Raw genomic sequence first — 55455 nt, 5'->3', positions numbered from 1 at the left:
GCCATTGATGTCGATCTCGCCCTGCGCTCGGACGAGGCCCAGGGCAGCGCGGAGCGTGGTGGATTTGCCGGCGCCGTTGGGGCCTAGCAGTGCGGTGACGTGGCCTGGCTTTGCGACGAGGGTCGCGCCGTGAACGACCTCGGTGCCGTTAAAAGACACCCTGATTTCTTTTGCGGCGAATGTTGTTGTCATGCATTTAACGCTATGGTCAGCAACTTCGGAAAACATCGGCTAAGCAGGCATAAGTTCTTCTCCGCCATTTGGGGGAGATGCGCCCCGAATGGTCGGGGAGCGCTAGTGAGAAGATCAAGTGCGAGGGAATACTATACGAAGCTGCATTGCGCCCCTAAACCCAGATTGCGGGAGGGCCCAGGCTTGCGCACAGTGGGTGCTAGGGCTTTAGAGTTCGAGGATGCCGGTGCTCAAGCCGAACGCTGCATAACACGCCCCTAGGATTACCGCGATAACGAGTACCCATTCGAAGGCGTTGAACCAGCGATCCTTGTTCGCAATGCGCTGCCAAACGTAAGGAACTAGGCCTGGTAGTACGAGCAAGGTGCCAAACAACAAATAAGTGACATCGGCGGCGTAAAACAGCCACAGGGAGTACGCGAAAGCGACGATAGCGATGAAGAGGTGCTTGCGGTTATCTCTCGCGGAGACAGCGGGGCCGGAGTCGTCGAAACGTGTGCCTGCGTGCGGATGCGTGATCCCACGGCCTCGGGTGGCAAGCAACAGTAGATAGAGCGAGGAAAAGACGTAAGGCAGCATGTACATCATCGTTGCTAGCTGGACCATAGAGGTGTACGTGGTTTCGTTGACAAAAAAGATGATGACGCTGATCTGAATGACAGTTGTGGAGATCAATTGGGCGGAAAACGGGGTGCCGGCCTTATTGAATTTGCCGAAGCGAGCCGGAAGCAGGCCGTCGATTGCCATCAAAGTGATCGGCTCCGCGCACAACATTTGCCAGGAGACATACGCTCCGAGAACGGAAATGCACAGGCCAATAGAGATCAGGATTCCGCCCCAAGGGCCAACCGCTGCCTCTAGTACTCCTGCCATGGAATTGTCGCCGAGTCCGGCTAGTTCTTCTTGCGTCAGGACACCGTAAGACAGCGTAGTAACCGTGACCAATAGGGCCAGCACGGAAAAGAAGCCGATGATGGTCGCGCGGCCAACGTCCTTGCGGGTACGAGCTTGCTTGGAATAAACGGAGGCGCCTTCAACGCCGATGAAGGCCCACACGGTGAAGAGCATCATGCCCTTGACCTGATCAAGCACTGAGCCGGTGGCCCCACTGCGGCCCCAGAAGTCGAGAGTGAACTTATCCCAGCTGAATCCGATGAAAACAACCAGCAAAATAAAGGCGAAGATCGGGAGTAGCTTGGCCACCGTGGTGATCACGTTCATCGCCGCGGCCTCTTTGATGCCGCGGGTAAGAAGGATGAAGATTACCCAGGTCAATAGTGAGACAGCGATCGCCGAAGCCCAGCGGTTCTCGGCGGAGAACAAAGGGATGTAGTGCCCAAGCGTGGAGAAGAAGAGCGTAGCGTAGCCGACCTGTGCAATCACCGAGCCGAGCCAATAGCCCCACGCAGAAGCAAAGCCGACGAAGTCCCCGAGACCTGCGCGGACATAGGAATACACCCCTGAGTCCAGGTTAGGTTTTCTCAGGGCCAAGGCCTGAAATACGAAGGCGATGGAGAGCATCCCAACTCCAGCGATTGCCCAGCCGATCAGCATGGCCCCCGGAGCCGCGACCGTCGCTGCTTGTTGTGGTAGCGCGAAGATGCCAGCACCTACGGTGGAGCCGATGATCAAAGACACGAGCGTCCACATGCGGACGGTGTGCTTGGGTTCTACTGAATTAGTCACGATGGATAATCTAGGACCCCACCATGTAGAAGAGCTACTTACCCTTAAGAGATGCTTTTCTGACGCTTCGTCAGGCGAGCGCAGCACACAGTGGTGTTAGCTTGGCTAAAACGACTTAAGCTGCACCTAGATGCGGAATGGATGAAAGAAATGCGTGAAATTGAAGCGAAATTCCCAGCTGATGACAACGGCGCGACTACCCCAATTAGGGTGGGCTCGCTGTCGGAGGCGCAGTGGGTGATGGCCAGGGCGCTGCAAGTTGGTGAATGGGAGCGTTCCATGACTCATGGGGAGCTACTTGCTTACCTTGATGAGGAAGTGGGTGAATTCCGTGAAGCGGTTACTGACTGGGAGCGTGAGCCCTCTGTGATTGCTGAGACAAAGCTGATGCAGGAGCTTTCGGATGTTTTGCTTCAAGTGCTATTTCACGCCGAATTGGCGCGACGGCGTGGCGTTTTTGACTTGGAGGATGTCGCAGCTGCATTCGTCGACAAAATGCGCAGTCGCGCGCCGTATCTCTTTTCAGGTGGAGATCGAGTTGTGGCGCGCGCCGAGCAGGAGCGTCTGTGGGCTGAGGGAAAGCGGCGTGAGGCTCGTTAGTTAGATAGCAGGATTTGAAGGTCCTGGACTTCCTTGGGCATTTCGATCGAGCCCATGATTTTTGGGTCTTCTTGGACAATGCCGCACTCGAGCGCCCGGTTTGAAATGTCCATTGCGGCTTTGTTGAGGATGAGCGTGGCGTCCTCGTTCTTGTAGTTCAGGCCGGCTAGTACGTCGCTGCCAGATGCCTTTACGCGTGCGCCAAGTTCAGACTTGGTGGTGGGGCCCGTAACCAGATTCATATTTTGGAGGGTTACCTGAAGCGAACCACAGTCGGTGGTGGTGAGGTAATTGGTGTCCAGCAATCGCAGCATCTCGAAGGGGCCTGCTTGTGCAGGGGTGATGATTGCGATGGAAGCTGTGAGGGTGGCTAGGGCGGTGATGAGCTTACGCATTGAGATTCTCTCTGATCAGTTTTTCGGCCAGTAGTGATGTTACGAAAGTGGCTGATGTTGTGCAAGGGGGTATTGGGGTGTTGTGAACTTCCTGTAAGCCGCATAGGCGACAAATTTCGCACTATGATCTTTCGCTATGGGTTCTGGAGTAAAGAAAGCGTTCGGTTGTGGCTGCGCGAGTGTGCTGGCCATAATCGTCGTGATCGCATTGGTTGGCTGGACCTTATCCGCCTTGAACACCCCAAACCCACTCCGCCCGCGTATCAATGTGCCGGAAGATGTGCCCCCAGCGGGCGCAGAAGCAGTTCCGCTTATCGACGTCAACGCCCCCGGTCGCACTGCCGCAAAATTGGGCTTTTGGGCCGAGCCCATCTCCGAGAAAATCGGAGTGTCCACCGCTGCACTTCAGGCATACGGCAACGCAGAACTCATAGCCCAGCAAAGTTGGCCGGATTGTCACTTGCGTTGGAACACTTTGGCTGGTCTTGCGCAGGTAGAAACGCGACATGGAACGTATACCGGAAAGCTCTTCGAGGGTGCTGCCATCAATCAAGATGGCGTGGTTGAACCTCCGATTTACGGGGTGAAGCTCGATGGCTCGCCGGGTTTCGCAGACATCTCAGACACTGACAATGGTGCGATAGACGGAGACAAGGAACACGATCGAGCTGTTGGGCCAATGCAGTTCATTCCTGAGTCATGGAAACGCTTTGGCCTCGATGCGAGTGGAGACGGCAAAGCTGATCCGCAAAACATCGATGATGCTGCACTATCAGCGGCGAACCTGCTGTGCACCAATGGCGGAGACCTCGGCACTCCCGAGGGGTGGACGGCGGCGATCTACTCTTATAACCAGTCCGACAAATACGTTGCCGATGTTCGAGACGCGGCTGCCTCCTATGCAGTAAATCAACCTGCCTACTAGACACTTTTCATCGCATAAGGGGATAGAAACAGGTGGTGAACACGGCAAATGATTCGCGCCGTGGCTGGGGTTTGGAATTCGTGCCACAATTGACTGTAGGTGTGACGCACGCGCTGTTTCGCACAAACAGAAGATGTTTTCCCTTTGAATTAGGAGGCCAATAGTGGCTGAGATCATGCACGTTTTCGCTCGTGAAATCATGGATTCCCGTGGCAACCCAACCGTCGAGGCGGAAGTAGTCCTCGAAGATATGGCCCACGGTCAGGCTGGTGTACCTTCCGGTGCATCTACCGGTGCCCACGAGGCTCACGAACTGCGTGATGGCGGCGATCGCTACCAGGGCAAAGGTGTCCTGAAGGCTGTTGAAGCTGTCAACGAGGAAATCGCCGACGAACTTGCTGGCTTTGAGGCTGACGATCAACGCGCTATCGACCAAGCAATGATCGATCTCGACGGCACTCCAAACAAGTCTCGTCTTGGCGCTAACGCCATTCTTGGCGTTTCCATGGCAGTGGCAAAGGCCGCCGCAGAGTCCGCTAACCTCCCACTTTTCCGTTACATCGGTGGCCCTAACGCCCATGTTCTTCCAGTGCCGATGATGAACATCCTCAACGGCGGCGCACACGCCGATTCTGGTGTTGACGTCCAGGAATTCATGATCGCCCCAATCGGTGCTGAATCATTCGCAGAGGCACTGCGCATGGGTGCAGAGGTGTACCACACCCTGAAGGCCGTGCTCAAGGAGAAGGGCCTGTCCACCGGACTCGGCGATGAAGGCGGATTCGCTCCTTCCGTTGACTCCACCAAGGCAGCTCTCGACGTCATTGTTGAAGCCATCAAGAAGGCTGGCTTCAAGCCAGGCGAGGACATCGCTCTTGCTCTTGACGTTGCGTCCTCCGAGTTCTTCAAGGACGGCAAGTACCACTTCGAGGGTGGCGAGCACACCGCCGAGGATATGTCCAAGGTGTACGGCGACCTCATCGCTGAGTACCCAATCGTTTCCATCGAGGATCCACTGCAGGAAGATGACTGGGAGGGCTACACCGCTCTCACCGCTGCCATCGGCGACAAGGTCCAAATCGTTGGCGATGACTTCTTCGTCACCAACCCAGAGCGCCTGGCAAAGGGCATCCAGGAAAAGGCTGCCAACGCTTTGCTGGTAAAGGTCAACCAGATCGGTACCCTCACTGAGACCTTTGATGCCGTTGATTTGGCCCACCGCAGCGGCTACCGCACCATGATGTCTCACCGTTCCGGTGAAACCGAGGACACCACGATTGCTGATCTTGCAGTTGCTCTCAACTGTGGCCAGATCAAGACTGGTGCCCCTGCGCGTTCCGAGCGCGTTGCTAAGTACAACCAGCTCCTGCGCATCGAGCAGATGCTGGGCGATGCCGCTGTGTACGCAGGCAAGTCCGCATTCCCGCGTTTCAAGTAAACCGGGTTCGCATAGTCTAAAAGGGGTTCGCTCGAGCGCAAGCTCGCGGGCCCCTTCGGCGTGTAAAACTGCTGCTGTGACAACTGGGACTAGAGTAGTGAAGCGATGGCACTGAAATCTCGAAGTTCAAGAACTCCCGTCCCGGTGAAAAACCGCCGGTCTGATGGGCAGGCTCGGCCTGCGCGCAGTTTGAAAGAGCGTGCCAGGGGACTCAAAGTGAGCGCAATTGAACTCATCGTCCTCATCAGTGTGCTCATCGTATTCTTGCTGATCATCGCCCTGCCGCTGCGAAACTACTTTCAGCAACGCAATGAGATCAACGAGGTAACGCAAGCCATCGTGCAAAAACAAGCCCGCAAGGACGAACTGCTAGGCGAGCTCGAGCGCTACCAGAACCCTGCCTACCTGGAGGAACAAGCCCGAAATCGTCTCGGAGTGATCGCCCCGGGAGAAGTAGCCTTCCGAATCCTAGATCCCACTATGCAGGGTGAAGAATCGTTGACGTCGACAAGCGGGCACCAAGAAAAGCCACAAGCTCCGTGGTACAACACGCTGTGGGATTCGGTAGCCAACCCGAGCCCGCAAGTAACCGGAGCTCCAGAAGCGCCACCTACCCCGGAAATGAAGATGCCAGTGCAGTCTGATGCGTCTTCGCCATGACACAATGGCAGCATGACTGTTTCTGAAACTGAACTTGCAGCCGTCACCGAGCAGCTGGGCCGCGAGCCCCGTGGCGTGCTCGAAATCTCCTACACCACGCCAGACGGGGCACCAGGCGTGGTTAAAACAGCACCACGGCTCGAAGACGGAACTCCGTTTCCGACCCTGTATTACCTCACCGAGCCGCGGTTGACTGCGGAGGCCTCTCGACTCGAGGTGGCTCATGTTATGAAGTGGATGCAGTCTCGCCTCGCCGAAGACGAAGATTTGCAGGCCGACTACCGAGCCGCACACGAGCATTTCCTCGCCGAGCGCAACAAGCTTGCGGATCTTGGTACTGATTTTTCCGGAGGCGGCATGCCCGATCGCGTGAAGTGCCTGCACGTTCTCATCGCTTACGCTTTGGCTGAGGGGCCACAAAGGGTTCGCTTTGGCACCGAGGCTGTGGCAATGGCCGCCGAACATGCAAACTTGCGTGGCACTGCCATCCCAGCAGACTGGCCAACCTGCGCAGAACTTGGAATAGACCTAGCTGATTTCGATTTTTCCCATGCAGAGGTGAAGTAAATGGTCCGTGTTGCTGCTGTGGACTGCGGAACGAACTCAATCCGCCTTTTGGTGTCTGACTACTCCGATGGCACATTCACCGACATCTACCGCGGAATGAAGATTGTTCGCCTCGGACAAGGGGTGGACGCGACTGGCCGAATTGCGGAAGATTCCATCATTCGCGCTCGGGTAGCGCTCGCAGAGTTCGTTGACATCATGAGACGAGAGCACGTTGCCGCCCTAAGGATGGTGGCGACATCTGCTACCCGCGACGCGGAAAATCGGCAGGAGTTCATCGACATGACTGCCGAGCTCCTGAGCAAAGTCATTCCAGGTGCGAAAGCGGAGGAGATCACCGGCGCGGAAGAAGCCGAACTCTCATTCCGGGGTGCGGTCACGGACTTGTCCGCAAGCAGCAACACCATTTGTGTCATCGATTTGGGCGGCGGATCGACGGAGTTTGTCGTCGGCAAGCGTGACGGCGAGGTACTCGGTGCCGAGTCTGTACAGCTCGGCTGTGTGCGCCTGACTGAGCGCGTCATGACCGAAGACCCCGCCACTCCAGAACAGGTCGCTGAGGCCCGCGCGCTAGTTGCGCAGCGGCTTGCCGACGTCCAAAGCAACGTTCCCATCGCGCAGGCCGATACCTTCGTCGGAGTGGCTGGAACCTTCACCACAATTTCCGCACTCGCGCAAGGCCTGGAAACTTACGACCCCGCCCACATCCACGGCTCGGAACTCAATTTCGCGGCAACTGAGGTGCTAACCCGACAACTAATTGAGATGCCGGCAGCCACCCGGGCTGCGCATCCAGTGATGCATCCCGGGCGTGCCGACGTCATTGGCGGTGGGGCGGTAGTAGTTGATGGAATCATCGACATGATCTCGTCCTGCACGGACGTCCGCAGCTTCATCATCTCGGAAAAAGACATTCTAGACGGCATTGTTGCGGGACTGATTTCTTCCGAATAAGGCACGTAGACTAATCTGAACTAGTTCCAGTCACACAGCTGGAGCTCTTAAGCCCCTATAGCCCAATTGGCAGAGGCAGCAGACTTAAAATCTGCCAAGTGTCGGTTCGAGTCCGACTGGGGGCACAATGACCAGCACAAATGTGTTGGTCATTTTTGTGTTTTGGGGGCTCAGCGCCTGAAAGAATGTCAAAGATCATCAACGTTGTTGCAGCGCCAATGACATTTTTGAGTTGGAAAATCCTAAGAAGCCTGTCTTAGACGATGAAAACGATCATCGCCGCTTCTGGCTATTTCGACTTGATTCACCTCGGACCGAACTTTTGCCAAGTAGATTGCAGGGAGCAGGGAAGTTTGGTGGAAGCGAGTTCAATAGTCACTCAGGCTAGAACCACATCGGTGCACATACTTTTAGCATTTGGGGAACTTTTTGGGCCCGCGCCGCGTTGAACACTTGAAAAGCTACTTATTGGTAGCGAAGTATTTCTACAAAGGTGTTTTGAAAGGACTGGGCACATGCGAAGCAGCAATCCGGTTTTTAGTTCCCTGACCAAGACCAAGAACGCAGCTGGCCGTGGTTACGCTGGGGCCGGCTACGAGCAAGCAGGTTACCCAACCTATGGCCAGCCTATGGGGGGATACGGTGCGCCAGCGCAGACTGAGCGGGCCATGACAGTAGACGATGTGATCGCGAAGACTGGCATCACCCTTGGCATTATCATCGCCTTTGCGGTGCTCAATTTCGCGATCGGCATGACAGTCAGCATGGGCATTTCGGTCCTTTTGACGATGGTTGGCGCCATCGGCGGACTGATTGCTGTTCTCGTTGGCACATTAGGTAAGAAGTACGGCTCCGCAGCAGTAACGGTGATTTACGCCGTATTCGAAGGCCTGTTTGTCGGTGGTTTCTCACTGATGATCGGCGGTACCAATGGTGCGCTGATCGGCCAAGCAGTTATAGCAACCATCGGTGTTTTCGTTGGAATGCTGTGGGTCTATAAGGCTGGAGTCATCCGGGTCACGCCTAAATTCACGCGCTTCTTGACTGCTGCGCTGGTTGGTGTGTTGTTCCTATCTTTGGGCAATTTGGTTTCGGCCTTGTTGTTTGACTTCAATCCACTACGCGGTGGTGGCATGATGGCCATCGGCTTCTCGCTGCTGTGTATTGTTCTCGCTTCATTGAGCTTCTTGCAGGACTTCGATGTTGCGGATCAACTCGTCCGTTCGGGAGCTCCTGCGAAGATGGCGTGGGGCGTTGCCCTCGGCCTTGCCGTTACCCTGGTGTGGCTATACACCGAGATCCTTCGCCTGCTGAGCATCTTGCGTAACTGATACAGAGTTTGATCTCAAGCTACCGGCGCCACACAGCCTCCTATGAAAGTAGAGGCGGGGCGCCGGTAGCTTTTCCTTTAGAACGGCTGATCCTGACTATGGCCAGACGGCTTCGTCGTTGATAATGATGCTCGTGAACTTGTCTGCGAAGGGGGCTCCTAGCGAGATCGTCACCGTGGCAGGTTCCGCATCCGGTGTGACAAGAGTACCTGTCCCTTCCGCATGCTGAGCACCCCACATACTCCAGGACACATCTTCTACGTGGCGTCGTCCCGAAACGCAATCCAGTGAGAAAGCGGTGGGACGCTCGATCGGCGGGCCGAAACAGTCAATGAAGCCCGCGGAGTTAGCGACCTCCACTACAGGGGATACCGCAGGGGAGGGGACAGCGAGGCTTCCGGGATCGCTGGAGGTACTGCACGCAGAAAGTGCCATTGCGGTAAAACACACCGCAATGGCACCAGGAATAGCTAGACGCATGGACTACTTTTTAGCTGCAAGCTTTTCTGCGCGTAGGCGAGCAGCCTTCTCAGAATTGTAAGGCTCGGCCGATACAACAGTGACGGAGATAGTGGTGCCATTTGGTGCCTGGTACTCGCGGGTCTCGCCTTCCTTGGCGCCCAGAATGGTAGCGCCGAGAGGGGACTGCTCGGAGTAGGTCTCAAGGTCAGGGTTCTCAGATGCGGCAGCGCGGGTACCGATTAGGAAGGTTTCCTTATCCTCCTTGGAGCCGTTGTAGTAGACGTGGACAACAGAGCCGACGTTGGCTACGCCTTCTACGATGCCCTGACGCTCAGTGGTGGAGTTAGCGAGGATCTCAGAAATCTGCTTGATGCGGGCTTCTTCCTGATCCTGCATCTCGCGAGCCGCATCGTAACCAGCATTTTCCTTGAGGTCGCCCTCTTCGCGGCGTTCGTTGATTTCGGCCGCAACCACCGGACGGTGGGCGATGAGAGCGTTGAGCTCCTCTTCCAACTTCGCCTTGGTTTCCGGAGTGATGTACTGCTTGTTGTTTTCAGCCATGGTCTCTAGCCCTTTCAAAAGGATTTGTTGTGCTTGTTTGATGCCATCGCCCAAAAGGCAGGAGTGCTACTAACATGCGCTCCGGGGAGAACAAGCTTGTTATTAGTGCCCGAATTTTAACACAGCGTCGTTATTCAGCGAGGTGGGCGGGTAGCTTTTCAGAGCAGCCGTATACTTTCGCCGCCACCGGGACGTCCCGTGACGGAATCTCAACGGGGTAGCGGGCAGCACTGTCACCTCCAGGGGGGATGACTATCTCTCGACGACCGACTTCCGCTTTGTCGTAATTCATTGCGGTGATGATGCAATAGGTTGGGATGTCTGTGTTTTTGCGAGTCACGTCCACGTTGACCTTGAGAACATTGTCGTCGGTACGCTCGTAGCCAGCAGTGGTGGCAGAGACCGTCACCGCGGACACTTTCTGGTAGTACTGGAAGACCACGACTCCGAGGGCGATGACGAATAGCACCGCGCCAATTGCGATGATCGGACCCACCACGCCGCGTCGCTGAGTATCGCCGTAGTTTGCGGAGGGGCGGGAGGTTGGGTGAGACATGAAAACCTCGAAACTTTCCCTATGAGGATGGTTATCGTCCAAGGATATACGATTATAGAAACAACGTGGCAACGCTTGTAGATGTAGGAAAGCGCGTAAAGGACGGGAATGCACGTGAGTGGACTGAGACTATTAGCAATCCATGCCCATCCTGATGATGAGGCGAGCAAGGGCGCAGCAACTATGGCTCGGTATGTTGCTGAGGGCAATGAAGTCATGGTGCTGACGTGCACCGGTGGTGAGCGTGGGAGCATCCTAAACCCTGCCATGGACAAGCCGGGAGTAATGGAAAACCTTCCGGAAATTCGGCGCACTGAGATGGCTGCCGCTATGGCTGCGCTCGGCACCCAACACCGCTGGCTCGGCTACGAGGATTCCGGCCTGCCTGAGGGGGATCCGTTGCCGCCGCTTCCCGCAGGTAGCTTCGCGCTCGCAGACTCGGATGAGGTCACGCAGCAGCTGGTCAGTGTAATCCGCGAATTCCGGCCCCACGTAATCATCACCTACGACGAAAACGGTGGTTATCCGCACCCGGATCACCTCAAGGTACACGAGGTGTCCATGCTGGCATGGGATGCGGCTGGCGACGCCAACTATCATCCGGAGCTCGGCGAAGCTTGGGAGCCACTAAAGATTTACTACACGCATGGATTCATCCGGCAAAGGATGCAGATGTTCCATGATGTGCTCGTGGAAGAAGGCAAACCTAGTCCCTATGCGCCATTCTTGGAACGTTGGCAGGCCCATCGGGGGGATATCATGCTGCGCGTGACCACGCAGGTGCGTTGTGATGACTACTTTGAGCAACGTGATCAAGCCTTGCTGGCGCACGCGACGCAGATAGATCCCGCTGGAACCTTTTTTGGTACTCCAGTGGACGTGCAGCGTAAGCTGTGGCCGACGGAAGAATTCGAGCTGGCAGCAACGCGAGTAAAGACTTCCCTTCCAGAAGATGACCTGTTCGCAGGTATTAATTAAGGAGTTTCGACGTGGATCTTCTCATCCTCGCGCAGCAGCAATCCACCCCGCTCGGCCCAGAGTTTGGCAAAGCCTCGCCGATCGGACTATTCATCCTGGTGGCGTTGTTGGTTGTCGTGATCTATTTGGGCTGGGCTTTTGCCCGTCGTCAGCGTCGTTTGATGCGTCGTCAGGCGTTCGCGGAGGCACGTGGGCTCGATGTGTTCGATGAAAAGCTTATCGACGAAGCTATGGCCGCCGAGGGGCTCCTCGGAAACGATAAGAAGCGACTTATCTAGGGGAAACTGGGACTTTATTCTCAACCCCTGATACACTTGCTTTCATGTTCATGTGGCGATTTTATTTTGACAAGGCTTGCGGAGGTTTCCCGCACGACCTTTAAGTCGTGATCGTCGCTGAACAACAAACCACCGCAAGCCTAAGCAGTCCTCGCTCTTCACAAAGAAGCAGCAGAGAGGCTGCTTTTTTGTTTCCCTAAAACTGCGAAAGGCCACCACGCATCATGAGCGCACCAGTATCTTTGAGCAATTCGGCGTCGACAAGCAATAGGCGAGTCGTAGCTTTCCATGACCTGCCGACGCCGGCGGAGCTGATCACGCAACTACCTTTAGCCTCGGAGCTAGCTGCAAAGGTCGAGCATGATCGCCAAGAGATCGCAAACATCATCTCGGGCGAAGACGACCGGCTCGTAGTTGTTGTCGGGCCATGTTCTGTGCACGACCCGAAAGCAGCAGTGGATTACGCGCGCCAGCTGGCACCGCTCGCAATGCAGCTTAACGACGACCTGAAGATCGTCATGCGCGTGTACTTCGAAAAGCCCCGCACCACTGTCGGCTGGAAGGGCTTGATCAATGACCCGCACCTCGATGGCTCCTACGACATTGCAGCAGGCCTCAAGATGGCGCGCACCGTGCTGTTGGAGGTACTGGAAACTGGGCTACCCGTTGGGTGTGAATTCCTTGAGCCGAACAGTCCGCAGTACTACGCAGATGCGGTCGCATGGGGCGCCATTGGTGCTCGCACGACGGAGTCTCAAGTGCATCGTCAGCTCGCCTCGGGGCTGTCGATGCCCATTGGATTCAAGAATGGCACCGATGGCAGTGTCCAAATTGCAGTCGATGCAGTCGAGGCTGCTGCTCACCCGCATTTCTTCTTCGGGACCTCCGATGAGGGGCAACCTGCAGTAGTGGAGACGGCCGGGAATGACAATTGTCACGTAATTTTACGTGGCGGTAGCGGGGGGCCCAACTACGGCGCTGGCCATGTCACTAAAGCGCTCCAGCGCAACGGTGGGGCTCGGCTCATGATCGATGCTTCACATGCAAATTCGAACAAGGATGATGTGCGACAGCTGGAGGTGATTCGAGAGATCTCTAACCTCATCGCCAGCTCAGATGAGACAGTTGCCAACGCGGTTTCTGGAATCATGATCGAATCCTTCTTGGTGTCTGGGGCACAGAAACTAGATCCTGAGAAGTTGCGTCGTAACGGAGGGGAAGGGCTGGTATATGGGCAGTCAGTCACCGACAAATGCATCAATATTGCAGACACTATTGAACTATTGGAGGAATTGGCGGGCGCTGTTCGTACCCGACGCGAGTCACAAAAGCTAAACTAGTGGCGTGAAGATCTTGCCGAGCTTGCTGTACCCGATGTACGAGAACCACCTCCGTCGGGAGCTGCGTGGTCGCAAACAGCCCCACCATGTTGCGATCATGTGCGACGGGAACCGCCGTTGGGCGCGGGAAGCCGGCTTCACGGATGTCAGCCATGGACACCGTGTCGGCGCGAAAAAGATCGGCGAGCTGGTCGGCTGGTGCCAAGACACCGAAGTGAAGCTCGTTACAGTTTATTTGCTTTCTACCGAGAATCTTGGCCGTGAAAGCGTTGAATTGCAGTTGCTCTTTGACATCATTATCGATGTCGTCAAAGAGCTCGCAGCACCGGGACTGAATTGCAGAGTGCGGCTCGTCGGGCACTTGGATCTGTTGCCGGAGGACGTCGCGCAGCGCCTGCGCCGCGGAGCCGAAGGCACCGAGGAGAACAGCGGCATCGAAGTAAACGTGGCGGTGGGCTATGGTGGCCGCCAGGAAATCGCGGACGCCGTTCAAGCGTTCGTGCGGGAGGAAGCTGCCGCTGGGGTGACCGCTACGGAACTGGTTGACCGAATCAGCGTGGAAGCTATTTCCGAGCACCTCTATACTTCGGGCCAACCAGATCCGGACCTGGTCATTCGCACATCCGGGGAACAGCGACTTTCGGGCTTTTTGCTTTGGCAAGCGGCCTACTCAGAAATTTGGTTCACTGATACTTACTGGCCGGCGTTTCGCCGCATTGATTTTTTACGCGCACTCCGTGACTATTCGTCGCGAAGCAGGCGCTTCGGAAAATAGAAGGGTTGTATCTTTCATGGCCTTGGTTGTTGCCTATAACACTCACTATGGTTCCACCAAGCAATACGCGGAGGAATTCGCGCGTCGACATCAAACAATTGCCGTCCCCCTAGATCAGGCAACAGTCGCGGATCATACAGTGGTGTTTTCACCAAACTATGCCGGTCAATGTGCTGGCGCGAAGTGGCTGCTCAACCAGGATCTTTCTGGGATGCAGGCCGCTCTGGCTGTGGTCGGAATGACCTTGTCAGAGGAGGTTCGCGTCAAGGATCCGATGGCAGGTGCGTTGGGAGATCGTGCTGACAGTATCACCCGCTTCTATTTGCCGGGGCGACTTTCATATTCCGGTTTGAACAGGGTGCACAAAGCGACGATGTGGACAATGAACAAAATGCTCGCCGCAAAAAAGAACCGGAGTGAAAACGAGGAAGCGATGCTTCGGGGCTACAACACTGACGAGGATCGGGTTGATTTCCACGAACTAGACGCGCTGGATGCGTGGCTGAAGGGCTAGATTTTTCGCATCCGGACTCGCTCCACTTCATGGTTCGCATCTTTGAAGAGCTGCAGTGAAGCTCGCACGCGGGTTGGCAAGATGTTCTCCACTAGGTTGGGCAAGTTGACGGATTGCCAGATTTCGCGCGCTTCGGCGCGCGCCAAGTCGTCGTTAAGCGTGGCGTAGTGAGAAAAGTGCGCCCCAGGCTTGCTGAACGCGGTTTTGCGCAGCTCGAGGAAGCGCTCGATGTACCACTTTTCTATGTGCTCCGTGCGAGCGTGCACGTAAACACTGAAGTCGAACAAGTCGGAAACCATCAGGGTTGGCCCGGTTTGTAGGACGTTCAGCCCCTCCACAATGAGGATGTCAGGCTTGTCGACGACAACGAACTCATCCGGGACCCTGTCATAAAGGGTATGAGAATAGACAGGCGCTTTAACCTCGCGCTTGCCGGATTTCACGTCAGTGACGAATCTCATCAATGCCCGTTGGTCGTAGCTTTCTGGGTAGCCTTTCCGGTTCATTATGCGTCGCTTGTTGAGCTCTGCTGCCGGGTGGAGGAAACCGTCCGTGGTAACGAGGTCGACTCGCGGGCTGGACTCCCAGCGTTGTAGCAAAACCTGGAGCAAGCGGGCGGAGGTGGATTTTCCCACTGCCACGGAACCCGCGATGCCAATGATGAACGGCACGTTCTCTGCTGGGGCGTGGAGAAACGTCTCGGTTGCAGTCATCAGACCTTTTCGCGCCTTTACCTGCAAGTAAATTAAGCGGGAAAGCGGGAGGTAGACTTCTTCGACCTCTTTGAGATCCACGCTTTCACCGATGCCCCGGAGCTTAATGACTTCCTCGGAGCTCAGCACCTGGGGCATATTGTTACGCAAACTGCGCCACTCGGTGCGATCAAACTCGAGAAAAGGGCTGTTGTCATGCGACGCCTGCGACTTAGCCATAGCGTCCATTGTGCACCGCAGGCCTACTCCGGTGAAAACAGACACGCTCAAACTGGGGTGAGACGGCGATTGAAACACAAATGTGAGCCGAGCATTTCTACACTTCAGTTGTCAGCTACTACACTAGCGGGTAACCGAAATTACCAACGCGTGAAAGGTTGCCTGGCGCCACTATGACCTCTGACAATATGATGTATCAGCCGATCAACGAGCTCGACCCTGAGGTCGCGGAACAGATCTCTGCTGAACTGGGCCGCCAGCGCGGCACCTTGGAAATGATCGCCTCTGAAAACTTCGTGCCACGTGCAGTGCTGCAAGCTCAAGGCTCGGTGCTGACCAACAAGTACGCCGAAGGCTACCCAGGTCGCCGCTACTACGGCGGCTGTGAGCATGTCGACGTCATCGAAGATCTCGCTCGTGACCGCGCCAAGGCAGTGTTCGGTGCCGAGTTTGCGAATGTCCAACCACACTCCGGGGCCCAGGCAAACGCCGCCGTTCTTATGGCGCTGGCTAACCCTGGTGACAAGATCATGGGCCTGTCCTTGGCTCATGGTGGACACCTGACTCACGGCATGAAGCTGAACTTCTCGGGCAAGCTCTATGAAGTTGCTGCTTACGGCGTTGAAGATGACACCATGCGCATTGACATGGACCGTGTCCGTGAAATGGCGATCGCCGAGAAGCCACAGGTCATCATCGCTGGGTGGTCTGCTTACCCTCGTCACCTCGACTTTGCGGCTTTCCGTTCTATCGCGGATGAGGTTGGCGCCAAGCTCTGGGTTGATATGGCTCACTTCGCTGGTCTCGTTGCTACGGGTCTGCACCCATCTCCAGTTCCGCACTCCGATGTCGTTTCCACGACGGTTCACAAGACCCTAGGTGGTCCACGTTCCGGCATGATTCTGGCAAAGGAAGAATACGCAAAGAAGATTAACTCTGCTGTCTTCCCAGGTCAGCAGGGTGGCCCATTGATGCATGCTATCGCTGCAAAGGCAATCTCCATGAAGATTGCCGGCTCCGAGATGTTCAAGGATCGTCAGCAGCGCACCCTAGAAGGCGCCGCAATCATCGCTGAGCGCCTCATGGGTGAAGATTGCAAGGCTGCTGGCGTTGATGTCCTCACTGGTGGCACCGATGTGCACTTGGTCCTCGTTGACCTGCGCAACTCTGCAATGGATGGCCAGCAAGCCGAGGATTTGCTGCACGAGGTGGGTATCACCGTGAACCGCAATGCGGTTCCTAATGATCCACGTCCGCCAATGGTGACCTCCGGTTTGCGCATTGGTACTCCAGCTCTTGCCACCCGCGGTTTGGATGCCGCTGGGTTTGCAGAGGTAGCGGATATTATCGGAACTGCGCTTGCTGCTGGTGAGGCTGCAGACGTTGCAGCCCTGCGTGCCCGCGTAGCTAAGCTCACCGAAGAATTCCCACTGTACGAAGGTTTGGAAGACTGGAAGCTGGCTTAGCCCTTCCTGCCTTGTTTGGCCCGGCCGTGATGGCCGGGCTTTCTGGCTTTCTAGGTGCGGTTAAGGCGCGTGTTAATGCTGCGAGTTCAGCGGAATCCATTACTTTCCTTCTAGGAAAGTGTTTACATTTTCCGCTATGGAAACTAAGTTAGGAAATTAAGGATCGAAGCGGCGAGAGGAGCGTCTGGCAGGTGACTAGCAATAAGGGTGAAAGGCAGAGTGGATTGCTTGATATTCAAGAGCAGTTGGCTGCCGTAGAGACGACTGAGGCGAAGGCAAAATTCAGCCCGAAGCCGTGGGCGGTGGCCATTCTCGCCGCGTTGACTTCTTTAACGATGTTCGGCCTCGTTGTAGAAAATCTGTGGCTGATGCTTGGTGGTATGGCTGCATGCTTTGGCAGCTACTGGTTATTAAGAAACGCGCTGCGGCCCCGTGGTGTGCGCCAAGCGATGCGTAGCCTGGAAACCGGTGCGTGGTGGCAGGACAGGCCGAAGTATCAGGTTTGGGCATATATGCTGATCGTCTTGTCCCCGTCAGTACTGATGTTCGCACGGAACATTTCTATCCCGCTGGGCATTCTTTTGTGGCTGCTGTGTGCCATCCTGAGCTATCCTGCACTGAAGGCGACGCTGCAATGGGAAGTCCCTGATGCCTGAGCTAGACCCGATCATTCAACCTCTAGCACGCACCAAGATCATGGCAACTTTGCACGCAGTGGGAGCAGTACCCAAACACAATGAGATGAAGTTCGCACGCCTGCGTGAGCTCTTGGATGTCAGCGATGCCACGTTGAGTAAGAATCTGGGCGAGTTGGAAAAAGCTGGCTACATTTCCAGATTCCGTGAATATGGCAGCACCCGCGCCAAGGACACCGTGTGGGTGTCGCTCACTGAAGCGGGTGCTCGCAGCTACCAAGAACATGTCGCTGCGTTGAAGAAACTTCTGGCCGAGGGCTGTTAGTCTTCTGACTCGCCTGCGGCGCGCATTTCAGCCAGGGTGGTGCGGGCCTTGCTGAGCCACTCAGGCTGCTGAGCCAAGAGCTCTTTGATCTCCGCCGTGGTGAGTGGCTTGTCCATGTCATTCTTCTTGAGCGCAGTAATAGTGATGCCAAGCTTGCGGGCAACCTCAGGGCGTGGGTGTGGGCCATTGCGGCGCAGCTCTGTCAGCCATTCTGGTGGGTTAGTTTGCAGCGCGATGAACTCCTCGTGCGTAAGCGCGTTGTGCTGGAATTCTTCCGGGGTAGCCGGCAGGAAAATTCCGAGCTTCTTTGCCGCTGTGGCGGGCTTCATCGCAGTGGCGGAGGGTTCGCGGTTCATGTCATTCACACTGATCACGGTAGCATCTAGTTCATGAACTACGCACAGCCGCTGTCCATTGCCTTTGTCAAAGGAACGGCGCCCGGCAAATGGTTCGAGCGTTTTAATGAGCGCACTGACTACCCGGACCTAATCACCTTAGAGTCTGATGATGCGATGCAAGCGCTTCTCGACGGCCGCGCCACCGCAGCTCTCATTCGTCTCCCGGAGGATCGGCTGTCAGCAGAATTCCATAAGGTGGATCTCTACCAGGAGCAGCCCGGAATCACTGTACCGAAGGACAGCGAACTGACGCTGCTGGAAAAGATTTCCCGGCGCGACATTGCAGAAGAGATCGTAAATTACGAACCGGTGGATGTAGTAAGCATCCAAGCCGTGCGCGAGGCGGTTCAGGTGGTGGCCGCCAACGTAGGCGTGGTCATCGCCCCGCGCCCGTTGTTGCGCAGCATTAATTCCAAGCAAACGGAGCATCGCGAGTTTAGTGATGGCAAGCCGACTCAAATCGCATTGGTCTGGCGCAAGAGTGACGATGGCGACATGATCCAGGACTTCGTAGGGATCACTAAAGGGCGGAAAGCAAGCTCATCCCGGCAGGCTGCTGCGGTGAAAGAACCTGCGAAGAAGCCTGCGAAGAAGCCGAAGAAGGCTGCAGGAAAAACCCTGAAGAAGCAGCCTCTCGGGAAACGAAAGGTACGGAAAGGGCGTCGATAAGCGTGTGGGGCAGGAGAGGTGAACGTTTACCGAGGATTCATCTCACAACCATGTAAGTTAAACCTTCACTCGTTAGCCTGAGGGGGACCGGTCAGTGGGGAAGCTGACTGGCCACCACCTTCCGGTAGCTGGTACCGGCAACACCGGCAGAGGGTGCCATGATACGCACGTCACGCCCGCTGGGTGCCCAGTGGGAGGTGAAGGGAGCCCATGAGTTATGCGGGATATCGTTGCAGCACCGACCATTGACCGAGCCCTCGACGGACATCAGCCCACCCCAACACGGACGTACGTTATTGATACGTCCGTGTTGCTTTCTGATCCCTGGGCGTTGCGGAAATTCGCAGAGCATCATGTTGTGCTGCCACTGGTGGTCATCAGCGAGTTGGAAGGTAAGCGTTTCCATCCCGAGTTGGGCTGGTTTGCTCGCGAGGCGCTGCGCAACTTGGAGGATCTCCGTCAGACATATGGTCGCTTGGACAAGCCAGTGCCAGTCAATACCGATGGCGGCACAGTCCAAATCGAGCTGAATCATTCGGACATGACTATTCTGCCAGTAGCATTCCAGGACTCTGTCAGCGATCACCGTATCCTTGCCTGTGCATTGAACTTCCGCAAGGAAGGACAGGATACAGTCCTGGTCACTAAGGATATTCCGCTGCGAGTGAAGGCAGGTTCCGTCGGTCTGCCTGCAGACGAATACCATGCCCAAGACGTGGTTCTCACGGGCTATACCGGTATGGATTTTGTGGACATTGATTCCACGACCATCGACGAGCTATATCGCACCGGCTACGCCGACCTGTCCGGAGAAGTCACCCGTCGTGGTGTCGCAGTCGAAGACCTGCCTGTGCACTGCGGACTCACCTTGGCGTCACCTTCCCAGTCCGCACTGGCAAGAGTGCGTGACGACGGCGAAGTCTCTCTCATCCGCGGGGACCTGCAGGCCTTCGGAGTGCATGGTCGCTCGGCTGAACAGCGCGTGGCACTGGATCTGTTGCTTGATTCAGAGGTCGGTATCGTGTCCATCGGTGGTCGCGCAGGTACCGGAAAATCAGCGCTGGCATTGTGTGCTGGCCTGGAAGCGGTCCTGGAGCGCGGTGAACACAAGCGAATCGTGGTATTCCGACCGTTGTATGCCGTTGGAGGTCAGGATCTTGGATACTTGCCCGGCTCTGAATCGGAGAAAATGAACCCCTGGGCGCAGGCCGTCTTCGATACTCTCGAGGGCCTGGTCAGCGACAACGTGATGGAGGAAATCCTGGCGCGTGATCTGATCGAGGTGCTGCCGCTCACGCACATTCGTGGCCGTTCGCTGCATGATTCCTTCGTCATCGTCGATGAAGCGCAGTCCCTCGAACGCAATGTTTTGCTCACGGTTCTGTCACGTCTGGGAAAGAACTCCCGCGTCATATTGACCCACGATGTCGCGCAGCGTGACAACCTGAGAGTGGGGCGCCACGACGGAGTGCAGGCAGTCATCGAGAAACTGAAGGGCAACGAACTCTTCGCGCATGTCACCCTCCAGCGTTCTGAGCGTTCCAAGATTGCGGAGCTGGTGACCAACCTGCTGGAGACCAACTAAATCCATCGAATTCCCATATCTACATGCGGGGAATTCTGCATGAGGATATGGGAATTTGGTATAGGTTAGTCGCTCGTCGTAGTGCGGAGCGTTTCGTGCTTGATAAAGAGCAACAGCACGAAGCTCAACACGATCAGTGGCATCACGTAGACGAAGACCGGGGTCAGGGCATCGTTGTATGCGCCCATGAAGGCATCGCGAAGTGGGCCGGGGAGCTGGTGAATCAGCGCTGGCGTGATGGAGTTGGAATCTAGCTGCGCCGCTGCCGCTGCCTCAGGCGGTAATGTGGCCACAGCTGGCGGAATCCGACTTGCCATGAGCTCCTCCAAGTTGCCCACAAAAACGCCACCCACCAGGGCAGAGCCCAGCGATGCGCCGATCTGGCGGAAGTAATTATTGACGGCAGTGGCTGACCCCACCACATTCAACGGCAGCGTGTTCTGAACGATCAAAATGAGCACCTGCATCGCCAGGCCCAATCCGGTTCCAAGGAGGAAGAGATAGAGGCCGATTTCCCAGAGCGTTGTTTCCAGAGAGAGACCGTGGAACAACACTAGCGAGACCAAGGTGATCACCATACCGGCCAGGGGATACATCTTGTAGCTGCCAGTAGCGGAGATGCGAGCACCGGACCAGATAGAAAAGCCCATCATGCCTACCATCATGGGGATCATCATGTAGCCTGCCTCGGTAGCATTGATATTGTGCACCATCTGCAGGTACGTCGGCAGGTAACCGAGCACACCGAACATGGTCACTCCGAGAACCATGCCGACGGCCGTCGTCAAAGCAAAGTTGCGATTAGCAAAGAAGTTCAGCGGGATAAGCGGATCCTTTGCACGCAATTCGACAACGACGAGCAATAGTCCGCCTACGACGGTGATAGCGATAAGTCCAAGAATGACCGGATCGCTCCACTCGTAGCGCGAGCCACCCCACGTGGTAAACAGTACGAGCGCGGTCGTGGCGATGATTGCGAGAACAGTGCCGAGGTAGTCCCACTTGAAAGGCACCTTCTTGGCCGGGATGCGCAGCATCCACATGGTAATGCCGATCGCGATTACGCCAAGTGGCAGGTTCATCCAAAATGCCCAACGCCAACCTGGCCCCTCGGTGAACCAGCCTCCGAGCAGCGGTCCGAGGACTGCGGAAAGTCCGAACACACCGCCCATGACACCCATGTAGCGGCCACGCTCGCGCGCGGGAATGACGTCGGCAATGATGGCCTGCGAGAGGATCATGAGGCCGCCACCACCAATGCCTTGAACCGCGCGACCGATGATGAGCAGCAGCATAGAATGAGCGAGACCGCCCAGTACAGAGCCCAATAAGAAGATGGAAAGCGCTGCGATCATGAGGCCTTTGCGCCCGATAAGATCGCCGAGCTTGCCGTAGATCGGCAGCATGATGGTTTCTGCCAACAAATAGGCGGTGATGACCCACATCATGTGGTCAACTCCGCCGAGCTCGCCGACAATCGTGGGCAAAGCGGTGGAGAAAATCATTTGGTCGAGGGAGGCGAGCAGCATCGATACCATGAGGGCCGTCATCACCCAGCGAGCAGTCTTTTGTTGCTCTGGTGTCATCGTGGATGGCACCTTTTCGCGCTTTGTTTTCACGAGATAGTTTCTTTCAGCTTTTCTTCTCTTACTGCGACTAAGACCGCGGCGGAGAACACTGCCAATGGCAGCAGGACAAGGAAGATTGGGGTGAGAGCATCGTTATAGGCGGTTTGGATGGCCAATTGCAGTGGTTCCGGGAACCCGGTGACAAGAGCTGGAGTCAGCTTCTGATTACCCGCGCCCCCTGCAAACTGCTCGGCGAATGGTGCTGCAGCTGCTCCCATCGATTGCAAAGCAGCAGGCACCTTTTCGTGCAGACCGTCCGACAGCCTACCCACAAATAGCCCGCCTACGAGAGCGGCTCCGAGAGAGCCACCGATCTGGCGGAAGAAGTTATTAGCGCCCGTTGCTGTGCCCACGAGCGTAATTGGGAACGAGTTTTGCACGATGAGCACGATGATCTGCATCGCAGATCCAAGCCCAACGCCAAAGATGAAGAAGTCAAAGCCGACCTGAATCAAGGAGTCGGTGACGGTGAGCTGCGAGAGTAGGAACATTCCAACGGCAACAATCAGCAAACCAACGATGGGGAAGTATTTGTATTTGCCGGTCCGAGTAACCAAGTTTCCGGTGAGGATAGAGGTACCCATGAGCCCTACCATCATTGGAGTCATCATGAGCCCGGCTGCGGTGGGGGTCAGCGAGTGCACCATTTGTAGATAAGTCGGCAGGTAACCTAGGGCACCAAACATGAAGATGCCGATGCACAGTCCAGCGATTGTGGTGAGGACGAAGTTGCGGTTCTTGAATAAGACCATCGGCACAATCGGCTGGGGCACACGCAATTCCACGATGATGAAAACCGCACCGAACAAGAGGGTGCCAGCGATGAGACCGAGAATCGTTGGCGAATCCCAGTCGTATTCGTGTCCTCCCCACGTGACGAAGAGGATCAGGCAGGTCGTTGCCAAAGCCATGAAAATGGTCCCGAGGAAGTCGAATCGCCCGACGCGTTTGCGATGGGGAAGCTTGAGAAAGAGCATTGCGCCCACCAAGGCTGCTAGTCCGAGCGGAATGTTGAGCCATAGCCCCCAGCGCCATCCGGGGCCGTCCGTGAACCAGCCGCCGAGTACGGGGCCGAGCACGGAGGAGACACCAAACACGGAACCCATCAGTCCCATGTACTTGCCGCGCTCGCGTGCGCTGACGACTTCTGCGGTGATGGACTGCGAAAGGATCATGAGTCCACCACCGGCGATGCCTTGCACAGCGCGAGCTGCGATGAGCAGGCTCATGGATGTTGCCAGGCCACCAGCCAAGGAGCCGAGCATAAATAGGATGACTACAAACAAGAAGAGGCCTTTGCGCCCCATCTGGTCGCCGAGTTTGCCGAAGATTGGCAGTGCGATGGTTTGTCCCAGGAGGAATGCCGTGATGACCCACGACATATGGTTAACTCCACCAAGTTCGCCGACGATGGTCGGCAGCGCGGTAGAAAAGATCATTTGCCCAAGTGAGCTCATTAGCATCGCGATCATCAGCGCGCCAATGATCAAGCCCACTTTGTGTTCTGCTGTGGCTTGCTCGTTCACTGCGGCCTCCTTTCTGAGGTGAGAGTGCGGATGTCGGCGAGTGCTTGGTCGCACATCGCCTTGAGTTCTGTCAATTGCGAAGAAGGGGAGTCCATCCAATGCTTGGCGCCCAGTTGAATCGCCGCGGTGATGACTGCGACGTGCGATCGAGCTTCGTATGCAAGCGTTTGGCTGGGAAGAATGCGGTCTGCATCGTATTTTTCTAGGTACAACGCCGTAGTTCGTGCGAGCGCTTCTTGACGGCTAACAAAGGAGCTAAGTTGCGTGAAAGATAGCTGGGGGTTGTCGCGGCGGATCGCTTTTCGACGCCGCAGTAAAACTCCCGCGTTGTCGCTGTCCAGCGCTGTGCCGAGCAACAGGTCAAAGCCCAGATTCAGTATCGCGGAGGTGAGATCCGGATGTCGTTGTGCCAGAAAAGCAGTGATGTCGCGCTCTGCTAGTTCGCGCGGCGGGGAGCCCAGTACAGCTGCTTCCTTGGACTCCATGTAGTTGAAGAAGGTTCGCCGGGATATCTGCGCAGCTGCGCAGATATCTTCGACGGTGACACACTCGAAGCCGTTTTCAGCCACGAGTCGCGTGGCGTGATCTTCAATCGCCGAGCGAGTGGCCCGGCGCTTTTGCTCACGTAAGTTTGGTGTCATGGCTACAAACTTACGCCCTGCATGCACTGGGTGCAATATTGCATTCAGTGAAATGTGTGATTATGTGGGTTTGGTTGTGATTTACCTAACCTTTAGGGGATGGAAGCGCACGTGATCGCCTGGGCTGAGCTGTGCGGAATAGTCAGAAGAACGCATGGTAAGGACACCGATGACTGGGTAACCGCCGGTAACCGGATAGTCGGGTCCGAACGCAATGGGGAAGCCCTCTGGCGGAACCTGGATTGCTCCGCGCGTCATCCCCTCACTTGCTAACTCGCCCGTTTGCTGCCGTTGGAGTGGGCTATCGCCCCCGAACCTGATCCCGATCCGGTTTGAATTGGCTGCTACCTCGTAAGTTTGACTGAAGAACGACTGAATCGATTCCGCAGTGAACCAATCGGCGCGGGGGCCGAGGACAACAGTGAGGTCGTGGACGCGTGTCGGAGGCCACAGCGATGGAAGATCGCGAAGTAGGGGCCACCAAGCTGGATCCGCGATCGCATCGCCGATCGGCAAATCTTCGCCTTTGCTAATGGGTGCCGAGCCAAGGTGAGACATCACGTCGTGCGAGGCGGATCCGAGCACTTGTTTAGCTTGAAAACCGCCTCGGACTGCAAGGTAGCCGCGCATGCCAACATCTGCGGGCAGAATACTAAGTCGCTCACCCGCGCCGAGATCGATGATGGAATTGGAGTAGTGCGCCCGTTGCGCCCCAGCCTCGTTAGTGACGAGCATGCGGCTTTTCATACCAGTCATAATCACCTGGACATCCCGGAGCACCAATAGCTCGGTTCCGCCGAAAAGTACCTCCAAGACGGTTGCGTCAGGCTGATTCCCCATCGCGTGGTTGGCACGGGCAGCACTCATTCGATCAAAAGCCCCAGAGGTAGCCACCCCAAGACTGCCGACCCCGGAGCGGCCGCGATCTTGGAAGAGCAACTGTGGCCCGGTTTCGAGAACACACAACATCCTTAAGGCACCTCAACAAACGTGACACGGTCACCAGGCCGGATGAGCGCCGGGCGATCCTGATTGGATGGATCCCACAGGGTGAGCGGCGTGGAGCCGATGAGCTGCCAACCCCCTGGGGAAGCCTGTGGATATATGCCGGAAAAGCTGCCTGCTAGCCCGACGGAGCCAGCCGGAATCGCGGGACGGGGCGTTTCCAGCCGGGGTGCATTGGGCAAGGGATGATCTGCGATCAGGTAGCAGAAACCGGGTGCGAAGCCGCCAAAGGCAGCCGTCCAAATGGTGTCGCAGTGGCGTCGGACTAGCGCTGTTGTGCTCATGCCGAATCGCTCGGCTAGTGAGGCTAGGTCGGGGCCGTCATAGCGCACGGGGACCTCGATACTCGTGCTGGTACTGGCGAGGGAAGTTTCACAAGAAAGGTCGCATTGGATAAGCCTCGACGCGACGTCTTTGGGGGAGTTGAGGGCGATATTGAGCTCAAGCAATAGGGTCTGTGCGGCTGGAATGACATCCACGATTCCGGGGAGGTCCCAAGACTTTACAATCGACTGCAGGCGAAGGACGGTATGCAGGATATCGAGGCCCGCTCGCTCCGCATCTGCGCTATCGACGTCGACAAGCAGCGCGCTCTCACCGCAGGGATTAACGCGCATGCCCGACCTCGATGTCTGCAGCCTTGAGCTCTTGGCGAATGCGACGAACCAGCTCGAGCGCAGCCGGATTATCACCATGCACGCAGAGAGAATCCGCCGGGACCGAGATTGCTTCTCCCGTAATCGCAGTGATCTCCTCGCCTTGGGCGAGACGAAGGGCCTGTGCAATTGCCAACTCCGGCGACAGGATCGCGCCGGGCTCACTACGCGAAACCAGTGTGCCATCAGCGGTATACGCCCGGTCAATGAAGCCTTCCGCAATCGTTCCTAAGGAGTGCTCTCTGGCCCAATCCAGGACAGGGGAGCCAGCAAGGCCCATGAGGGAAAGCTGCGGATCAGCTGCTGCGATGCCGCTGATGACTGCTCGCGCCTGCACTTCATCGTGGGCGATGCAGTTGTAGAGGGCGCCATGAGGTTTGACGTATGCTACCTCGGCGCCAAACTGCCGTGCGATCGCTTGTAGCGCCCCGATTTGATACGTCGTCTCTGCCTGCAACAGTGCCGGATCGTAGTCAATATTGCGCCGGCCAAACCCTGCCAGATCACGGTATCCAACATGGGCGCCGATGCGGACGCCATTATCGACGGCGCTCTTCACCGTCCGCGTCATTACTAGCGGATCGCCCGCATGGAAACCAGTTGCAATGTTGGCGCTGGACACTAGCTCGAGTACCGCAACATCATTGCCGATAGAGTAAGCGCCGAAGCTTTCGCCGAGGTCACTATTGAGATCAATCACAACAAGCTCCTTAATTACAATGCTACTTGAGCAGGGCGAAGACGCCACCGAAAGATACCCAGGCTAACCACCAGGCAACAGCGACTCCGAGGACGCCGAGCACGATGAGCCACGTTGGGTATGCATAACCTTGGAGCAAATCTCGTTGGCGGAAGACCGCGACGAACATGATCATGGTGAAACCAATGGGCAATACGAGGCCATTGAAGGCCCCGGCGAACACCAGCAAGGTGGCTGGTGCAGTGCCCAGCACTAAGAACAGACCGGTACTGATCAAAATGAAGATAATAGTCAGCAGGTTTTGCAGGCGTTTGCTTTCCGGCTTGTTCGGAACCAGGAAGGTCGCCGAAGTGTAAGAAGCGCCGATGATCGAAGAAAGCGCAGCCGCCCACAGCACCATACCGAAAATCCTGATGCCGACCTCGCCCGCTGCTGCTTCAAACGCTGCTCCGGCAGGATTCTTTGCACCGACAATGTCAATTCCAGCCGAGACAACGCCGAGTACAGCTAAGAAAAGGAGGACTCGCATGACGCCGGTTAGCAAGATTCCCGTGACAGATGAACGAGAAACCTCGGCCACCCCTTCCGGGCCGGAAACGCCCGAATCGAGCATTCGATGAGCTCCAGCATAGGTGATATAGCCGCCCACAGTACCCCCAACTAGGGTGGTGATGGTGACGAAGTCAATCTTTTCCGGAAGCACCGAATTCTTCAGTGCTAGCCCCACTGGGGGATGAGACACGATGGCTACGTAGAGCGTCAATACGAGCATCAAAATGCCAAGCAGAGCCAAGAACCTATCCAAGGCACCGCCGAGGCGCTGGAATAGGAAGATGGCAATTGCCAGCGCTGCGGTGACTGTGCCGCCGATCTTGACGTTCACCCCGAGCAAAGCATCAGTGCCCAAACCTGCTCCAGCGATATTGCCGATATTGAACACAATGCCGCCGGTAGCAATGAGAAAAGCTAGCACCCAGCCAAGGCCAGGGATTACTCGATTGCCCAGGTCTTGGGCTCTTAACCCGCTAATGCCGATGACCCGCCATACGTTCATTTGGACGGCAATATCAATGACGATGGAGACGAGAATGGCAAAGGCGAAAGCCGCGCCAAGCTGGCCGGTGAACTTTGCGGTTTGGGTCAAAAAGCCGGGGCCGATGGCACTGGTAGCCATTAGGAAGATAGCGCCGACAATTGCACTGCGTTTTGCTGCGCCAGACGCTGCAGCGCTCAGGGTGGGGGAGGACATCGGAGCTCACTTCCAATCATCACATTCGTTGTTCAACAATTCTTGCCCCAATACTAGTCAATAGTGGCATGGGACACAATCAAATAATGAGGTGAGCTTTTCTGCGGAAAAGGGTGACACTGCCAACAAAACCGTTAACATTAAATTATGACCGCGACCCCAATCCAATTAGCCCGGCAGATCACAGAGAAGATCCTCTCGGGTCAATTTGCGCCGGGTGGAAAGATCCTGGAGATCCCTTTGGCCGCAGAACTAGGCGTTTCCCGTAACACACTGCGGGAAGCATTCCGCCTTCTTGCACGAGACGGTCTCATCGAACAAATCCCGCACCGCGGCGTCTTCGTGCGGTCACTGGACGCGCGGGATATCGTCGAACTATTCGCCTACCGGCGATTCATCGAACTAGGGGCCTTGCAATACTTCGGTCTTGACGTTGCGCGCACCGAGACAGCGCTTCGTGGGATGAACCAGGCAGTCACTGAAGCAGAACGAGCTGCCAACCACAGCAAGTGGTCCGAAGTCGGAACGCAAAACAACAGCTTTCATCATCATCTGGTTTCACTAGCCGGGATCCCGCGACTGAATGAAAACCTCACCCTAGTGATGGCCCACGCCCGGCTGGCCTTTCTCGCAGTAGCCAGTGTCGAAGAAATGCACCGGCCATTCGTCGAGCGAAACCGAGAGATTTTGACAGCACTGATCAAAGGCGACGTGGATAAAGCCACAACTGTGTTAACCCGCTACCTCAAAGAATCCGAAGCGAAAATTCTCGCAGAAATGACCTTCGGGGTCTCAGCCGATAAGCGCTAAAGAAAAATAAAACCGGCCCAACACAGAAAGTGCGGGCCGGTGATGCGTGCTGGTTAGAAGGTGTCGCGATCAGTGTTAGCCATTGCGAGGACGTCCAGGCGCTTGTCCATTTCTTCCTCGGTGAGCTTCTCGCCGTCGACAAGGCCGAGGTCGATGACGGTCTGGCGGATGGTCTTGCCTTCCTTCAGCGCGGTCTTCGCGACCTTTGCAGCAGCTTCGTAGCCGATTGCAGAGTTCAGTGGGGTCACGATCGAAGGAGAAGACTCGGCCAAGGTGCGCATACGCTCGATATTTGGCTCGATGCCGTCAACAAGACGCTCGGCGAAGACACGAGAAGTGTTAGCCAGCAGACGTGCGGACTCGAGGACGTTACGAGCCATCATCGGGATGAACACGTTGAGCTCGAAAGCCCCCTGAGAACCACCGAAAACGACTGCAGCATCATTACCGACGACCTGAGCGGCGACCTGGGTCGCAGTCTCACAGAGCACTGGATTGACCTTGCCTGGCATGATCGAAGAACCAGGCTGCAGATCTGGGAGGTGGATCTCGCCCAGTCCGGTCAGCGGGCCGGATCCCATCCAGCGAATATCGTTGGCGATCTTATTCAGGGAAACTGCGATGGTACGCATTGCGCCCGAGAACTCAACAAGGGCGTCGCGGTTAGCCTGCGCCTCGAAGTGGTTCTTGGCTTCCCGTAGTTCTGCCACCCCGGTCAGCTTCTTAAGTTCTGCGGTAACAAGTTCACCGAAATCGGCGGTGGTGTTGAGCCCGGTGCCGACTGCGGTGCCACCAATAGGCAGCTCACCCAGGCGTGGCAGCGTAGCCTCCACGCGCTCGATACCAGCTTCGATCTGGCGAGCGTAGCCTGCAAACTCCTGGCCCAGGGTTACTGGGACAGCGTCCATCAGGTGGGTGCGGCCGGACTTAACTACGGACTTCCACTCGGTAGCCTTCTTGGCTAGGGATGCGTGCAGCACCTTCAAACCAGGGATGAGATCGTTGACGGCTGCTTCGGTGGCTGCGACGTGCGTCGCGGTAGGGAAGGTGTCATTGGAGGACTGGCCCATGTTGACATGGTCATTAGGGTGGATATCCACACCGTTGGCCTTCGCGATGGACGCGATCACTTCGTTTGCGTTCATGTTGGAGGAAGTGCCAGAGCCGGTCTGGAAGACGTCGATAGGGAACTCTGCGTCATGCTTGCCCTCGGCGATTTCCTTGCCTGCAGCGATGATCGCATCGGCGAACTCAGGTGCCAGCAGCCCCTTGTCCTTGTTGACCTGGGCACATGCTGCCTTGAGCAGGCCCATGGCGCGGATTTGCTGGGCTTCCAAGCCGCGGCCGGAGATCGGGAAGTTCTCAACGGCTCGCTGGGTTTGAGCACGCCACAGAGCGTTGACAGGTACCTTGACCTCGCCCATTGTGTCGTGTTCGATACGGAATTCCTGCTCAGTCATATTTTCACCTTTTGTCGATGGGTAAAACAATCTGGTTGGCCATTGGCAGCGCCACAGCCACTTCTTCCAGTATGGCTTAAAACTGTCATCCAGTGTGGCGGACTGCCATCTTTTATGCTGTGCATCTCAACAGCGTTCAGCCGTCGCCCGTAGCATGTGGATTCGGGGCGACATACAACACCACGAAGCCCGTCTACAGCGAGTGCTGGTAAACGGGCTTGGGGGACGCGAGGGTTTAAGGAGTGTAATCCACGACGGAGTATTCCTGCAGCTTCTGCAGCTGGTGGACGGACTCAATGTATCGGATGGTGCCGGACTTTGAACGCATGACCAAGGAACGGGTGGTTGCCCCGTTGGCTCGGTAGGAAACGCCACGCAGCATATCGCCATTGGTGACACCGGTTGCTACGAAGTAGCAGTTATCGGAGGAGACCAAATCATTAGTCAAGAGCACACGACTCAGATCATGGCCAGCATCAATCGCCTTCTGACGCTCGGCGTCATCCTTCGGCGCGAGCATACCTTGGATCTCGCCACCCATGCACTTCATTGCACAAGCAGTGATGATGCCCTCTGGGGTGCCACCGGTGCCCATCATGATGTCCACGGAGTTCGAGTTCTGGGCGGCTGCAACAGCACCGGCAACGTCACCATCAGAAATCAGGCGGACCTTGGCGCCGGCTTCACGGATTTCTTTGATGAGGTCCAGGTGACGCGGGCGATCAAGCACCACGACAGTCACATCGGAGGAAGCGATGCCCTTAGCTTTAGCAACCACTTGGATGTTGTGGGCAGCAGGTGCCTGAATATCAATTTTGCCCGCAGCTTCGGGGCCAACAGCCAGCTTCTTCATGTAGAAAACAGCAGACGGGTCATACATAGAACCACGCTCTGCGGCCGCAAGGACGGAAATCGCATTTGGGCGACCTTCTGCCATGAGGGTGGTGCCGTCGACTGGGTCGACCGCGATGTCAATTTCTGCGCCTTCGCCGGTGCCAACGCTCTCGCCGTTGTACAGCATCGGAGCCTCGTCCTTTTCGCCCTCACCAATGACGACGACACCGTTCATGGTCACGGAATTGATGAGCTTACGCATGGCGTCGACAGCTGCGCCGTCACCCTCGTTCTTCATGCCGCGACCAACCCAGCGTCCTGAAGCCAATGCGGCAGCCTCAGTTACGCGGACAAGCTCCATTGCTAGGTTACGATCTGGGATTTCAGGGGTGTTCATACTTGCGAGCCTCCACGTGGCTAAGGAATGATGATGTACTGCCTTTTGCTAAGCACCAGTGGAACAAAGATGTCATAACAAATGGCTATGTCTCTATTGTTCCAAACAATCCTCGGTTTGTGTCCGGATTGCACCACCGGATTAGGGGAGTTGGCAGTTATGCCTGTCGACGGACACAGCTAACCACCCCTTTGGCTGATCTGCCATACTGTCTTGGTGGCTGACTCGAAACCTCGTCTTTTTCAAAACACCAGCGACATTGTGTTGTCGTTGCTTGTAGTCGTGGGCCTTATGGTTCCCACCGTCGCTTTCACGGGCATGTGTAGCTTTGATCGTGGCGCTCCAGAAAACGGGCCGGTGCAAAAGGTCGATGCAGCGCAAGTCCTAGGCATGGAAGCACGTGCGATGAACTTTCCTGTTCGGCTGCCGGAAACTCCAGATGGTTGGGTGAGCAACTCAGCCCGCCGTACTACGGTGAATCGTTCGCCAGCTCCGGTGGTTGGCTGGGTAACAACGCAGGGGGCATACCTACAGCTGCTGCAAACTGATCAGCCGTTGGATAAAGCCGTCAAGGATATTGACGAGCACGGGCGTACCCAGCAAGAATTCAAGGACATTGATGGTCAGCGATTTGAGGTCTATACCTCAGCCGAACGCAACGTACGGGATGCTTGGGCTGCCGACTTGGGAGATGTTCGTCTTATCCTCTCCGGAACGGCTAGTGAGGCCGAGTTCGCGGAGCTAGCTCGCGCCAGCCTGCGGGCCCAGCCGTTGAAGCACTAGTCGTCTTTACGGTTGATTACAGCTTCCACCCGCTGCGCAGCGCCCGCAAGGTGCTCTTCGCAGCGTTTGGCAAGGGCCTCGCCGCGTTCCCAGTACTTCAAGGACTCCTCGAGCCCCATTTGGCCGAGCTCGAGGATCTTGACAGTTTCCACAAGTTCCTCTCGTGCAGCTTCATAGCTGAGCGTTTCGACAGCTGGAAACGCGTTTTCGCCGGCGGTACCGGAGCCGATGACATCTGTGTTCATGGTGATAAACCTTTCCTAAACGGCTGGATTCGTGCTCATTGCGGCTGCGGTGATGGAGCCATCACCCACGCGGATTCTTAGTTGACTACCCGGTGGAGATTGCTCGATAGTCGTCACTACTTCGGGGGCTGATCCATCGCGCGGCGCGACCTGTACTACCGCATATCCGCGGGCCAGAGTCGCCGCTGGGCCGAGGGTAGCTACTCGTGCCCGCAACGAGGCCGTTTCGGCCTCGGCGGTACGCAGCAGTGTTGCGATATCACGCCGAATCAGAGTACGTGCCCGTTCCACGTCATCTCGTCGCTGAGTGATCTGAGTGTAGGGATTTGCGAGCACTGGCCGGCTGCGCATTTGTTGCAGGCCGCGCAACTCCCGCTCGACCCAGCCACGCAAGGCAGCTTGGGAACGGGATCGGAGCTCGACTATGAGTTGCCGTTCGGCGGCAACATCGGGCACTACGCGTTTCGCAGCATCTGTCGGCGTCGCTGCTCTAAGATCGGCCACGTTATCCAGCACCGGATTGTCAGGCTCGTGGCCGATCGCGGAAACTACTGGCGTCTGAGCGGACGCAACAGCCCTTTGTAGCGCTTCCTCCGAAAAAGGCAACAGGTCCTCCACAGAGCCACCACCGCGAGCGATGATGATGACATCCACGTCGGGGTTTTTATCGAGCTTCTCCAACGCCGCAATAATCTCGGTCACTGCGCTTGCGCCTTGAACTGCAGTATTGATGACTTCAAATTGCACCGCAGGCCAACGAGATTGAGAAACTGCAAGGACATCTCGTTCTGCCGCGGATCCACGGCCGGTGATGAGGCCAACCTTGTTCGGCAAGAAGGGCAGGGGCTGCTTCCGATCGGCGTCGAAAAGCCCCTCCTGTGCGAGCTGGGAACGCAGCCGCTCGATGCGGGCCAACAACTCTCCGACGCCCACCGTGCGGATATCCGTCACCCAGAGTGAGAAGGAACCACGCCCTGCATAGAATGCTGGCTTTCCGTAGACGACCACACGGTCGCCGTCTTTGAGCGGGGTGGGGAAGTTTTGGATCAGCGAAGTAGGGCAAGTTACCTGCACACTCGCCTCGGCTTCTGGGTCCCGCAGCGTCAGGTAGGAGAGCTTCCAGGTTGGTTTTACGTTGACCTGGGTGAGTTGTCCTTCTACCCAAATGTGGCCCAGTCGCTCGATCCACGCCTTTACCTTGGCGTTGACTTCGCGCACCGGCCACGGACTATCGGCGGTGGATGCCTCGCTCATTCTCCTCCTTCACTTAGAAGTTGCTCAACATTTAAGACATGGCTAACCGCGATTCTAGGCGTTTATAGGGTGCTCTGGGTACGCTAGGCACCATGACGGAAACGAAAGCTAAGAAAGTATTGCTCGCAGCCCCCCGTGGCTACTGTGCTGGAGTGGACCGCGCAGTGGAAACAGTTGAGCGTGCGCTGGACAAATACGGTGCACCGGTTTACGTGCGCAAGGAAATTGTGCATAACCGCTACGTTGTGGATACTTTGGCCGACCGAGGTGCGATTTTCGTCGAAGAGACCACCGAAGTTCCAGAGGGAGCGCATTTGGTTTTCTCCGCGCACGGCGTAAGCCCGGCGGTGCATGCTGAAGCGCGTCAACTGAGCCTCAATACTCTCGACGCTACCTGCCCGCTGGTCACGAAGGTTCATAATGAGGTCAAACGCTTTGCTCGAGACGGCTTCCAGATCCTCCTCATCGGTCACGAAGGCCACGAAGAAGTAGAAGGAACCGCTGGCGAAGCACCAGCCGTCGTGCATCTTGTCGACGGCGTAGAAGGTGTTGAGAAGCTATCATTCGGTCCCGATGAGAAGCTGGTGTGGCTGTCTCAGACGACACTGTCGGTAGACGAGACAATGGAGATCGTCACGCTGCTCAAGGCCAAATTCCCCAACCTCATTGATCCTCCAAGCGACGACATTTGCTACGCCACCCAGAACCGACAAGTAGCCGTGAAGGCGATCTCGCCTAAGTGCGATCTCGTCATCGTGGTGGGCTCGCAGAACTCTTCGAATTCCAAGCGTCTGGTAGAGGTCGCGTTGCAAAATGGTGCATCGGCATCCTATTTAGTTGACTTCGCGTCACAGGTGCAAGAAGAGTGGCTGGAAGGCGTGAAAACGATCGGGATTACTTCGGGCGCCTCTGTGCCGGAAATTTTGGTGCGAGACGTACTAGAGAAGCTCGAAGGATACGGCTATCACGACGTAGAAGAGGTTGTCACTGCAGCTGAGAAGATCGTGTTTTCGTTGCCACGGGACCTGCGCCCAGCGAACCGAGCGCAGCGTTAGCTGTAGAGGTCGTCGCTGAGCGACGGCCTGCCGGTCGGCTTCTCGTTTCGGCGAGGAGCCGATTTTTGTTGCGGCCGCTGAGCGCGGTCGATCCGAGGAAGCTGGCTACGTTCCGGGTTAGCGCTGCCGGATTTAGAGCGCGCTGCTGATGCGCGGTAGGAACGCTCTCGTTGGGCGTCCCGGGCCTCGCGTGCAGAGCGTTGCCGCTCGGCACGGGTATCTACGTCCTTGATTAACTGCGAAAATGGCACACGTTGAGTGCCTGAATCCTCGCTCCGGCGCGGCCGGCGATTCATTTCGCGCACCCTTGTGACGGTCTGTCGATTGCGTTGTTCGCGACGCGCTGCCGATTTGCGCTGTCGCTCAAGCCGCGCAACATCCTGCTTGTACTTAAGTTTCGCGCGATTGATTCGCCACCATGCGACGGCAATGCACGCGAGACTGATTCCCGCTAGTGCTGGGAAAAACATGGCTAAGGGATACACAGCCGACAGGATCATGGTCTTTGACCACGGGTCCGAGTCGCCGGAGATATTGCCCTTGGCTACTATCCAAGCTGTGATTGGGGTGAATATCCCGAAAAGTAGTGGCTGAACTGCCACAATATTGAAGACATTATCTAGTCGGACGAACACTGCGGTTGCAATCGCTGCCAGTCCAAAACAGAGGATGAACGGCCAGGCGAGCTCGCCCGCACTGATGCTAAGCAGAAGGCCAGTCAAACAAGCTGCAACGCAAATGGACAGCGCGGTCCAAATGGGTAGCCCAGAGACCCTCGCCGGGGCTTGATGGCGATTCGCTGGAGCGGCGGTTGCGGTTGGTTGGGGCACGATCAGACATGTTACCGATTTTGACCCTTATGTAGGTAACACCCCGCCTGAGAGACGGTACCTAATTCCGGGTTTCCCGAGTCCGAGAATCCACAGTTGGCAACGGCTCAGGCTCTGCAGTCTGGTGCGGCAGCACCTCCATCTCGTGGAGTTTACGGGCAGTGACAAATACCCTGCTTTCCAGAGAAGCGATAGCTGAGTTATAAGAAACTACCGCCTTGTCCAGCGAATTTCCCACCCGAGAAATGTGATCGCCCAACGTGCCTAGGCGCTGGAACAACTCGCTTCCTAACTGTTGAATTTCGGCGGCTTTGTCGCTGAGCGAACTGTGTTGCCAGCCGAGCCCGACAGTGCGAAGTAATGCCACCAGCGTCGTTGGGGTGGCAATCACCACATTCTTGGAAAACGCATATTCCAACAACTCATTGTCCACGTTCAACGCTGCATCAAGGAAAGGATCCGCCGGAACAAATAGGACAACAAACTCTGGGGTCGGTTGAAAGCTACGCACATAGTCTTTCGCGGAAAGCTGATTTACATGTGTGCGGAGGTGGTGTGCGTGCCGGCGCAGGTGCGCTTGATGCTCCTCTGGATCTGTTGTATCCAGGGCATCCAGGTAGGCGACGAAGGGAGCTTTGGCGTCGACGATGATGTTGCGGCCGTCGCTGAGCCGCACGACCATGTCGGGACGTACGTTGCCGTCGGACACTTGTGTGTCAAAGTCGCAGTGGCGCACCATTCCGGAGAGCTCGACCACGCGTTCCAGCTGCATTTCGCCCCACCTGCCTCGAACCTGCGGGGCGCGCAGCGCGGTGACTAGTTTCTCGGTTCGATCAGAGAGCATCATGGACGTTCGACTCATGGCTTGGACTTGAGACGCCAGGTGAGAATATGTCTCTGCCCGCTCCACCTCGAATTGGTGCACCTGTCCGCTCAACTCGGTTACGGCCTTTTCTAGCGGAGTGAGGGTTTGGCTGACCTGATTGCGCACCAGCTCTCCCGATTGGAGCGCGTGCTGCGCGTTTTCTTGGCTCAATGTCGCACTGAGTAGCTCTCGAAGGCGATCAGCCTGGGAATCTGTGGTGCGGTTGCCTCGGCTAGACCAACCCAGCAGGAATCCTAGTGCTAGGCCGAGGACGAGGAAAAGAAACAATGCCACGGTGGAGTTCATGGCTCCACTGTGGCACACGCTCCGGACACCAAGACTATTTTCGCCTTATTTTGGGGAACGTTTGTGCTAGTTTCTTGGTTGTTTTCCCTGCTCGATTCAGCATGCTGCCGACCAGATCCTTGGCATCATCTTCCTCGGCTGCTATCGTGGCTGCCGCCGCAGGTTGGCGTTGTGGCAGCAGTTTTTGCAGCCCGCCGTCGCGGAATAATTTGCCAAACTCCGCGACCCATTTGACTTGCATCTCGGAGTCTTGGGTGGCGAACTGAATCTCTTCCGTGGTCTTTTCGCCGACTTTAAGCGCAATGATGTCGTTGAGGTAGCGGAAGAATACTGCGATCATCGCTGCGACTGGAACTGCCAAGAAGGCCCCGATGATGCCGAATAGGCTGCCGCCCAGGGTTACTGAGAGCAGAACGATAACCGGGTGCAGATTCATGGCCTTGGATTGAAGCATCGGGGAGAGGATGTTGCCCTCGAGCTGCTGTACTGCGACGACCAAAATTAGTACCAGTAGAGCCTTGGTCACCCCGAGGGAGACTAGCGCGATGAGCACCGCCAGTGCGCCGGCGACGAACGCTCCCACAATCGGGATAAATCCGGCGAAAAAGGTCAGGGTTGCTAGTGCGAGCGCCATAGGAACGCCGATCAGAACCAGGCCGGTGCCGATACAAATGGCGTCGACAAGCGAAACGACGGCTTGGGCACGGATGAAGCCGGAGAGGGTCTTCCACATGCGGGAAAGGAGCTCCGTCAGGTGCAAACCCGCCCGTTCTCCCGTGATCCCGCGGAGCCAAGGTAGGAAACGGTCGCCGTCTTTGAGGAAGAAGAAGGTAAGCACCAACACCACACCGAGCGTGACGACGACTATGGACATCGTGCCTAAGCCAGAAAATACCTCGGTGGCAATCTGCCCGGACTGATTCTGGAGCCAGGAGATGGAGTTGGAAAAGAGGTCATTGAGGTCCTCAGAATCCAAGTTGAACGGTGGTTCCTGCAGTGTGAGCTGTGCTTGGAGCAGCATCTCATAGGTTTGCAAATAAAGCGTCTGTGATTGCCTACCGATGCTCGGAGCCATGGCGGCAATGACCGCGCCGAAAATTCCCAGCGTGGAGACAATTGATATCAGTGCAGCCAAACCAGCGGGGAGTCCGCGGTCGCGGAGCCACTTGGTGGGCGTCCACAGGACAGAAGAAACGATGATGGCAAAAACCACCGGAAGGATTCCTTGCCATACTTGCTTGCCTACGAACCACACCATGTATGTCGCTGCAGCGATGATGAGTAGTCGCAGGCACCAGCTCGCGAACTCTTTCAGACCTTCCGCAATGATGATCGAGCGATCAACATGCGGTCCACGTTCCAATTCCTCGAAAGTCCACGGAGCGTCGCCCACAGAGCTGAAGCCTGAAACCTGAGTCGGCTCCGATTCACTCACGTGCTTCTCCTTTGCATGGCGCAGGGGCTGTACCCGAAACTCTAGCGGATTCTAGTCCTATAGACGGCCACGTGCGACCGCCGGGAATCATCCAGTTGCTAGGATAGTTCCTCGTGAGCCTAACCCTTGGAATTGTCGGTCTGCCGAACGTCGGTAAGTCAACCCTCTTTAATGCCCTGACCCGTAATGACGTTTTGGCGGCGAACTACCCCTTCGCGACCATTGAGCCAAATGTCGGTCTGGTGGAACTGCCAGACGTTCGTCTGAAGCGTCTCGCTGAGATCTTCGGCTCTGAGCGGATTCTGCCTGCGACCGTATCCTTCGTGGATATTGCGGGAATTGTGAAGGGAGCTTCCCAAGGCGAAGGAATGGGCAATGCCTTCCTTGCCAACATTCGCGAGGCTGATGCCATTTGTCAGGTGGTGCGCGCGTTTGCCGACGATGATGTCATCCATGTCGATGGCCGTGTTGATCCTTCTACTGACATTTCGGTGATTAATACCGAGCTGATTCTTGCTGACTTGCAGACCATTGAAAAGGCCTTGCCGCGCCTCGAGAAGGAAGCCAAAAAGGATAAGACCCTCGCCGATGCTGTTGCAGCTACCAAAAAGGCGCAGGAGATTCTTGAGGATGACCGCACGTTGTTCTCTGCTGCCAAGACTGGGGAGATTGACCTAGCCCTCGTCCGCGAGTTGCACTTGATGACGGCGAAGCCATTCCTGTACGTGTTCAACTCTGATGAAGCGGTCCTTACTGATGAGGAGCGCAAAGCCGAGTTGCGGGCCATGGTTGCTCCGGCGGACTGTGTTTTCCTTGATGCGAAGACTGAAACCGAGCTACTTGAACTAGACGAAGAAGAAGCTGCTGAGCTGCTTGAGTCCGTTGGTCAGCACGAACCAGGGCTGCACTCGCTTGCCAAAACGGGCTTTGCCACCCTCGGGCTGCAGACCTACCTCACTGCTGGCCCCAAGGAATCTCGCGCTTGGACGATCAAACAGGGTTCTCTTGCGCCACAGGCTGCCGGGGTAATTCACACCGACTTTGAGAAGAAGTTCATCAAGGCCGAGATTGTCTCTTTCGCCGATCTTGATGAGCTAGGATCCATCGCTGAAGCTAAGGCTCAGGGCAAGATGCGTATGGAAGGCAAAGACTACGTCATGCAGGATGGCGATGTTTGCGATTTCAAGATTGGTGGCTAACTGCTCCCGTCTTCCCAGCACCGTGGCTTGGAAGACACATTGAGCCCGGCCGCCGAAGCTGCGACCTCGTGAAGCTGTCGAGTTGCCCGCGGATATCTGCGCCTGCTTCTATTAGATTTCATCATGACTAGCCAGATCCTTTTCGCTTTCGCGCTCACCCTAGCTGCCGGCTTATCGACGGCCATTGGTGGGCTCGTCGTGCTCAAGAAGAAGGAGCCTTCCGCGTTATTCCTTGCTTCGGCACTAGGATTTTCTGCTGGCGTGATGCTGTGGGTGTCTTTCTGGGAGCTGATGCCGACGGCGAAGGACTATCTCGTTACGGCCGTGGGGGACAAGGCCGGCAATTGGGCAGTAGTCGCGGCGTTCTTCGGCGGAGTGCTGCTCATCACCATCATCGACCGATTGGTGCCAGAAGCCGTCAACCCTCACGAACCCCATGATGAGGCGGCTGTAGAATCTGCGAAGCTTCGGAAAATGGGTGTGCTGATGGCTTTGGCTATCGGCATCCACAATTTTCCCGAGGGCTTCGCTACCTTCCTCTCCGGAACTGAATCCCTAAGCATTGCACTCCCGGTAGCTTTCGCGATTGCGATTCACAACATACCGGAAGGTATTTCGGTGGCAATTCCCATTTGGCAAGCCACAGGCTCTCGTCGCAAAGGTTTCATGTGGGCGATGCTCACTGGCCTCGCGGAACCAATTGGCGCACTCGTTGGTTTCCTCGTCCTGTTGCCGTTCCTGGGGCCAGCAACAATGGGAATCGCGTTTGGGGCAATATCCGGCATCATGGTCTTTATTTCGTTGGACGAGCTGCTGCCCACTGCCGTGGCCACCGGAAAGCACCACGCTGCCGTTTACGGCCTGATCATCGGGATGGCAGTGATGGCGTTGAGTTTGTTGCTGGTGGCTTAGCAGCCCCCGGTCAGTGGGAACGCTTCAACGGTGTCACATGAATGATGAGTGCGATGATCGCACCCCAGATTCCACCGATGATGAGCGAACAGAAGGTGTTGACGCACCACTGCAGGAAACCAGCAGGAACCAAGGTCTCCATGTGGTGAACGAAATCATAGGGCACGGACCAGCCAAGTTCGTGGAGACCGACCAAGATGATGTGGCCACCGACCCACAGCATGGCAAAGGTGCCGATTACTGCGATGACTGCGAGAACCTTTGGCATTGCCGCTACTAAACCGCGACCAAACTTCTGGGATCCCGGGTTCTTACGAGATGCCATTTTTAACCCGACGTCGTCCATCTTCACGAGGAGTCCGACGGCGCCGTAGACCAGGAGCGTGATACCGATAGCGACTAAAGCTAGGACCGCTGTGCGCATCCAGAACCCGTAATGGGTTACCGCATTGAGGGAAATAACCATGATTTCCGCAGACAGGATGAGATCAGTAGTGATGGCGCTGCGCACCAGTTTGTCCTCATCTGCAGGTTCTTTCTCAACTGCTTCTTCTGGGTCAACGTGCTCTCCGGAGAACTTCTCGATCACTTTCTCCATTCCCTCGAAACACAGGAAGGAGCCACCCAACATGAGGATTGGGGTGAGGAGCCAAGGAGCCCACACTGAGAGCGCGAGGGCGATCGGCAGGATGATCACCAGCTTGTTTACTAGTGATCCCTTGGCGATGCGCCAGATCATGGGCAGCTCGCGGGCTGGGGAGATGCCATCGACATACTGTGGGGTGACAGCGGCGTCGTCGACCACGACGCCTGCTGCTTTTGCGCTGGTTTTGGCGGCGGCTGCGGCTACATCGTCGGCGTTAGCCGCGGCGACTTTGGCAATAGCTGCAACATCGTCGAGTAGGGCAGCAAGTCCACCAGCCATATCAGTTCCTTTTCATCAAGATGGAAAATAACGAACAAGGGGACATTCTATCTGCATTTTCAGCGATTGCTGGCTTTCAAGAAATTAAGAATCGCATCCCATTCTTCTTCAGTTTGAGTTTCACCCGCAGCGAATGAGGCTTGGAGCTTTGCCAAATTGCGTTCCTTGTTGCCTACGAGCATGTTCTTAGGGGAGAACATGTAGGCGTCACCAGATGCCTCGAGGGATAGTAGTTCCTGTTGGGTGCGGTTGTAGCGTGCCGGGCGAGCAATTAGGGCCTCGGCGATTGCTGGATAGCGTCGAAAAGCGCGGCGGATCAGCTGAGGCCGGGTGATGGTCGGCTTAATGTACTCGCGTGGCTGCGAGCGCAGCACAAGGAAGGTGCTGAAGCCGTCCGCTTGGGCAGCGTCGAGGGGGATTCCGCCAGTTGGGCCAAGAGCGCCGTCGACATAGGGGATTCCGGCGATGATCGGCATGGGCATGATGAGCGGCATCGTAGAGGAAGCCCGCACCCGTTGCGCCAGATCTTGTTGTGTTGAGATATCCTCGCGGCCCCAATAGACCATCTCTCCAGTATCTGCACGTACCGAACCAATGCGAAATGGGGTCGGGTTGGCCTGAAACGCGGGGAAATCAATGGCAAACCTCTGGTCTGGGGCCGTAGAGGTCTCGTAGATGTACTCCGAGTTGAAATAGCCGCGGCCTCGCAAGAAGGATCCCCAGCCACCTGCCTGCGCAGAGGCTGGCATGTCAGTGAAGGCCTCGCGGGTGCGCTGGCGAGAACCAGATAGGTAGTTAACCGTGTGCGAAGTACCTGCGGAAATTCCGCCGACCCACCCAAAACGGATGTTCTCAGCAAGGAAACGGTCAATCACTGCGGCAGTATATGAATTGCGGGTGCCGCCCCCTTCAATGACCAAGGCAACGTTGGGGTAGTGCAATTCATGTGCAGTCATGTTTACAACATACAAAGTTGTACAACAATTAGGCGGGATTAACCCAGCTTAAGTACACTCGGTGCGCATGTACGGTGAACTTCATGGAACGTCGACCGCTCGGGTCGCCACCGACCGCCCCGCGCGGTACGCAAAGCAGCTAGTGTCGCACTTCGGCAATCACAACGATGGTCATTGGAGTGACGATGATGCCCGCGGAGATCTCAGCTTCGTAGGCGAGGGCGAAGCCTCGGAAAACCCGAAGAAAGCCTTCGAAGGCAAAGTACACGTCTCTTTTGTTGCGGCGGAACAAACACTGCTCATCCACATTGAAGGGCCAGAACGACTCATCGAACGCTTTGAACAGGTGGTCGGCAAGCACCTCGTTCGCTTTGGGGCCAAGGATGGACTGCACGTGCAATGGCGCCGATCCAATGGCGAAGCTGGGACCAGCCAATAGCGGCTGTTAGAGTAGCAAGAGAAAACATTCACCAACACGGGTGCTCGGAGACTGAACCGGGCTGAGATGCGCGAGATTGTGCGCGAACCGTATGAACCTGATCCGGGTAATTCCGGCGAAAGGGAGTAGCTCAATGAATCAATCAAAGTCTTGGCGTGTCGTCGACATCCTCGTGGCAGTAGTACTGGGTGTTGCGTGTGGCCTGATCTTTTGGGTGTGGAACTCGGTGGGATACGCCTGGTACGAGGCCCTCAACGCCCTCACCCCGGGTTTCGGTGGACTCGTTGCGGGCATTTGGCTGCTGGGCGGGGTGCTCGGTGGCGTGATTATCCGCAAGCCGGGTGCCGCGCTTTTCGTCGAGGTGCTTGCTGCCATCGTATCCGCAGTTATGGGCAACCAGTGGGGAATTGAAACGCTCTACTCAGGTTTGGCGCAGGGGCTGGGCTCGGAGTTGATATTCGCGATCTTCCTCTACCGGCGTTTCGGACTCATCAACGCAGTTTCAGCCGGAATCGGAGCTGGATGGGGAGCATTTCTCCTCGAGCTAGTAGCATTCGGCAACTTGGCCAAGGGTGCATCGTACAACCTGTTTTACCTTGGCTCTTTGACTATCAGCGGTGCAATACTCGCTGGACTTCTTGGCTGGTTGCTGATGCGGGCGCTTGCAGCAACCGGCGCACTTGATCGTTTTGCCGCAGGCCGGGAAAACCGCGCGCTGGTCTAGATGAGTCCACACGAGGGCGCTGGTGTCACGGCCCGCGGTTTTGGCTGGCGGCATGCAGGGCGCAAGAAGCCCGCGCTGAGCGACGTCGATTTCCGGATTAACCCTGGCGAAAGAGTTCTGCTGCTGGGAGAATCCGGAGCCGGCAAATCGACGCTATTGGCCGCAATAGCAGGAGTGCTCGGCGGCGAGGACGAAGGCGATTGGTTTGGAAGCCTAAAGGTTGCAGGTAGCGATGCCCGCGATGTCGCTGCCACCCGTGGGAAGGTAGGCATGCTGCTCCAAGACCCCGATGCGCAGGTCATCGCCTCGCGAGTCGGGGATGACGTTGCCTTTGGATGCGAGAACCTAGGGGTAGACCGCGAGGAAATCTGGCGCCGAGTGCCGGAGGCTTTGGCCCTCGTTGGCCTCCAGCTGCCACTCGACCATCCCACGGCCGAGCTTTCCGGTGGGCAGAAGCAGCGCTTGGCCTTGGCAGGAATTATCGCTATGGGAGCGCAGATCATCGTGCTCGACGAGCCAACTGCCAACCTGGATCCAATCGGCGTTCAAGAGGTTCGTGCGGCGATAGCCCGTATCACCGCGGAAACGGGTGCGACTCTGATCGTGGTGGAACACAGAGTAGAAACGTGGCAAGGGATCACCGATCGTGCCATCGTGCTCTCCAGCTCCGGTGGTCTGCTCGCAGATGGACCGTTAGCGCAGGTGCTGCCGGAGCAGGGGAAGCATTTGGCCGCCCACGGGATCTGGGTGCCGGAAGAATTCGTGGCTCCCGAGCAAAGGATCGAACTTTCTGGGCGCAGACCAGTAGCTACCGAGTCTGCATTGAGCGCAGAGAACCTCAGCACGGGGTGGGCTCGGCCAATAGGGCAACCGCACACGCTGCGGCTGCCCGCCGGCAATTCCACCGTGATCACAGGCCCGAATGGCAGCGGAAAGAGTACCTTGGCCTTGACCTTGGCAGGCTTGCTGCCCCCGCTCGGGGGGACGATTCGAGCAGCTGGGCAATCAGGGTTGCCCCACACGTGGCGATCCGCGAAGCTGGCTACCCAGATCGGCTTCGTGTTTCAGGACCCAGAGCATCAATTTCTCAGCACCTCCGTTCTGGATGAACTGCTGGTAGCACCCCGAGTTCTGGCGGCTCAAGGCCGCCGGCGATGGCCGTGGCAACCGGCCCCGGATGCAGCGGACGTCGATAAGCAGCGTGCAATGGAGCTGCTCGAACGGCTGCGACTCGAGCACTTGGCGGCGGCGAACCCATTCACGCTATCCGGTGGGCAGAAGCGCCGCCTTTCCGTGGCCACAGCCCTGATTTCCTCGCCAGGCATCGTGATTCTGGATGAGCCCACGTTCGGGCAGGACCGGCGCACTTTCCTAGACGTAGTCACCCTACTGCGTGAACTGACCGATACCGGAGTGAGTGTTGCCGCCATCACCCATGATGAGCTGTTCATTTCTCTGCTCGGAGACCACCGAATTGAGGTGGGGGTGTCTTGAATATCCTAAGTGGCACTAATCCAGTGACTAGAATTGGCGCGCTGGTGCTATTTACAACTCCGCTGCTGCTCAGCGTGGATTGGGTCTCGGCTGCAGTAGCGCTGGGAATCATCTTTGTGTTTGCACCACTGTGTGGCTTGGGGTGGCTCTCCTTGCTGAGAAAAGCCTGGCCAATACTCCTTGCCACCCCCATCGCTGGGTTGTCGATGGCACTGTACGGGCGGCCGGAAGGACATGAGTATTTCGCGTTCTGGTTCGCCCACGTGACAGATAATTCGCTTGAGCTGGCACTGGCAATCATGTTGCGCGTGTTGGCGGTAGCGTTGCCGGTGATCGTACTGAGCCGCGGGATCGACCCCACAGAATTGGGGGATGGATTAGCTCAGGTGCTGAAGCTACCGCAGCGCTTTGTGGTGGCCAGCGTGGCTGGGGTGCGCCTGATGACCCTGTTCCAGCGCGATTGGTCTGCGCTTGCTCGTGCTCGTCGCGCCCGGGGGGTAGCGGATCAGGGCCGCATCAAAGGGGCCTTCGGCATGGCCTTTGCGTTGTTGGTGCTCGCGATTCGGCGCGGCACCAAACTGGCTACCGCAATGGAGGCGCGTGGTTTCGGCGGGCCGACGCAGCGCTCCTGGGCTCGCTTATCGACGGCGGGTCCGCGCGATGCCTTAGTACTCAGCGGAGCCTTGTGCTGCGGCATCATCGCGATTGTTGTATCAGTGTATGCGGGCGAGTTCCGCTTCCTAGGAGCCTGAGATGAAACTGCCGCCAGGTACTCGCACTATCTTGATCGACGGACGCTCCGGGTCTGGAAAAACAACCTTTGCGCAGCGGGTAGCAGGCCAATTGGGGTGGCAATTGGTCCACATGGATGACCTGTATCCGGGCTGGAATGGTTTGGCTGCAGGTTCTCGTCTTGCTGCCAGCGATGTGTTGCGGACGGAGAATCCTGGGTTCTTTAGGTGGGATTGGGTGGCAGGAAGTCGCGGGGATTGGGCGCCTGTGGATGTCGATGAGCCACTAGTGCTGGAAGGCGTGGGGGCGTTGACAACAGACACTCTCCGCGCTGCCAATCTCCGGGGCGCGGTACTCAGCATTGTGTTGCGTTGCCCAGCATCGATAAGAAGGCAACGGGCGCTGGCGCGGGATCCGGAGTTTGCGCAGTGGTGGGAGATGTGGGCGCGACAAGAGCAGGCGCACTTCGCGCAGCTGCCGACCCCGGACGTGGTGCTTGATTGTCGGAGTATCGCGGACTTTGAGGTCTGCTGATCCCCGGGCAGACTAGATGATCTCGGCTATCAGCGCTGTGGGCCGGGCAATGCGGACGCCCTTCAGGGTGCGCACAATCGGGCGTTCAATCAGGATTGGGTGTGCTGCCATTGCGGCGAGGACATCCTCGTTCGAGGTTTCGGTGGAAAGGCCTAGTTCCTGGTATACGGGCTCGCCGCGACGAATGGCGTCATGTGGGCTGATGCCCGCTTCTTTGAACAATTCGGCCAGCTCTGCCGTGCTTAGCGGTTCCTTGAGGTAGTGGACTACCGTGGGGACGATTCCGTGATCTTCCAGATATGTCAGTGCTGCGCGAGACTTGGAGCAGCGTGGATTGTGATAGACGGTGACGCTCATGATGCTGGCAGCAGAGTGACGCTTGGTGCCCAGCTCAGTTCGATGCCGCGGGCGGTGAGCCAGCCCATGGCGTCGTCGCCAGCGCGGGTAATGCCATCAACGGCGGATAGGGTCGTTTCGATGGCTTTTTCTGCCTCATCGGCGGTGATAATGCCTGCTGAGGTTGCCGCCGCGAGTTCGTCGATATCCACTACCTCCACCGGCTCGCCGGTCACGGAGATGAGATCCACGTAGTAATCGCGGGTGTGCCACTTTTCGTCTGACACGGTGATAGCTGCAACATCAATATAGAAGTCTTGGTTGCGCTCGTAGCCGGGGCGGTAGTGGAATTTATTCACTCGCACACTCAGGGAAGGAAGGAGCCAACTCTCCAAGTAGCCGAATTCTGGATGATTGGCACCGCGGGCCATGTAGAGCCCGAATTCGGTCTCTAAGTAGGTGTCGACCTCGCGTAGGAAGCCCTTTGGGTCGATGTTGGTGTTAGCGGGGACGTCAAAGGTCTCTTGCTTCACTGGGTGGAGTTCAGTCATTGTGATCGATTCCTTAGGCTAGCTAACGAAGAATGAGGTAGCGGTTGGGGCGAAATTGCAGGTGTTGGTGGGTGCACCGGCGTCGTCGGTGAGTGTTACGCCACCGTCGAGCCATGCCAATACCTGGCCGGATCCGGTCCCTGCAACACCGGTCAGAGTGGCTGGCCCTTCCGGGTTAAGGCCGGTGTTAGTGAGCGGAGTGACCCCAACACGGAAAGTGTTGAGATTGACCCAGTGGACAAACATGCCACTTTGCTCTTTCGCAGCCGCCGGAGTTCCTAGCGCGGTGAAGACAAAGGCGGTTTCTCCGGCTTTGGCTCCGGGAAGGGGCAGTTCTGCTGGGCCTGGCACTGCGATGGCTGTGCCAGTGGCGGAAAGATTACCGTTGATGCAGCTAGCTGAGACGGTGGGCCAAATGAACTGGTTGATATTCGGTCCGCCTTCGGGCAAAGGCACCCCGCCTTCGCCGCCGTCTCGATAGAAACCGACTGCTGCGAGCAGTGCGTTGCGTACATCCTCAGGCACCCAAGGCTGACCTGCAAAGTTCTCCATTTGTTGGAGGATGTGTGGCGCTGGGCGACCGAGGTGGTCAACTGGGGAAGAGGTAAGCGGCGTGGCGTGCGCAGGCGGCACTACGGCTGCACTCAGCAGTAGTGCGAACATCGCTGGGGCGAGTCTGCGGGTCAGTGCACGCACGGCAAATAGTCTCTCTTTCGCTCATAGGGGGTAGCGACCTCAAAAGTCACAGTTTGCACTCTAGCAACAAAACGCTACTTTTGCCCCTTCAGTTTCAAACTTCCGGGTGGTCCCTCTAACTAAGGTGTCGGGAAAAGTCACGGCGCCGTTACGCCTGAACCTAAAAGGTGCGCTGAAGGGTAGGTGAGGAGTACGCTTGAGTCCCGTTGTATGTGCCCTGTAAATAGACAGGTCACGCCCGAAGTTTGATGGAGATTTTCGCTAGTGACACAAACAGAGTTCCGTAACGTAGCCATCGTCGCTCACGTTGACCACGGCAAGACCACACTTGTCAACGCATTGCTGGAGCAGTCCGGCGTATTCGGCGACCACGGCGAAGTTACCGACCGTGTCATGGACTCCGGTGATCTGGAGCGCGAAAAAGGCATTACCATTTTGGCCAAGAACACCGCCATCCGCCGCAAGGGGGCCGGCAAAGATGGTCATGACCTGATCATCAACGTCATCGACACCCCTGGCCACGCCGACTTCGGCGGCGAGGTGGAGCGCGCACTGTCCATGGTGGACGGCGTGGTGCTGCTTGTCGACGCCTCTGAAGGTCCACTGCCGCAGACCCGTTTCGTGCTCGGCAAGGCACTTGCTGCCAAGATGCCAGTGATCATTTGTGTGAATAAGACGGACCGCCCCGACGCACGTATCGACGAGGTCGTCGAAGAGTCCCAGGACCTGCTCCTCGAGCTCGCGGCGACCATCGAAGACCCAGAGGCCGCCGAAGCAGCTGAACAGCTCCTTGACCTCCCAGTACTCTTCGCCTCTGGCCGAGAGGGCAAATGCTCCACCGAGAACCCCGGCAATGGCAACGCTCCTGAGGCCGAGAACATGGACGCGCTTGTCGACGTCATCTATAACGTCCTCCCAGAGCCTTCTGCAGAGCTGGATGCACCGCTGCAGGCACACGTAACCAACCTTGACTCTTCTACCTTCTTGGGGCGCATCGGTCTGATCCGTATCTTCAAGGGCAAGATGAAGAAGGGGCAGCAGGTTTCTTGGATCCATTACGATTCCGAGGGCAATCAGCACATCAAGACGGCTAAAATCGCCGAACTTATGCGTACTGTCGGCGTGACTCGTGTGCCAGCTGATGAAGTTATCGCAGGCGACATCGCTGCCATTTCCGGTATTGACGAGATCATGATCGGCGATACCCTCGCCGACATTGACAACCCAGTGGCGCTGCCGCGAATCACCGTCGATGAGCCCGCAATTTCCATGACCATCGGCGTCAACACCTCCCCAATGGCTGGCCGCGGTGGTGGCGATAAGCTCACCGCCCGTGTCGTCAAGGCTCGCCTGGACCAGGAACTGATCGGTAACGTGTCGCTGCGCGTTCTTCCGACTGAGCGCCCGGACGCCTGGGAAGTTCAGGGGCGTGGCGAAATGGCCCTGTCCATCCTGGTGGAAACCATGCGTCGTGAGGGATTTGAACTTACGGTAGGTAAGCCACAGGTTGTGCCAAAGATCATCGATGGCAAGACCTACGAGCCATACGAGCACATGGTCATCGATACCCCATCCGAGTACCAGGGTGCGATTACGCAGCTCATGGCTGCTCGTAAGGGGCAGATGTTGTCCATGGATAACACCAGCTCCGACTGGGTACGCATGGAATATAAGATTCCTGCCCGTGGCCTCATTGGCTTCCGTACCACCTTCATGACGGAAACCCGCGGCACCGGCATCGCTAACCACTACTCCGAGGGCTACGAGCCATGGGCTGGCGAAATCAAGGGACGCGCAACCGGCTCTCTCGTTGCTGACCGTACCGGCCAGATCACCGCATACGCGCTGACCCAGCTTGCTGACCGCGGCCAGTTCTTTGTTGAGCCAGGCACCGAAGCTTATGAGGGCATGGTTGTCGGCGCTAATAACCGCGATGAAGACATGGACATCAACATCGCGCGTGAAAAGAAGCTGACCAACATGCGTTCCGCAAACGCGGACGCTACGGTGACGCTGGCTAAAGCGCGCAACCTCTCCCTGGAAGAAGCCATGGAGTTCTGTGGCGGTGACGAGTGCGTCGAGGTTGCCCCTGACGTCATTCGCGTCCGAAAGGTGATCCTCAACGCGACCGAGCGTAACCGCGCCCGGTCCCGTCAAAAGCAGCTGAATAAGTAGTTTGCTTTTCTTTCTCCCGCCGTTTCCGGCGGGGGAATTTTTTCATACACTGGCTGCTAATGGATTCCTTAAAACTCACCCCTGTCATTGGCGTTGGGCTGATGTTTGCAAGCAACGGCGCACTTTTTGCGAGCTTGTTGCCCTGGTACCCGACCCTGATGCGGGAATGGGGGCTCTCCGAGGCCACCTTCGGCCTCACCGTTGCCTGCTTCGCGCTTGGTTCGATCCTGTCTTCCGCTGTCCCAGCTCCGGTGGTAAAGAGGTTTGGGCCCCAGAACACGGTTATCGGCGCAACGGCTGTCATGGCCGCTCTACTGAGCTTGGGTGGCACACTGAGCAGTGGGCTGATGCTGGCAGTGTTATTGCTCGCCCTGGGGTTTGTGGATCCAATCGTGGATGTAGCGCAGAACGTGGCAGCGGTGAAGGTACAGGACAAAGTCGGATTTTCGATCATGTCTAGTGTCCACGCCATGTGGAGTCTGGGCGCCGCTCTCGGCGGGGCGGCGGCCACCCTTGCTGTGGGCGAAGTCGCCATGATGCATCACTTGTTGCTAGCAGCTGTGGTTGCGGTCGTCATGGCCACAGTGGGGGCGCGCATGACGGGCGCGCTGCCTGCCGACGTCGCGGAGGAAAAAGCGGGCAAACCCAGAAACTTACAAACGCTCTGGCTAGTGTTGCCCATCGTGGTGGTAGCTATGAGTGGCACCATTGTGGAGGAAGTCGCGAACAGCTGGGCACCACTGATCGCGCACCAACTGGCTGGGGTGCCAGTAGCTGACGCAGGTATTGCCTTGACTTTGATGCTGAGCGCGCAGTGCATCGGCCGCTTTGCCGGAGACCCAATGATTAACCGCTGGGGGAGAGTCAGAATCGCGCAGTTCGGTGGTGCATTGATCACGGTAGGCGCGGTGCTTGCCATATTCAGCCAAGGGACAGCCCTGTTGTACCTAGGCTTAGGTCTTGCGGGTTTTGGGTGTGCGACCATCGTGCCCAGTGCTTTCGCTGCTGGTGCAGCGCTCCCGGGAGTCTCAGCTGGCGCCGGTCTGACACTCGTTTCCTGGCTGATGCGGATTAGCTTCTTGACGGCGAGCCCCATCATCGGCGCAATCGCTTCGGTCAGCTCACTCCGGGTCGCCCTAAGCCTCCTAGTCTTAGGCGGTGTGACAATTGTGTTACTTGGTCACAAGCTCAACCCACGCAGCGTGGTAACAATAGAGAAATGAAGCTTCCTTCGATTCGAGTTGGCGCTGCTGTTGCCGTCGCTACGCTTGCTGCTGGCTGTGCCGCGCAGCCTGGCCCCGCCCCCATCCAGCAAGAGGACGCGCCGACCACTACGCAGGTGACGGTGACTCCAGAGGTGCCAGCGGATAAGAAGAATCGGGAAGAGCTGGTGATCGGTATTGATACGGTGACCAATGGTTTCAACCCGCACCTGCTTGCAGATGATTCGGCTTTCGTGCAATCGCTTGCGCAACTCGTGCTACCGAGCGCTTTTTATGACGGTGATATGAATTCCGATCTGTTGGTTTCGGCTGCGGAAATCGAGCCGAGTCCGGGCGCTGTGCAAACAGTGCAGTACCGGATCAAGAACGAAGCACAGTGGTCCGATGGCTCGCCCGTCACCGGAGCGGATTTTCACTACCTGTGGAGCAACCTCAGGTCTCAACCCGGCGTGATCGATCCGGCGGGTTACCAGGCAATGAAAGACGTGCGCACCTACGAAGGCGGCAAGCTCGTGACCGTTGACTTCAGTCGGCGCATCGATGCTTGGCAACAGCTTTTTCAAAATCTTCTGCCTAGCCACCTACTGTCCATCGGCACGGAGTCCTTTGACAGAGTGATGGCAACGCAAGTGCCAGCTTCTGCGGGTCGCTATATGGTGCGCACCATCGATCGGCGTCGTGGCGTGATCGAACTTGCGAGAAATGACCGTTTTTGGGGTAAAGATACCGCCGACGTGGAACTGTTGACCTTCCGAGAAACCACCAATGTCAGTCAGGCTGCTGAGATGCTGCGCACCGGCCAGTTGAGTTTTGCGCATCTGACCCCGGCTGAGACTACTTTGGATTCGTTGCGACTAGCCCAGGGGCTGCAGGTAAGAACGTTGGATCGGGATTCAGTACTTGGTTTGAGTTTTAATACTGCGACTCTGCACGATGCAAGTCTGCGCAAGACCATCGCGTCCGCGATCGACGTGCCGCTGGCGGCCCGGCTCGCCGCCGGCCGATCCTCCGATTTGGCACTGGCAGATTCATACCAAGCGGGACCACTCCCGCGGGATGAGGCCGCAATAGCAAGCGCGCAGCAGCTCTTGGGTCGCCCTTTGAAAATTGCGGTGGATCCTGCAGAGGACAGTTCCCGGGATGGTGCGATCGCAATCGCAGACATGCTGCGCCGGGCTGGCTTCAGCGTAGAGATCATCCAAACGGACTTTAAAGATATTACTGCGCAGCGGATTTCCAAGGGGGAAGTGGACTTAGTTGTAGGGTGGCAACGTCAACCCGATGATGCGCTCACAGCTGCGGGCCGATATTCTTGCGCGACTGAGGGTATCGTCGCGGACAACCTGTCAATGTGGTGCGACAAGAACACCGAACAATACTTCGCTGAGGCACTAGCCCGCAATGCGTCGAAGGAAGAAATCCATGCGTATGTGACAGAGCTGAACAGTGCCGAAATGCTCTCGCTTCCGATCATGCGAGATAAGCGAGTAGACGTGTTGAGCTCGGGTATTGTAGGTCCTGCTCCTCAATTGGACCAGTGGCCCGTGGTGGCGGACTCCTCAGTGTTGTCCACCGCGCATAAATGGAAAGAGAAATGATGCGGGATTTGACGGGGCTTCGCGTCGTTGCGGTGCATGCACACCCAGATGACGAGGCCATTTGGACCGGCGGTGCATTGGCCGATCTCGCACATCGTGGCGCCGATGTCACGGTGGTCACGTGCACCCTTGGTGAACAGGGCGAAGTTATTGGTGAGCCCTTCCAGCAGCTCGTTGCCGATCAAGCCGACCAACTAGGTGGGTTTCGCATCGGAGAACTGCAGGCATCCCTGCGGCACCTAGATGTCCGGGGTGTTTTCCTCGGCGGTGCTGGTCGGTGGCGTGATTCCGGAATGATCGGTGACCCCGCCAATGATTCACCCCGTGCGTTTATCCATTCCGGCGATGTCGCGGTGCAGCAGCTCAGCGAGCTTTTCGACGCCCTCAAGCCCCACATCGCGATCACCTATGGGCCAGACGGCGGCTATGGTCATCCTGACCATATTCGGGCGCACGAGATTACGCACGCTGCGGCTGAGCACCATGAAATCCAGCGGATTTACTGGGCAGTGACGGATCGCCACGCTCTTGAAGCTGGGCTTGCAGACATTAGCGAGATCCCCACAGGGTGGCGGCACGCTGCTGCGGGGGAACTTGCGGCCGTCGATAGGCACGATGTGCGGCTGGAGCTCAGCGATGTTGCTGTTGCCGCGAAACTCCGCGCGATGAAAGCTCACCCGACTCAGCTGTGGATCGCCGACGGTGATATGAACGCGGTAAACCCGCTCGCCGCTACCGCCACTTTGCGTCAGACCAACAATGCGCTCGCGGTATTTGCACTGAGTAACCTCATCGCACAGCCCCTCTTGCGCTGCGAGTACTACCAAATCGGCGCCGGAACACCCGTCGCTAAGGGGACCGTACTTTCCGAGCTAGCTGGGGGAGTGTCGTGGTAGATCAGAAGCCCTTCGTTTACTCCGATCACTCGCGCGGTGAAGTCGTCTTTGGCATGTTGTGGCTCACGCTGGGCGCGTTGATGAGTGTGCTGCTAGAAGTTGTCTACCTAGGTACCTGGATCGCTCTGCCTAGCGGGCAGCATGTGCCACTGCCGTATCCGATCCTCATCGCCTTCCTCTTCAACATGGTGCTCACCAAGACGGCTCGCCTATGGTCTACAAACTTCAGCGTGTTTTTCATCCCACTAGTTGCATGGATCCTGGGCTTTCTCACACTGACTTTCTGGGTGAGCTTTTCAGGGGATATCCTAGTGGGGTCAAACCCACGCAGCTTAGCGCTACTGGCCGCCGGAATCGCCGGGGGTCTGTGGCCGACGTTCAAGCCGCAAGTGGCACAATAGAATCCATCTCCCACTCCTGGGTACCGATTTTCGAAAGAAACAAATGACTTACACCATCGCACAACCTTGCGTCGACGTAATGGACAAGGCCTGCGTCGAAGAATGCCCTGTTGACTGCATCTATGAGGGCAAGCGTTCCTTGTACATCCATCCGGACGAATGCGTAGACTGTGGTGCCTGTGAACCAGTGTGCCCAGTTGAAGCTATCTTCTATGAAGATGATGTCCCTGATGAGTGGGTCGAGTACAACGATGCCAATGCTGCATTCTTTGATGACCTTGGCTCACCAGGTGGTGCCGCCAAGCTCGGCCCACAAGATTTCGACCCAGAACTCGTCGCCAAGCTTCCACCGCAGGCTGCTGAATAATGCCTGCTAGCCCGCGCGTTCCTCTTGGCAACAGGCTGCCGGAATTTCCCTGGGACACTCTTGCTCCAGCGAAGGAAAAGGCAGCCCAGTTCGACGGTGGCTTGGTCGACCTTTCGATCGGCACGCCTGTCGACGCCATCGCGCCGGGCATTCAGCTGGAACTCAGCAATGCGGCAGCCGCCCCGGGGTATCCGCCTACCCAAGGCATCCCCGGTCTCCGTGAAGCTGCAGTCGACTGGCTGGCACGTCGCCACAATGTTCCGGGAATGGAACCCGAATATCTTTTTCCCGTGGTCGGGACTAAAGAAGCAGTGGCATTATTGCCATTGATGTTGGGCCTCGGTGCTCAGCACACGGTGGTCATCCCTGAAGTGGCTTATCCGACTTATGAAGTTGCCGCGTTGACTGCCGGGTGTCGCGTGATTCGGGCGGACTCGTTGACCCAGCTCGGACCGGCAACCCCAGCGCTGCTGTTCCTCAACACTCCGTCAAACCCCACCGGAAAGGTGCTTGGCCTAGAACACCTGAAGAAGGTGGTCTCCTGGGCACAGCAGCGCGGTGTGATTGTTTGCTCCGATGAGTGCTACATCGGTCTGGGCTGGTCTGATACGAATCCGCCGATCTCAATTCTGGATCCCCGGGTCAATGGCGGCGATCTCACTGGTCTGTTGGCGCTGCATTCCTTGTCTAAGTCCTCCAACCTGGCGTCCTATCGTTTCGGATTCTTCGCCGGCGATCCCGCCTTGATTGCGGAGCTCGGGCTGGCGCGAAAACATCTTGGCTTTATGGTGCCAGGGCCGGTGCAACGAGCGGCGATCGCAGCGCTTTGCGACGACGAACAAGAACAACTCCAGCAGCTTCGCTACTCTCGGCGCCGACTGGCACTATTTAAGGCGCTCATTGCCGCTGGGTTTGACATTGATGACTCGGAAGCCGGCCTCTACCTGTGGGCAACTCGGGGAGAGGATTGCCAGGAGACGGTGGCGTGGTTCGCTGAGCGCGGAATTCTGGTAGCGCCCGGTTCCTTCTACGGCCCCAAGGGCAAACGGCACGTTCGAATCGCCCTGTCTGCGACGGACGAGGAAATCGCAGCAGCTGTCGAGCGTATCCTGACTTAGCTTCATGCGTGACTGTCCGCTCCCTGCGCGCGAGGGAATCTCCCCGCAGCGGGTCATGCTCAGCGGGGTAGTGCCTGACTGTCCTGAATATGTGGCTGGTCGCGCGGGAGATAGTCCCTTTGCCTTCGGCGAGGCTATTCCTGCTGGTACGGTTTTGGAACGTCCCGTACTGGCGTGGTTTCATCCGGTTGTTCCACCCGAGCCCACAATCCCATTTCAGGAAGTGATTGTGGACGAGCTTCCTGGGCTGGTCGTGGTAGCGAAACCTGGGTTTGTGC

62 protein-coding genes, 1 tRNA gene and 1 riboswitch (2 of these 64 cut by a window edge) are annotated in these 55455 nt (G+C 57.0%); of the genes, 36 read left to right on the top strand and 27 right to left on the bottom strand.

Features of this window, described 5'->3' with window-relative positions:
* Window positions 1-192, bottom strand: the start of a protein-coding gene (locus WG915_RS02725) for an ABC transporter ATP-binding protein (protein ID WP_339563827.1). The gene continues 477 nt to the left of window position 1, outside the view; 192 of the gene's 669 nt are visible here — the first part of the coding sequence; its start codon is at window positions 190-192; its stop codon lies off the left edge, out of view.
* A gap of 207 nt (window positions 193-399) precedes the next feature.
* A complete protein-coding gene (locus WG915_RS02720; protein WP_339563963.1) occupies window positions 400-1842 on the bottom strand; it encodes an amino acid permease in 1443 nt (480 codons plus the stop codon).
* A gap of 186 nt (window positions 1843-2028) precedes the next feature.
* Between WG915_RS02720 and WG915_RS02715 the strand changes: the two genes are divergently transcribed.
* The gene (locus WG915_RS02715; RefSeq protein ID WP_339563826.1) at window positions 2029-2478 is read left to right on the top strand and encodes a MazG nucleotide pyrophosphohydrolase domain-containing protein; all 450 of its coding nucleotides are present in this window, start codon (window positions 2029-2031) and stop codon (window positions 2476-2478) included.
* Here the strand turns inward: WG915_RS02715 and WG915_RS02710 are convergent.
* Window positions 2475-2873 carry a hypothetical protein gene (locus WG915_RS02710; protein ID WP_339563825.1) on the bottom strand — a complete coding sequence of 133 codons (399 nt, stop codon included), beginning with the start codon at window positions 2871-2873 and terminating at the stop codon, window positions 2475-2477. The two genes, WG915_RS02715 and WG915_RS02710, sit on opposite strands and share 4 nt — an antisense overlap.
* 136 nt (window positions 2874-3009) lie before the next feature.
* Here WG915_RS02710 and WG915_RS02705 point away from each other — a divergent pair, with 136 nt between their 5' ends.
* From WG915_RS02705 to WG915_RS02675, 7 genes are all read left to right on the top strand, one after another.
* Complete coding sequence (locus tag WG915_RS02705; RefSeq protein WP_339563824.1) at window positions 3010-3798, top strand: lytic transglycosylase domain-containing protein; 789 nt, start codon at window positions 3010-3012, stop codon at window positions 3796-3798.
* A 163-nt stretch (window positions 3799-3961) separates the two neighbouring features.
* Complete coding sequence (gene eno / locus WG915_RS02700) at window positions 3962-5236, top strand: phosphopyruvate hydratase (RefSeq protein ID WP_339563823.1); 1275 nt, start codon at window positions 3962-3964, stop codon at window positions 5234-5236.
* A 216-nt stretch (window positions 5237-5452) separates the two neighbouring features.
* Window positions 5453-5896, top strand: coding sequence for an FtsB family cell division protein (locus WG915_RS02695; protein WP_339563822.1), 444 nt, complete (start codon window positions 5453-5455; stop codon window positions 5894-5896).
* A 12-nt stretch (window positions 5897-5908) separates the two neighbouring features.
* Window positions 5909-6463: a DUF501 domain-containing protein gene (locus WG915_RS02690; RefSeq protein ID WP_339563821.1), complete on the top strand. Its 555-nt coding sequence runs from the start codon at window positions 5909-5911 to the stop codon at window positions 6461-6463.
* The gene (locus WG915_RS02685; protein ID WP_339563820.1) at window positions 6464-7417 is read left to right on the top strand and encodes a Ppx/GppA phosphatase family protein; all 954 of its coding nucleotides are present in this window, start codon (window positions 6464-6466) and stop codon (window positions 7415-7417) included.
* 51 nt (window positions 7418-7468) lie between these two features.
* A tRNA-Leu gene (locus WG915_RS02680) sits at window positions 7469-7542 on the top strand.
* 390 nt (window positions 7543-7932) lie between these two features.
* Window positions 7933-8748, top strand: coding sequence for a Bax inhibitor-1/YccA family protein (locus WG915_RS02675; RefSeq protein ID WP_339563819.1), 816 nt, complete (start codon window positions 7933-7935; stop codon window positions 8746-8748).
* Between the two features lie 96 nt (window positions 8749-8844).
* Here the strand turns inward: WG915_RS02675 and WG915_RS02670 are convergent, their stop codons facing one another.
* The 3 genes from WG915_RS02670 to WG915_RS02660 form a co-directional block, all read right to left on the bottom strand.
* A complete protein-coding gene (locus tag WG915_RS02670) occupies window positions 8845-9228 on the bottom strand; it encodes a hypothetical protein (protein WP_339563818.1) in 384 nt (127 codons plus the stop codon).
* Between the two features lie 3 nt (window positions 9229-9231).
* Window positions 9232-9771 carry a transcription elongation factor GreA gene (gene greA / locus WG915_RS02665; RefSeq protein WP_339563817.1) on the bottom strand — a complete coding sequence of 180 codons (540 nt, stop codon included), beginning with the start codon at window positions 9769-9771 and terminating at the stop codon, window positions 9232-9234.
* 130 nt (window positions 9772-9901) lie between these two features.
* A complete protein-coding gene (locus WG915_RS02660; protein ID WP_339563816.1) occupies window positions 9902-10327 on the bottom strand; it encodes a DUF4307 domain-containing protein in 426 nt (141 codons plus the stop codon).
* A 114-nt stretch (window positions 10328-10441) separates the two neighbouring features.
* Between WG915_RS02660 and mca the strand changes: the two genes are divergently transcribed.
* From mca to WG915_RS02635, 5 genes are all read left to right on the top strand, one after another.
* Window positions 10442-11305, top strand: coding sequence for a mycothiol conjugate amidase Mca (gene mca / locus WG915_RS02655; protein WP_339563815.1), 864 nt, complete (start codon window positions 10442-10444; stop codon window positions 11303-11305).
* Window positions 11306-11316: 11 nt separating this feature from the next.
* The gene (locus tag WG915_RS02650; protein WP_339563814.1) at window positions 11317-11583 is read left to right on the top strand and encodes a hypothetical protein; all 267 of its coding nucleotides are present in this window, start codon (window positions 11317-11319) and stop codon (window positions 11581-11583) included.
* Between the two features lie 224 nt (window positions 11584-11807).
* Complete coding sequence (locus WG915_RS02645) at window positions 11808-12923, top strand: 3-deoxy-7-phosphoheptulonate synthase (protein ID WP_339563813.1); 1116 nt, start codon at window positions 11808-11810, stop codon at window positions 12921-12923.
* 4 nt (window positions 12924-12927) lie between these two features.
* Entirely contained in the window at window positions 12928-13698 is a 771-nt protein-coding gene (locus tag WG915_RS02640; RefSeq protein ID WP_339563812.1) for an isoprenyl transferase, read from the top strand.
* A gap of 16 nt (window positions 13699-13714) precedes the next feature.
* Complete coding sequence (locus WG915_RS02635; protein ID WP_339563811.1) at window positions 13715-14212, top strand: flavodoxin domain-containing protein; 498 nt, start codon at window positions 13715-13717, stop codon at window positions 14210-14212.
* Here the strand turns inward: WG915_RS02635 and coaA are convergent.
* Window positions 14209-15153 carry a type I pantothenate kinase gene (gene coaA, locus WG915_RS02630; RefSeq protein WP_445227772.1) on the bottom strand — a complete coding sequence of 315 codons (945 nt, stop codon included), beginning with the start codon at window positions 15151-15153 and terminating at the stop codon, window positions 14209-14211. The genes WG915_RS02635 and coaA overlap by 4 nt on opposite strands.
* Before the next feature lie 164 nt (window positions 15154-15317).
* Here coaA and glyA point away from each other — a divergent pair, with 164 nt between their 5' ends.
* The 3 genes from glyA (at window position 15318) to WG915_RS02615 (ending at window position 17570) form a co-directional block, all read left to right on the top strand.
* The gene (glyA, locus tag WG915_RS02625) at window positions 15318-16610 is read left to right on the top strand and encodes a serine hydroxymethyltransferase (protein ID WP_339563809.1); all 1293 of its coding nucleotides are present in this window, start codon (window positions 15318-15320) and stop codon (window positions 16608-16610) included.
* A gap of 191 nt (window positions 16611-16801) precedes the next feature.
* A complete protein-coding gene (locus tag WG915_RS02620) occupies window positions 16802-17266 on the top strand; it encodes a hypothetical protein (RefSeq protein ID WP_339563808.1) in 465 nt (154 codons plus the stop codon).
* Complete coding sequence (locus tag WG915_RS02615) at window positions 17259-17570, top strand: transcriptional regulator (RefSeq protein ID WP_339563807.1); 312 nt, start codon at window positions 17259-17261, stop codon at window positions 17568-17570. Before WG915_RS02620 ends, WG915_RS02615 begins: the two co-directional genes overlap by 8 nt.
* On the opposite strand, the gene WG915_RS02610 is transcribed toward WG915_RS02615, so the two are convergent.
* A complete protein-coding gene (locus tag WG915_RS02610; protein ID WP_339563962.1) occupies window positions 17567-17899 on the bottom strand; it encodes a DUF5997 family protein in 333 nt (110 codons plus the stop codon). The two genes, WG915_RS02615 and WG915_RS02610, sit on opposite strands and share 4 nt — an antisense overlap.
* 60 nt (window positions 17900-17959) lie before the next feature.
* Between WG915_RS02610 and WG915_RS02605 the strand changes: the two genes are divergently transcribed.
* The gene (locus WG915_RS02605; protein WP_339563806.1) at window positions 17960-18637 is read left to right on the top strand and encodes a LysR family transcriptional regulator; all 678 of its coding nucleotides are present in this window, start codon (window positions 17960-17962) and stop codon (window positions 18635-18637) included.
* A gap of 217 nt (window positions 18638-18854) precedes the next feature.
* Window positions 18855-20222 carry a PhoH family protein gene (locus tag WG915_RS02600; protein ID WP_339563805.1) on the top strand — a complete coding sequence of 456 codons (1368 nt, stop codon included), beginning with the start codon at window positions 18855-18857 and terminating at the stop codon, window positions 20220-20222.
* A gap of 65 nt (window positions 20223-20287) precedes the next feature.
* Here WG915_RS02600 and WG915_RS02595 read toward each other — a convergent pair whose 3' ends face one another.
* From WG915_RS02595 to WG915_RS02565, 7 genes are all read right to left on the bottom strand, one after another.
* Window positions 20288-21808 carry a DHA2 family efflux MFS transporter permease subunit gene (locus WG915_RS02595; protein ID WP_339563961.1) on the bottom strand — a complete coding sequence of 507 codons (1521 nt, stop codon included), beginning with the start codon at window positions 21806-21808 and terminating at the stop codon, window positions 20288-20290.
* 29 nt (window positions 21809-21837) lie between these two features.
* Window positions 21838-23376, bottom strand: a complete 1539-nt coding sequence (locus tag WG915_RS02590; RefSeq protein WP_339563804.1) for an MDR family MFS transporter — start codon at window positions 23374-23376, stop codon at window positions 21838-21840.
* Entirely contained in the window at window positions 23373-24017 is a 645-nt protein-coding gene (locus tag WG915_RS02585) for a TetR/AcrR family transcriptional regulator (RefSeq protein WP_339563803.1), read from the bottom strand. Before WG915_RS02585 ends, WG915_RS02590 begins: the two co-directional genes overlap by 4 nt.
* A gap of 81 nt (window positions 24018-24098) precedes the next feature.
* Window positions 24099-24986: a 5-oxoprolinase subunit C family protein gene (locus WG915_RS02580; protein WP_339563802.1), complete on the bottom strand. Its 888-nt coding sequence runs from the start codon at window positions 24984-24986 to the stop codon at window positions 24099-24101.
* Between the two features lie 2 nt (window positions 24987-24988).
* A complete protein-coding gene (locus tag WG915_RS02575; protein ID WP_339563801.1) occupies window positions 24989-25639 on the bottom strand; it encodes a 5-oxoprolinase subunit B family protein in 651 nt (216 codons plus the stop codon).
* Window positions 25629-26393, bottom strand: coding sequence for a LamB/YcsF family protein (locus tag WG915_RS02570; RefSeq protein ID WP_339563960.1), 765 nt, complete (start codon window positions 26391-26393; stop codon window positions 25629-25631). The genes WG915_RS02575 and WG915_RS02570 overlap by 11 nt, the downstream gene beginning before the upstream one ends.
* A gap of 7 nt (window positions 26394-26400) precedes the next feature.
* Window positions 26401-27627, bottom strand: a complete 1227-nt coding sequence (locus tag WG915_RS02565) for an NRAMP family divalent metal transporter (protein ID WP_339563800.1) — start codon at window positions 27625-27627, stop codon at window positions 26401-26403.
* A 147-nt stretch (window positions 27628-27774) separates the two neighbouring features.
* On the opposite strand from WG915_RS02565, the gene WG915_RS02560 reads away from it, so the two are divergent.
* Window positions 27775-28437, top strand: coding sequence for a GntR family transcriptional regulator (locus tag WG915_RS02560; protein WP_339563799.1), 663 nt, complete (start codon window positions 27775-27777; stop codon window positions 28435-28437).
* A 53-nt stretch (window positions 28438-28490) separates the two neighbouring features.
* Here the strand turns inward: WG915_RS02560 and WG915_RS02555 are convergent, their stop codons facing one another.
* Both WG915_RS02555 and glpX read right to left on the bottom strand, forming a co-directional pair.
* Window positions 28491-29897 carry a class II fumarate hydratase gene (locus WG915_RS02555; RefSeq protein WP_339563798.1) on the bottom strand — a complete coding sequence of 469 codons (1407 nt, stop codon included), beginning with the start codon at window positions 29895-29897 and terminating at the stop codon, window positions 28491-28493.
* A 235-nt stretch (window positions 29898-30132) separates the two neighbouring features.
* Window positions 30133-31128 (bottom strand): class II fructose-bisphosphatase, encoded by a 996-nt coding sequence (glpX, locus tag WG915_RS02550; protein ID WP_339563797.1) that lies wholly within the window; start codon window positions 31126-31128, stop codon window positions 30133-30135.
* A gap of 216 nt (window positions 31129-31344) precedes the next feature.
* Between glpX and WG915_RS02545 the strand changes: the two genes are divergently transcribed.
* The gene (locus WG915_RS02545; protein WP_339563796.1) at window positions 31345-31911 is read left to right on the top strand and encodes a DUF4245 domain-containing protein; all 567 of its coding nucleotides are present in this window, start codon (window positions 31345-31347) and stop codon (window positions 31909-31911) included.
* Here the strand turns inward: WG915_RS02545 and WG915_RS02540 are convergent.
* Both WG915_RS02540 and xseA read right to left on the bottom strand, forming a co-directional pair.
* Entirely contained in the window at window positions 31908-32156 is a 249-nt protein-coding gene (locus WG915_RS02540; protein WP_339563795.1) for an exodeoxyribonuclease VII small subunit, read from the bottom strand. The two genes, WG915_RS02545 and WG915_RS02540, sit on opposite strands and share 4 nt — an antisense overlap.
* A 15-nt stretch (window positions 32157-32171) precedes the next feature.
* Entirely contained in the window at window positions 32172-33410 is a 1239-nt protein-coding gene (gene xseA / locus WG915_RS02535) for an exodeoxyribonuclease VII large subunit (protein WP_339563794.1), read from the bottom strand.
* Between the two features lie 92 nt (window positions 33411-33502).
* Between xseA and WG915_RS02530 the strand changes: the two genes are divergently transcribed.
* The gene (locus tag WG915_RS02530; RefSeq protein ID WP_339563793.1) at window positions 33503-34465 is read left to right on the top strand and encodes a 4-hydroxy-3-methylbut-2-enyl diphosphate reductase; all 963 of its coding nucleotides are present in this window, start codon (window positions 33503-33505) and stop codon (window positions 34463-34465) included.
* Here WG915_RS02530 and WG915_RS02525 read toward each other — a convergent pair.
* The 3 genes from WG915_RS02525 to WG915_RS02515 all read right to left on the bottom strand — a co-directional run bounded on the left by WG915_RS02525 (window position 34462) and on the right by WG915_RS02515 (window position 37901).
* Window positions 34462-35295, bottom strand: a complete 834-nt coding sequence (locus WG915_RS02525) for a DUF6542 domain-containing protein (protein WP_339563792.1) — start codon at window positions 35293-35295, stop codon at window positions 34462-34464. The genes WG915_RS02530 and WG915_RS02525 overlap by 4 nt on opposite strands.
* A 61-nt stretch (window positions 35296-35356) precedes the next feature.
* Complete coding sequence (locus WG915_RS02520; protein ID WP_339563791.1) at window positions 35357-36466, bottom strand: DNA recombination protein RmuC; 1110 nt, start codon at window positions 36464-36466, stop codon at window positions 35357-35359.
* Window positions 36467-36500: 34 nt separating this feature from the next.
* Window positions 36501-37901, bottom strand: a complete 1401-nt coding sequence (locus tag WG915_RS02515; protein WP_445227766.1) for an AI-2E family transporter — start codon at window positions 37899-37901, stop codon at window positions 36501-36503.
* A 113-nt stretch (window positions 37902-38014) separates the two neighbouring features.
* Between WG915_RS02515 and ychF the strand changes: the two genes are divergently transcribed.
* Together ychF and zupT are read left to right on the top strand one after the other, a co-directional pair.
* The gene (ychF, locus tag WG915_RS02510) at window positions 38015-39100 is read left to right on the top strand and encodes a redox-regulated ATPase YchF (RefSeq protein ID WP_339563790.1); all 1086 of its coding nucleotides are present in this window, start codon (window positions 38015-38017) and stop codon (window positions 39098-39100) included.
* Between the two features lie 123 nt (window positions 39101-39223).
* Window positions 39224-40012: a zinc transporter ZupT gene (gene zupT / locus WG915_RS02505; protein WP_445227765.1), complete on the top strand. Its 789-nt coding sequence runs from the start codon at window positions 39224-39226 to the stop codon at window positions 40010-40012.
* A 10-nt stretch (window positions 40013-40022) separates the two neighbouring features.
* Here zupT and WG915_RS02500 read toward each other — a convergent pair whose 3' ends face one another.
* Window positions 40023-40937, bottom strand: coding sequence for a DUF808 domain-containing protein (locus WG915_RS02500; protein WP_339563789.1), 915 nt, complete (start codon window positions 40935-40937; stop codon window positions 40023-40025).
* Between the two features lie 59 nt (window positions 40938-40996).
* Window positions 40997-41893 (bottom strand): patatin-like phospholipase family protein, encoded by an 897-nt coding sequence (locus tag WG915_RS02495; RefSeq protein ID WP_339563788.1) that lies wholly within the window; start codon window positions 41891-41893, stop codon window positions 40997-40999.
* A gap of 67 nt (window positions 41894-41960) precedes the next feature.
* Between WG915_RS02495 and WG915_RS02490 the strand changes: the two genes are divergently transcribed.
* From WG915_RS02490 to WG915_RS02470, 5 genes are all read left to right on the top strand, one after another.
* The gene (locus WG915_RS02490; RefSeq protein ID WP_339563787.1) at window positions 41961-42332 is read left to right on the top strand and encodes a DUF2218 domain-containing protein; all 372 of its coding nucleotides are present in this window, start codon (window positions 41961-41963) and stop codon (window positions 42330-42332) included.
* Between the two features lie 26 nt (window positions 42333-42358).
* Window positions 42359-42474: riboswitch (TPP riboswitch) on the top strand.
* On the top strand, window positions 42466-43056 hold the full coding sequence (locus WG915_RS02485) for an ECF transporter S component (RefSeq protein ID WP_339563786.1): 591 nt from the start codon (window positions 42466-42468) through the stop codon (window positions 43054-43056). (Overlaps the previous riboswitch by 9 nt.)
* Window positions 43057-44550 carry an ABC transporter ATP-binding protein gene (locus WG915_RS02480; RefSeq protein ID WP_339563785.1) on the top strand — a complete coding sequence of 498 codons (1494 nt, stop codon included), beginning with the start codon at window positions 43057-43059 and terminating at the stop codon, window positions 44548-44550.
* Window positions 44547-45302 (top strand): energy-coupling factor transporter transmembrane component T family protein, encoded by a 756-nt coding sequence (locus tag WG915_RS02475; protein ID WP_339563784.1) that lies wholly within the window; start codon window positions 44547-44549, stop codon window positions 45300-45302. Before WG915_RS02480 ends, WG915_RS02475 begins: the two co-directional genes overlap by 4 nt.
* A 1-nt stretch (window position 45303) precedes the next feature.
* The gene (locus WG915_RS02470) at window positions 45304-45816 is read left to right on the top strand and encodes a hypothetical protein (protein WP_339563783.1); all 513 of its coding nucleotides are present in this window, start codon (window positions 45304-45306) and stop codon (window positions 45814-45816) included.
* Window positions 45817-45828: 12 nt separating this feature from the next.
* On the opposite strand, the gene arsC is transcribed toward WG915_RS02470, so the two are convergent.
* The 3 genes from arsC to WG915_RS02455 are packed head-to-tail and all read right to left on the bottom strand — an operon-like array spanning window position 45829 to window position 47399.
* Window positions 45829-46173 carry an arsenate reductase (glutaredoxin) gene (gene arsC / locus WG915_RS02465; RefSeq protein WP_339563782.1) on the bottom strand — a complete coding sequence of 115 codons (345 nt, stop codon included), beginning with the start codon at window positions 46171-46173 and terminating at the stop codon, window positions 45829-45831.
* Window positions 46170-46703 (bottom strand): DUF402 domain-containing protein, encoded by a 534-nt coding sequence (locus WG915_RS02460; protein WP_339563781.1) that lies wholly within the window; start codon window positions 46701-46703, stop codon window positions 46170-46172. The genes arsC and WG915_RS02460 overlap by 4 nt, the downstream gene beginning before the upstream one ends.
* 18 nt (window positions 46704-46721) lie before the next feature.
* Complete coding sequence (locus WG915_RS02455; RefSeq protein ID WP_339563780.1) at window positions 46722-47399, bottom strand: Rv1157c family protein; 678 nt, start codon at window positions 47397-47399, stop codon at window positions 46722-46724.
* 264 nt (window positions 47400-47663) lie between these two features.
* Here WG915_RS02455 and typA point away from each other — a divergent pair, with 264 nt between their 5' ends.
* The 8 genes in view from typA to WG915_RS02415 are tightly spaced (at most 59 nt apart) and all read left to right on the top strand, a layout consistent with a single transcriptional unit that may run on beyond the window.
* The gene (gene typA / locus WG915_RS02450; RefSeq protein WP_339563779.1) at window positions 47664-49574 is read left to right on the top strand and encodes a translational GTPase TypA; all 1911 of its coding nucleotides are present in this window, start codon (window positions 47664-47666) and stop codon (window positions 49572-49574) included.
* Window positions 49575-49633: 59 nt separating this feature from the next.
* Window positions 49634-50797 carry an MFS transporter gene (locus WG915_RS02445; RefSeq protein WP_339563778.1) on the top strand — a complete coding sequence of 388 codons (1164 nt, stop codon included), beginning with the start codon at window positions 49634-49636 and terminating at the stop codon, window positions 50795-50797.
* The gene (locus WG915_RS02440; RefSeq protein WP_339563777.1) at window positions 50794-52395 is read left to right on the top strand and encodes an ABC transporter family substrate-binding protein; all 1602 of its coding nucleotides are present in this window, start codon (window positions 50794-50796) and stop codon (window positions 52393-52395) included. The genes WG915_RS02445 and WG915_RS02440 overlap by 4 nt, the downstream gene beginning before the upstream one ends.
* Window positions 52395-53291: an N-acetyl-1-D-myo-inositol-2-amino-2-deoxy-alpha-D-glucopyranoside deacetylase gene (gene mshB / locus WG915_RS02435; protein WP_339563957.1), complete on the top strand. Its 897-nt coding sequence runs from the start codon at window positions 52395-52397 to the stop codon at window positions 53289-53291. The genes WG915_RS02440 and mshB overlap by 1 nt, the downstream gene beginning before the upstream one ends.
* Window positions 53292-53344: 53 nt before the next feature.
* The gene (locus WG915_RS02430) at window positions 53345-53692 is read left to right on the top strand and encodes a hypothetical protein (RefSeq protein ID WP_339563956.1); all 348 of its coding nucleotides are present in this window, start codon (window positions 53345-53347) and stop codon (window positions 53690-53692) included.
* A gap of 43 nt (window positions 53693-53735) precedes the next feature.
* Complete coding sequence (gene fdxA, locus WG915_RS02425) at window positions 53736-54059, top strand: ferredoxin (protein ID WP_339563776.1); 324 nt, start codon at window positions 53736-53738, stop codon at window positions 54057-54059.
* Window positions 54059-55177 carry a succinyldiaminopimelate transaminase gene (gene dapC / locus WG915_RS02420; RefSeq protein WP_339563775.1) on the top strand — a complete coding sequence of 373 codons (1119 nt, stop codon included), beginning with the start codon at window positions 54059-54061 and terminating at the stop codon, window positions 55175-55177. The genes fdxA and dapC overlap by 1 nt, the downstream gene beginning before the upstream one ends.
* Before the next feature lie 4 nt (window positions 55178-55181).
* Window positions 55182-55455: the 5' end (the start) of a pseudouridine synthase gene (locus WG915_RS02415; protein WP_339563774.1), read on the top strand. 581 nt of this gene lie beyond the right edge of the window; the window shows 274 of its 855 coding nt (coding positions 1-274); it begins with the start codon at window positions 55182-55184; its stop codon lies beyond the right edge, outside the window.

This window comes from Corynebacterium sp. H128, assembly GCF_037482625.1.
Taxonomy (GTDB): domain Bacteria; phylum Actinomycetota; class Actinomycetes; order Mycobacteriales; family Mycobacteriaceae; genus Corynebacterium.
This window is presented reverse-complemented; position numbering and strand designations above follow the sequence as displayed.

Coding starts and splice junctions, on each gene's coding strand:
- WG915_RS02720 (WP_339563963.1), bottom strand. CDS start 1,842: ATGTGGACGCTCGTGTCTTTGATCATCGGCTCCACCGTAGGTGCTGGC.
- WG915_RS02715 (WP_339563826.1), top strand. CDS start 2,029: ATGCGTGAAATTGAAGCGAAATTCCCAGCTGATGACAACGGCGCGACT.
- WG915_RS02710 (WP_339563825.1), bottom strand. CDS start 2,873: ATGCGTAAGCTCATCACCGCCCTAGCCACCCTCACAGCTTCCATCGCA.
- WG915_RS02705 (WP_339563824.1), top strand. CDS start 3,010: ATGGGTTCTGGAGTAAAGAAAGCGTTCGGTTGTGGCTGCGCGAGTGTG.
- WG915_RS02690 (WP_339563821.1), top strand. CDS start 5,909: ATGACTGTTTCTGAAACTGAACTTGCAGCCGTCACCGAGCAGCTGGGC.
- WG915_RS02685 (WP_339563820.1), top strand. CDS start 6,464: ATGGTCCGTGTTGCTGCTGTGGACTGCGGAACGAACTCAATCCGCCTT.
- WG915_RS02675 (WP_339563819.1), top strand. CDS start 7,933: ATGCGAAGCAGCAATCCGGTTTTTAGTTCCCTGACCAAGACCAAGAAC.
- WG915_RS02670 (WP_339563818.1), bottom strand. CDS start 9,228: ATGCGTCTAGCTATTCCTGGTGCCATTGCGGTGTGTTTTACCGCAATG.
- greA (WP_339563817.1), bottom strand. CDS start 9,771: ATGGCTGAAAACAACAAGCAGTACATCACTCCGGAAACCAAGGCGAAG.
- WG915_RS02660 (WP_339563816.1), bottom strand. CDS start 10,327: ATGTCTCACCCAACCTCCCGCCCCTCCGCAAACTACGGCGATACTCAG.
- WG915_RS02645 (WP_339563813.1), top strand. CDS start 11,808: ATGAGCGCACCAGTATCTTTGAGCAATTCGGCGTCGACAAGCAATAGG.
- WG915_RS02635 (WP_339563811.1), top strand. CDS start 13,715: ATGGCCTTGGTTGTTGCCTATAACACTCACTATGGTTCCACCAAGCAA.
- coaA (WP_445227772.1), bottom strand. CDS start 15,153: ATGGACGCTATGGCTAAGTCGCAGGCGTCGCATGACAACAGCCCTTTT.
- glyA (WP_339563809.1), top strand. CDS start 15,318: ATGACCTCTGACAATATGATGTATCAGCCGATCAACGAGCTCGACCCT.
- WG915_RS02615 (WP_339563807.1), top strand. CDS start 17,259: ATGCCTGAGCTAGACCCGATCATTCAACCTCTAGCACGCACCAAGATC.
- WG915_RS02610 (WP_339563962.1), bottom strand. CDS start 17,899: ATGAAGCCCGCCACAGCGGCAAAGAAGCTCGGAATTTTCCTGCCGGCT.
- WG915_RS02605 (WP_339563806.1), top strand. CDS start 17,960: ATGAACTACGCACAGCCGCTGTCCATTGCCTTTGTCAAAGGAACGGCG.
- WG915_RS02600 (WP_339563805.1), top strand. CDS start 18,855: ATGCGGGATATCGTTGCAGCACCGACCATTGACCGAGCCCTCGACGGA.
- WG915_RS02595 (WP_339563961.1), bottom strand. CDS start 21,808: ATGACACCAGAGCAACAAAAGACTGCTCGCTGGGTGATGACGGCCCTC.
- WG915_RS02585 (WP_339563803.1), bottom strand. CDS start 24,017: ATGACACCAAACTTACGTGAGCAAAAGCGCCGGGCCACTCGCTCGGCG.
- WG915_RS02580 (WP_339563802.1), bottom strand. CDS start 24,986: ATGTTGTGTGTTCTCGAAACCGGGCCACAGTTGCTCTTCCAAGATCGC.
- WG915_RS02575 (WP_339563801.1), bottom strand. CDS start 25,639: ATGCGCGTTAATCCCTGCGGTGAGAGCGCGCTGCTTGTCGACGTCGAT.
- WG915_RS02565 (WP_339563800.1), bottom strand. CDS start 27,627: ATGTCCTCCCCCACCCTGAGCGCTGCAGCGTCTGGCGCAGCAAAACGC.
- WG915_RS02560 (WP_339563799.1), top strand. CDS start 27,775: ATGACCGCGACCCCAATCCAATTAGCCCGGCAGATCACAGAGAAGATC.
- WG915_RS02555 (WP_339563798.1), bottom strand. CDS start 29,897: ATGACTGAGCAGGAATTCCGTATCGAACACGACACAATGGGCGAGGTC.
- glpX (WP_339563797.1), bottom strand. CDS start 31,128: ATGAACACCCCTGAAATCCCAGATCGTAACCTAGCAATGGAGCTTGTC.
- WG915_RS02540 (WP_339563795.1), bottom strand. CDS start 32,156: ATGAACACAGATGTCATCGGCTCCGGTACCGCCGGCGAAAACGCGTTT.
- xseA (WP_339563794.1), bottom strand. CDS start 33,410: ATGAGCGAGGCATCCACCGCCGATAGTCCGTGGCCGGTGCGCGAAGTC.
- WG915_RS02530 (WP_339563793.1), top strand. CDS start 33,503: ATGACGGAAACGAAAGCTAAGAAAGTATTGCTCGCAGCCCCCCGTGGC.
- WG915_RS02520 (WP_339563791.1), bottom strand. CDS start 36,466: ATGAACTCCACCGTGGCATTGTTTCTTTTCCTCGTCCTCGGCCTAGCA.
- zupT (WP_445227765.1), top strand. CDS start 39,224: ATGACTAGCCAGATCCTTTTCGCTTTCGCGCTCACCCTAGCTGCCGGC.
- WG915_RS02500 (WP_339563789.1), bottom strand. CDS start 40,937: ATGGCTGGTGGACTTGCTGCCCTACTCGACGATGTTGCAGCTATTGCC.
- WG915_RS02495 (WP_339563788.1), bottom strand. CDS start 41,893: ATGACTGCACATGAATTGCACTACCCCAACGTTGCCTTGGTCATTGAA.
- WG915_RS02490 (WP_339563787.1), top strand. CDS start 41,961: ATGTACGGTGAACTTCATGGAACGTCGACCGCTCGGGTCGCCACCGAC.
- WG915_RS02485 (WP_339563786.1), top strand. CDS start 42,466: ATGAATCAATCAAAGTCTTGGCGTGTCGTCGACATCCTCGTGGCAGTA.
- WG915_RS02480 (WP_339563785.1), top strand. CDS start 43,057: ATGAGTCCACACGAGGGCGCTGGTGTCACGGCCCGCGGTTTTGGCTGG.
- WG915_RS02470 (WP_339563783.1), top strand. CDS start 45,304: ATGAAACTGCCGCCAGGTACTCGCACTATCTTGATCGACGGACGCTCC.
- arsC (WP_339563782.1), bottom strand. CDS start 46,173: ATGAGCGTCACCGTCTATCACAATCCACGCTGCTCCAAGTCTCGCGCA.
- WG915_RS02460 (WP_339563781.1), bottom strand. CDS start 46,703: ATGACTGAACTCCACCCAGTGAAGCAAGAGACCTTTGACGTCCCCGCT.
- WG915_RS02445 (WP_339563778.1), top strand. CDS start 49,634: ATGGATTCCTTAAAACTCACCCCTGTCATTGGCGTTGGGCTGATGTTT.
- WG915_RS02440 (WP_339563777.1), top strand. CDS start 50,794: ATGAAGCTTCCTTCGATTCGAGTTGGCGCTGCTGTTGCCGTCGCTACG.
- mshB (WP_339563957.1), top strand. CDS start 52,395: ATGCGGGATTTGACGGGGCTTCGCGTCGTTGCGGTGCATGCACACCCA.
- WG915_RS02430 (WP_339563956.1), top strand. CDS start 53,345: ATGTTGTGGCTCACGCTGGGCGCGTTGATGAGTGTGCTGCTAGAAGTT.
- fdxA (WP_339563776.1), top strand. CDS start 53,736: ATGACTTACACCATCGCACAACCTTGCGTCGACGTAATGGACAAGGCC.
- dapC (WP_339563775.1), top strand. CDS start 54,059: ATGCCTGCTAGCCCGCGCGTTCCTCTTGGCAACAGGCTGCCGGAATTT.